We start from the raw sequence: 57,671 nt of genomic DNA, 5'->3' as shown, positions 1-57,671 counted from the left end.
CCAAAACCAAAGACAGCAACCAGGCTATACTCATCCCAAATGCACCACTGCGCACCCTGCCAAAGGCCAAGTCGTTGACCGATTCACTTTGGGTAAGTTGAAACAATCCCGACATCAATGCCAAAGCTGGATACCATAAAGTAAGGGTTCGTAGTACGGGCATGTGCCAATAAACCGCAGCGCCCCAGCCCAAAAGCATCACTATAGGCATCAGGATGAGTGTCAGAATCAGCTGTAATCCCCAAGCTGCCGCTTTCCACTCTTCAGGATTGGTACTCTCTTTTCGGGACAAATAAATCCAGGCATTGTGTACAAAAGAAACCCGCAAGCCTTCAGCCAATGAAAAAAGCAATAGATAAAACGACCAGCCTCCCATTTGCTCTGGACTCAGATGCCTTGCCAACAAGATGAAAGCAACTGCTTGCACCAGCATTTGAATCGACTGCGCCCAGAAGGCGGCTTTGACGTTTTTAAGCTGCATGACCCAGGGTTTTAGCGTACACTCGTAGCGTTTGATCTACTACTGATGTCCAGGAAAAGTTTTCTGCTACATATTTTTTACCATTTCTGCCGTATTCATCCGCCAACTCTGGATGGGCGTACATCGTGTTGATGGCCTTGGCCAATGCTTGGGCATCACCTGCCGGAAACCGTAAACCATTGAATCCATCAATGATCACATTGCGGGTACCCGGCAATTCTGTACAAACCGAAGGGCGGCCACAAGCTGCAGCCTCTAGCAGTACAACGCCTTGGGATTCCATCCAGGATGGCAATACCAGGGCCAATGAGGTTTCCATTTGCTTAAGTACATCTGCACGAGGTTTTTCTCCAAGCAAGTGTACTTGGCCTTCTAAACCTCGATTTTCGATGATGCGCTTTATTTTTTTGAGATCAGGCCCATCGCCGATGATGTCAAGTTCCAAACCGGGTTCGAAATACTCTGCAGCTTCCAGCAGCACTTCAAGGCCTTTTACGGGATCTAATCTTCCTACAAACAGCAGCTTGCGGTAATTCACTTCATTTTTGTAGAGCTTAGGACTTTCTACCCCATTCGGCACCACATCGATCGATCTGGCCTGTCCGGGGTACAGTTTACCCACCAAATTCTTAAGTCCGTCACTTACGGCGATGCATGCTCGAGAAAATTGGAGTGGCCGCTTTTCCAAAAACCTCGCCAACAACCCATGAATCCGATCATCCAGGCTTCCTCTACTCTGCCGTTCACCAGCAACCAGGCCATGCAAGGTCAATACTGTTGGTTGTTTGAATACTTCTTTGCTGACCAGGCCTCCACTGCGTCCTTGAAAATGAATGACATCAAAGTCTTTTGCATAGAATTGCAACCAACGGCGCACCGACAGATTGAAACACAATTCTTCCATGGTCAACGGAATCAAGGGAAGCTTTCTGCCCGGAAAGTAAGGAATGCGAATCAACGTTCGGCCTTCCTTTTCCACGCTGTAGGTTTTTTTCTTGATCGACCCCGCCGTAAGAGTACTCACCTGGTGGCCGGCTTCCAACAAAGCACCACTTAAAGACCAAGTGTGCGTTTGGATGCCTCCGGCAAATGTATCAGGCAAAGATTTACAAACCATCAGTATTTTCAGTGGGCGCATTGCTTTCGGTTTCTTTATCGTTGAACAATCCCCAAAAGAAGCCGATCAAAGCGATGAACAGCAACAAATTCCAGGGCATACCTTCTCCGAACATGATTGTTTAGTTTTGATGTGATGTATGGATAAAATTGCGGTTGGCATTGCGAATGCGGCCAGTTGCCCGCAAGGTTTGCCAAATGATTCCAGGCAGTTTATACAGGCTGCGCCAGGCACCACTTTTCCAAAAATTAAGCGGAATCGCGAAAAACATTCCTCCTACATTCATTCCCAATAAGGTGAACCAAAACACGGGGTGGGCATCGATCAGCCAGGCAAGTACACTTAGCACGGCCAGCATCAGCGGCATTAGCAAACGGGGCGGTAGCGCCATTTGCAATACGCGGTGAAAACAATCGATGTTTCCTTTGGACAATTGGCGCAAACCAACTGGAAAAAAGCGAAACAAATTGGCGTATTGGGCCGCAATCCAACGGCGGCGCTGATTGTGAAAGCTCTGGTTGTTGCGCACTTTTTCGTCCCAAACGATGGCTTCGGGGCAATAGCCAATAAAGGCTCCTTGCTCGGTATAGCGTACTTCCAATTCTTTGTCAAAACCACCAACCGCTGCACTTTCAGCCATGAATTGCTTGAACATGTCGTATTCAAATGCCATTCCCGAGCCCGACATGCGCGATGACAGCCCCAGGGCATTGTGCCCCCGGCAGTAGATGTGGTTGTTGACATCTTCACTAAGCCCGTCAAGAACAGCGGTGGGGGTATCTGCGTTTTTTGCAACGCGTTGCCCCTGCACCGCCTTCCAGCCCCGGGCCAGACTAGCGTTCATGTACTGTAAAAAATCTGGAGCCATCAAATTGTCAGCGTCCAGAACCACCACGGCATCAAAGTGAGCGGGTAGCGTCACCAGAGCAACGTTAAGGGACTTAACCTTGGTGGATTTTTCAAAAGAAACCGGCAATACCTGAATGGGCAGATGACGCAGGCGTTCCAGGGTTGAATCTTGCAATTGATCTGCGATCACACAGACTTCGTACAAATCAGTTGGGTAATTTTGTTGTAAAGCAGTTTTTGCGGTATTTTCAATAACAGCGTCTTCTTTGTAAGATGGAATAAGCACCAGAAAACGCCGCAATGGGGTATCCGCGCTCAATATGATGGGTCGCCGAATAGGCATCAGCCCAGCCAACGAAAATAAAGCGATAAACCCAGCACTGTATGCAAAATAAATCGCCAAGGCCAAGCCGATGATACTCATCAAAACGTTCATGACTTTTTGTTTTTAAGGGTTAACTTTTCTTTCTCTTCCAATTCCTTTTCGTAAAGGGGCGTGAGGAAGATAAAAGGGATCAATAGGTTCATTACCATGCCCGTAGGCATTTGCCCAAAGACCTGATTGCCGTAGCTCGACAACAATACGCCACCAATTGAGGCATACATGGCCATGGCTTTATAGCGAAGAATTTGATTTTTTAAGCGCCATATCACCGATGCGCCTTTGCCCATAATGTACCCCAGTACAAAAAGGTGTAAGGAAACGCCCACAACACCTGTTTCGGCCCAGATTTTGACGTACCAGCTATCGGTAGCGGTTTGCGCCAGCAGTGTATTGGGGCTGAAGCGTGCCCCCCAGAATCCGGCAGTACCAACGCCTCCTCCCAAGGGTCGTGTGCTCAAATATTTACCAAAGGTTCTTTGATTTTTCAGGCGCACCAGCAAAGAAGGATTACTGGGATCCATTGCTGTACGCATGCGGTTTACCTGCTCTATGCTTTGAAAAGCGAAAGTGTACTTGAGGGTATAAAATGCCAGGCCGATTACAATGAAACCGATGGCCAGTATTTTGAAGTTTTTGGAGGCGATTAGAAAAATAACCGCACCTGCTGCAGGTACAACCAGGGCGCCTCTTGTGCCTGAAATGGCAAAACCAATGAAGGTAATCAAGGCTGCAATACCAAACCAAATGCGTTTGGTCATGGGAAAAGGGCCAAGGGCCAAAATGCCACACATCAGCGCGACCATCGCTTGCGATGATCCAAACTGACCGGCGTCGCTGTAATACGAAAACACCCGCAACTTTCCGTGCAAAATGTGCTCTTTGCTGTGTTCTTCTACATACAACCAGTAGTGTTCTGCATCATCAATGCCGATCAGCATTTGCTTGAACCCCCAGGCTGTACCAAGCAAGGACAACCAAATGATAGCATTAAAAACCCGATCCAAATCCGCGCTTTTCCTAAAGTAACTGAAAACCAGCACAAATGACAAGAGCTGGTAAAATCCGATCCCGCGCATGGCATAAAACCAGGCTACCGGACTGATGGCTTCTGGATTGACCAGCTCAAGCAAAAGGTAAAGCATCCAGATGGTGGCCAGCAGCATGATATCATTTTTGACTGCCGAATAATCTTTGGTTCGATATTGCTTTGAAAACCAACCGATGATGCCTAAAAACAGAAACACATCCAGGGTTAAGCCCCAGGGGGCAGCCAAATAACGGGATAGACCGGAAGACAAGAAACCCAGAATCAAGGCCCAATAAACCCCCATTTTGGGATCGATGACCAACCAGGCAGCAAAAAACAAGAGAAAAGGCAAGAGTAAAATCACCGCACTATTGACCAGATTGCCACTAGCAAAAACGACGCTAAATACTGCACACACTATAAAAATCCCTACCCCGATCAGGGTATGTCTTTGTTTTAAGAGCGATATGTGTTGTGCTATAGTCATTGATCACAGTGTTTTGATGTTCCAAAATTAAGTGATATGAGACCCTCTAGCTGAATTCTTAGGTTTTTGGGTTAAAAGGCAAGGTATCCTGCAAATCGCATCGTTTTTTGGATATTCTTTAGTTTTTTTCTGATGTGTTCCCAACAAAATCCAATAATTGCCGAGCTCTGGCCTGCCAGGTTTGGTTGCTGGCAAAAGCCTTGCGTTGTATCATTTTTTCAGCATTATCACTCGAAATAACGGCTCGGAGTGCTGCTACAAAAGATTGGGAGTCGTTGGCCAAATTGGCCCAGGAGGCCAGTTGTGGCATGTCGCCAAAACTGGTACTCACCACGGGCAAACCGAGAGCGAGGTATTCGTTGACTTTCATTGGATAGATGCCGTTGGTCAGCTCGTTTCGGAGAAAAGGGATAATCCCCACTGAGAAATGTCGCATGCGCTCAGGCAAGTCATGATAGGCGATTGGCGCATTAAAATGCACATTGGAATATCTGGACAATCTATTAGAGATGGCCTCATCTTGCACCCTCCCAGTGAAAGAGAAATCGCATTCAAGCATAGACTTAACCACTTCTTCTACCAGATCAAGATCGATGCGTTCGTCCAAACTGCCCACATACCCGATCACAGGGCGATCAGTTGTGGCCGCAGCTCTTTCTACGTTCAGAAAAATGGCATCTACGCCGTTGGGAATTTGAACGCCAGGCTGATCGGGCTGCCTTTTTTGCGCCAGCAAATGGCTGCCTGAACAAATGAGGCCATCGGCCATTTTCAGGGCTTCTGCTTCAAAGCGAGCAACGTGGCGCTCCGTCCAATTGGCAGCGCCAATTTCGTCATAGCAATAATACAGCAGGCATGCTGCACCAATCGATTGCATTGCTTTGGCGTAAAGCGGCTGACAAGCATTGATTGCCGCAAAATGATGTTGCCCCCAGACTTTCACAGCCCTCAAGAGGCTGTGGTGCACCATCCATTCATTGATGCGGTGCAAGACATCGAATACCCCCCCTTTGGGCAGGCCATTAATCGGCAACAGCGGCGGTAAACTCCACACCATTAGACTGGCACTTGGCTTACGCAATCGGCTGCTGAGTCCAAGCACTTTTTTGATGGGCAAACCAGGTTTTTTACCCAAAAAGGCCATCACCACATCTTTCCAGGTAAAGGCGTAATCGATGTACAACACCGGAACCGTTTCCGATACAGCCCTCATCAGCTCAACCGTTGATTTGGTGTAATTGCCCTCCCACGCGGGGAGAGCCAAGCACAATATGGGACTTTGCTTGAATTCAGTGTTCATCTTGGGTACTTTACAAAAAATATATAAAGATTGGCATTCCAGACATTTTAAGAATATTGCAGGGTTACCATACGTTTCAGCCAACGGCGTGGCAAGTTTCTGCGTTTTGGCACTTCTCCGATCACGTCTTCCATTTGATCAATGGCCAGAGCATTCAAGAATAAGTGCAAGGGCGTTTTGGCCACCTGATGTAGGCGAACCAGGGCTCGTTCATCGGCTTTAGACCAAACTTTGCGGGCGTACGAAACCAAAAGGGAGCAGTGGACATCGCCCATTACGGCAATGAAATCAGATTGTTCCAACAAGGATGGGAATTCAATAAAGACCCAACTCGGCGTTTGGAGCAAACGTTGCTCAAACTCTGCTTTGCGTGCAATCCATTCGCTGGGTTTCAACCGAATCACCTGGCTGCCTTTTTTCTCCATAAACGCGGTCAATCGATCGATTAGCCAGGTTTTGCCTTCACCATTGCGGGTAGAAAAAAAGCCAATCACCGGAGATGGAACGTTGGTCGCATCAAGGCGCAAGGCATAAACCAACTGCTCCATGGCACGGTGATTGATCGAAGCATAATTTATTCTGGAAAAACGCCCCATCTTGAATTTATCCACGAAGGGCATGGCAGAGGCCAATTTTAGATTGGTTTTTTCTTCAGCGCGTTGTACCGAGTTGAGGGATTGATCCATCAAGTGCAGAGCAATAAACAAACCCAATGGTAAAAATATCCCCGCCATGAACGCCATAATCACAAACATCATTTTTTTGTCTGCCTCGGGCTTGTTTGGAAACACGGGTTTGTCGATGATTTTGAGGTTGGAACTCATCATCATGTTGATCTGGTGCAAGCGGGCCTGGTTGTAACTGTGCAAGTTTTCCAGGTAAGCCCTTTCGTTTACATCGATCTGGTGCTCCATGCGTCGGATGGTTGACCCCCAGGGCGCAAACATATCGTAGATTTTGATGAATTCTTGCTGGCGTTTGTGGATGACTTGTAGGCGAGCAGTTGATTCTTCCATTCTCAATACGCTGTTGAGCCATTGGGTGAGTACATCGCGTACGGGCAGGCCTTCGGGCATATTGGAATTGACCCAGGTTTCATCTACCGTTTCCCGGATGTCTCCACGCATCTTTTCTGCCTGCCGCTTAAGCTTGCGCAAATCAGCGGCAGAAAATTCTGCGGTACTGTCCGGTAAAATTTCCATGGTGCTGATTTTGGAACTCAAATCCGCCAGTGCTTTGCGTTGATCCATGATGGAGCGGTTCAACTTAGGAAGGTTAATTCGTTCCCGCAATTGAATTTCAAGTCTTTGCATGGTTGAATCCGCCGAAGCCAGATTCATCAATTCTTTATAGAGCAATTCGTCAATGTCTTCTTTTTTACCCGAAATAAACCGGGTTTGTTCCCCGTAGTTAATAATGCGGTTGCTCACGTTGAAACGCAGCAAATCGTTTTCCGCTGTGCGCAATTCGCTGGCGGATTTCTGAGTTGCTTCCTCAAAAAAATCCAACACATCTCCGGATTGTCCTTTCTTCAAACTAAGCTGGGTTGACATCATGATTTCCGCCAGCATTTGCAAAGAAAGTTGACAAATACCTGGATCAATTGTAGTATAAGCGATGTGCAACATGTCACTGTTGCCGTGGCGTTCCACCTTTATTTTTTGCAAATGTTCAATTCCAAACAGTGGATGATCCGAATACAGCAATTTATAGACGACATTCTCCCGATCGTGGTCACGCATTTTGACAATGGCGGCCATGGTTCCAAGTGGCGATTCGCGCAATTTTTTTACAACTTTAGCCCCAAGGTTTTCTTCCAGTTCCTTGCGGTTTTCTGGAAGCAGAATTTGAGCGCTATCGCCTTTTAGCAGCGCATGTGCCAACAAACGCAAGCCCAACTCCTCCATGGTGTGGTAAGAAGTGGCTACGTTGATGATGTTTTGTAGTTCGTTGTTGGTAAACGCATAATCGATGGTTCCGCCTTCATTGGACTCAATGGTATAGGCCGAAACCAATCCAGTATTGATTACCGAATGGGAGGAATACTGGGGCGCCTGGTTCTTTAGACTTGCCCAGGTAAGACCACCCAGAGAGACAGCGCACAAGGCCATCCAGATCCCGTTGCGGTATATTATCCTTAAAAAATCCAATAAGCTCATGGGAATTAGTTAATTGATTCTCCGACAATAATATTTAGCAAGTGATATGCCATTTCCACCGAAGACTTGCGCCGTTCCAGCTCCATCCTCGCCTGGAAATGTAGTTCCATGGCTTTTCCATATTCATCAATACTCATCTGGGCTTCTTTGAAGTATTTTTCAGCCACCGTGAGTTGCAAGGTACTGGCTTCTTTTGCAGCAGATTGCAATTCGAGCAAGCGCAGTGCTTCTTTAAATTGAGTGTATCTTGCAATTACTTCTTGCTTAATGGTTTGAATTTGTCCGGACTTGTGCAACATCTCCTTTTCCATGATCAGCGTCCGCTTTTTGATTTCATCCTTGCGGCTGGTAAGTGCTGTCAAGGGAATTTGCACATTGACACCAGCAGCAAACTGAACCGTTTGTCGGTTTGAGCTGGAATTAACGGCACGAAACCCGTCATTGTTGGTACTCACATAGTTGCCATTGCCTGCATCGGAAACTCCAGAAATCGAAAAGTGTTGCAGCCATTGCTTTTTGGTAATGTCTCGATCGACAGCATAAATTTCAATCTGTCGGTCTGTTTCTTTTAAAATAATCGCATTTTGGGTGGCTCTTTCGATCAAAACGGGTAGGGGTGCAACCACCCGACCTTGCCATGTTAAGGTGTCAGTCTGAGCGGTTGCCCTACCCACAAAAAAAGTTCCCCCTATAGTTAACACTGTAATAATCGTACTAGCATTGGCCCTGCTAACCGGTTTCAATCCGGATTTCAAAAACTGCATGAAAATGCTGGGCCAATTGCGGTTCATAAATGGTTTTTCAAAGAACAGGTATCCTGCGATGCTAAACATCAACACCGGAAGCACCCACATCACACCATGCACCAGCATGGAAACCAGGTAATTGGGGTGTACAAACCAGCCTTGGGTCAGTTTGCTAAAGCCCTCAAGTAGCGGCAAATGCACCAGATAAATGGTGTAACACATGCCTCCGATGGCTGCCACCCAAGGATTGCGCAATAAATTCCGAAACAAGGAGGGCCGCAGTGACAAGGTGAAAAAACCACCAAGTGCTGCCAAAAAGACGATGGTTTTCAAAAACTCTTCAGACCAGGTATACATCATCACGATCCAAAAAGGTAGGATCAGCATGGCCCAAGGACTCCGCTTTTCAGCGATCCTTCCTTGTTGGTACTGATCCCCGATCCATAATCCCATGAAAAAATAAGGTAACTGCCCTAGCAATGTAAATTTAAGCAACCCATGTTGCCACCCCATTACGTGCATCACTGCTGTATAAGCCAAAATAAGTGTAGGTATGATCCAAAAGCGAGGCTCCGGCTTAAAATAGCGCCGCAATAGGTACACAAACAATGGAGCCAATAAATAAAACTGGATTTCTATTTCTAAAGACCAAGCCACTGGATTGATCACCGAAAATTCTCCATATCCCAGGGTATGACTGTACAATAAACTCGCCAACAGATGCTGCCCTAAATCTCCTGCGGCAAAACGCCCAGACAAGAGCAAAACCAGTGCCCATAAACACATCCAGATCAAATAAGGCGGTTCGATCCGTAAAAGGCGGCCTCGAATGTATCCTTTATACGCTATCGGTTTCGAAGGATTCCAAAATGGTAAACTCAAGATAAACCCGCTGATGGCAAAAAAAAGCAAGACACTAATGCTACCTCTTGATGCTGCATAATGCAGCGGGTTATGTTCCCAGCTTTGTTGAATGCTCTGTGGTTGAATTCGGAACAGTCTTTCGCTGAGGTGCTGAATAACTACCGTCATAATGGCAACAAATCGTAAGCCATCTAATTCAGGTATGTATCTTCTTTCACTTTGTGGCCTGCTGATCCAGCGGAGTATCTCCTTGATACTGGCTCGCAGTGCGTTTGTGGTTGTTTTTACTACAGGGTGGATAACAGTTTTCATTGTGTTCGATTTACAATGCAAATGTACATGCCCTCCGAACTGCTTCCAGAATTCTTCGGTCAGGGGTGAAGAGCAAACGGCAATTGGTAAATTCTGTCGTTTTTTGGTAAATCAACCGGGTTTTGTCCCTCGGCAACTTCAGCTACCATTTATCGGCAGTTTTTGACCAAAAACCTTCGCATTTGACCGATTGCCCTATTAATCAATCCACACCCCTCTTTCTCACCCTAAATTTGTGGCATAAACCAATTGAAATGGAAGCGAACATTCTTTTAGTAGAAGACAATGAAATGATGCGTTCTTTTTTGGGACGCATTTTAAGCGCGGAATACAGAGTATATACCGCAGAAACCGCTGAAGAAGCACAATTGAGAATGGAAGCAGGTCTCCGCCCTGACATCATCATCACCGATTTAAAATTGCCTGGCATCAATGGACGCGAATGGCTTCAGCAACTCAAAAACAGTGAAGAATTTGCAGACATTCCTTGCATGATCCTTTCTTCTTCAGAAAGTGTAGATGAACGCATCAAATGCCTTGAAATTGGTGCAGCAGATTTTGTCATCAAGCCTTTTCACCCACGTGAACTGAGTTTGCGCATCGCCCAACAGCTAAAAGTGATCAACTAATTCCAATACCAAACTTTCTAAATATTTCCAGCCATGACCCAAGTTTTAAATTCTCTCATTGGCAGCCCTTCCTACAAAATTCCTTTATGGAAGCGCACCATGGATATTGTGGCATCCAGCATCCTGATTTTGATGTTGTTGCCCTTGTTCATCGTCATTGCGATCCTGATCAAACTGGAATCACGTGGTCCCGTTACGTACAATGCCAAGCGTGTTGGACAAGGCTACCGTGTCTTTAACTTTTACAAATTCCGCTCCATGCGGCCCAATTCTGATCAATTGCTGAGCAAACTCAAGCACATGAATCAGTACAATCAAACCAGTCAAGTAGCTGAGACAACCGATCCTCAATACAATGGAGGGACGCTGCTTCTGCAAGACGATGGCTTTATTTGTGAGGGCGAATACATGCAAGAACAAGCCCAAAAGAATCGCAATACCTTTTTAAAGGTCGAGAACGACCCACGTATTACCAGGGTTGGAAAATTCATCCGCAATACCAGTATTGATGAGCTGCCTCAGCTTTTCAACGTCCTGTTTGGCGATATGTCGCTGGTTGGTAATCGCCCTCTACCTGTGTACGAAGCCGAAAAACTGACGAAAGATGAATGGGTGGAACGCTTCTCGGCTCCCGCAGGCATCACCGGACTATGGCAAGTGACCGAACGTGGCAAAACGGGTGTATCCGAGGATAGCCGCAAAAGACTGGACATCGAATATGCAAAGCGGTACAATCTATGGCTGGATCTATGGATTCTCTTCCGTACACCCCTTGCTGCGATTCAAAAAACACAAGTTTAACCCACAACCTCTTGTATTTCCTCTAAACTGTGAACCTGTAATTTTACTCAACCATGAAAAAGTTCCAACCACTAAATTCGTTTTCTTTAGTTCAGACCCAACAGTACCTCAAGCAGATCTTGTGGGCCATTATCCTGCTGATCGTACCTACTTCAGTTATTTTTGGGCAATTAGAATCCGTTTCGTTCTACGTTGTTGCCCATCAAGATGACTGGCAGCTGTTTATGGCCAAAAGCGCCCAACCTGATGTACTTAATTCGAAAAATAAAACTGTATTCATTACCCTTACCGCCGGAGATGCGGGGTTAGGCAATGGGAGCTCGGCCTTCATTCCGTACTTTCAGGCACGCGAAAATGGCTCCAAATTGTCGGCCAAATTTCTTGCAGACATCCTCACTCAAGCGGACAAAAGTGAATTGAATACTTTCGTATATGCCAACTCGCATAAAATTGCTTGTTACAAGTATAAAAATACCGTCAACTATTTTCTAAGACTTCCGGATGGCAATGCCAGCGGTGACGGTTATCCCAAAACAGGAAACCAGTCGCTAAAAAGATTGAAGGAAAAAACTGTTCCTTCCGTCATTGCTGTCGACAGCTCAACGACGTATCAAGGCTGGGAAGATTTGGTGGCAACTGTGCGCAGGCTCATCGTAGCCGAATCTGCGGGTTTCAAAACCACCACCATCAACATGCCCGAGGCAGATCTTACTTTCAATACTGGCGACCACATCGACCACCAATATGCTGGAAGACTGGCAGAAGATGCCAGCAAAGACCTTACTTGCTTGAAGAAAAACTCCTGGGTAGGCTACCCTATAGCTGGAAAAGCAGTGAATGTAACCAACGATGAACTGATGAATTCCGTCGCTGCTTTTGCTTGCAATGCAGTAGGGAACATCCAGGGAGGTTATAAAGCAAACTGGGACGCTGCCCACAAACAATGGATCGGCAAAAACACCGCTCGTGTCACCGATATCCGTACCACAGAATGTACGGGAGTAGCGCCAAATGTGAGTATTCAAACAGACAAACCACTTGTTCTTCGCAACAAAGCCACTGGCAAATTTTTTGAAATTGCGGGTGCCTCAACTGGTGCAGGAGCATTTCTCCAACTGGGTACCAGAGTCAGTGCCGCAACACATCAGCAGTTTATCTTCAAAAAGACACCTGAAAATTTATGGGTGATTACTGGCCAACAGAGTGAATTGGCTTTGGACGCTTTCGGAGGTGGTTCTACCCCTGGTACCAGAATCTGGCAATTCCGGGTGAATGGTACCAATGCTCAAAACTGGTTGTTGGAAGCGGCAAGTGACAGTAGTTTTTTCATCAAAAACCAAAAGAGTGGTTTGTACATAGAAGGAGGACTTGCTGCAAAATCCAGCGAAGTTACCTTGCAGAACTACATCGGAGACGACAAGCAAAAATGGCAAATTGTTTCAGCAGATAAAGCCTTCACAACTAATCCAAATGGAGAAGTAACCACCGCTGTGAAAGAAATTGTAGAAGAAAAAAGCATCTGGAAGGTTTTCCCAAATCCATTGCAATACGCCGATCAGGTCAATTTTAGCCTGGATAAAGGAAAAACCGGAGACGTAACCGTTACGTTGAGCACCATGGGAGGACAATTGCTGAGTAGTCAATCCTACCAGGCTTTGGCCGCAGGATCAGTCCAACAGTTTGAATTCCCACCAATAACGCACGGTATTTACATCCTGGAGTTTGTACTTCAGACCGATGGACAACCCGAGCGCAAGGTGTTTCAAATTGTAAGGTAAATAAGAAAAAGGTAGTTAAACATACTAAGGGGGAATTTACATACTGGGGTAGGGGCTGCGGCCGCTTACCCCTTTTTTTTGTTGGCTTATTTTTGAGAGAATTGATTCACCCTTGAAATAGGTGAAATCGGAAGGAAGGTTTTAAGTTTGGGGTTTTCGGCTGCTAAGGGGCGGTAAAAAAAAGTGTTTCATTTTACCCCACTGTTAAGCAGCCGAAAACCCAAAACTTTTCTAGGCAGCATTTTGCTGCAAGAAAAAACTGGCGTCTCGTACAGTATCAATTTTTGCGGCTTGTTCCTGATTTAAGAAAACACCAAATTGAGATTCCAATTTGGCAATCAATAAATCTTTGTCAACCGAATCAAGGTATAAGTCGTCTACGAGATCAGTGTGTGGGTTGATGCGCGAGGTCGGGATGTTGAGTTCCCAGGCAATCAACTCGATGATGCGGTCCTCGGCGGTCCATTTGCTCTTTTTAGCCATTACCACAGTTCACAGTTTAGGTGATGAAATATTTGGGTTAACAGGATTGTCTGAAAGACAAAAAATAATAGATTTTGGTTTTTTTACAATCCCAAAATCGAATAAAGAACGATTCTGAGGCTGGATAGGTTGCCTGTTAGTGGTAATATTTTTGACAAATTGCAATGAAACCGCTGTAAACTGCTTTGAATTGACACTAAATAGCCTTGAATTGTAAAAGAAGTTTTCACTTGCAGGAGTACGGCTTAAGGATCTTTTTATTAGTAATTCCGGTAAGGTTCATCAGGAAAATGAATCAATTGCTTTTTGCCTTGCTCCAATTCCAACCAATGACAAAATAGGATGCCAATCCCCGCTGCGCCTTGCATGTATCCGGTCTGGGCGCTGAGATTATCTGGTTCGGAACGGTTTTCGGCCTGGATCCAACGCAGTCCATTGGCATCAGCGGTGGCGCGATTTAAGAGATCCTGGGTATGCAACCAGGCGTAATCTTTGTACTTCTTTTTTCCCTCCATGCGGTACAAGGTCAGAAAAAATTCGGCTACCCCTGCATTGCCACAACATTGGCCTACATTGTTCCAAAACCCGGGAGTCCTCTGCTGAGGAATAGGGGATTTCAAAAGGGTATTTATGGAAGCTTTCCAGGCTTTTTCCCAGGTTTTTCGGTCTTTTTTATAAGAATTGTACAATACGTAATACAGCCTTGCAGTGCCTACCGGGCCGTGGCAATACCCGTAATAAAACAGTTCCTTGCCATCTCCTTCCTCGTGGTGCGGAATGAGGCCTTCCGGGTTTTTGAGGGTCTGCAAATACCGGGCGCCATTTAAGGCAGTACGCAGGTAACGCCCTTCCTCTAAAATGGCAAAAACCTCGGCTGCGAAATAAGCAATACCCGCAGTCCCATGGGTGAAATTAGGCATGGTTTTTTCAATTCCAGGCCCCATTCGCCATTTCCACTGATCTACACTTACTCGTTGTCCACTGGCAACCAGCCAGTTGCAGGTATTGGCTGCCATTTCCAGGTAAGTGAAATTTTTAGTTTCCCGGTAAGCATACAATAAAAATAAACCAATACCCGCATTTCCTGAAATAATGTCATTGATTAAGCCCCAATGGGTGATTTCTCCACGTGAATCCGCAGCGTTGGTCAGCAATTTGAGGCAACGCTGAAATCCTTCATTGTAGCGCTCATCTTTGCTTACTTTGTACAATTCCCGCAAGGTAAACCCTACCCCACTGATTCCCGAAAATAACCCGGCTATTCCCTGGGTATCGTATTCATTCAATTGGGAAGGTATTTTTGACAATAAAAAATCTCCGCCTCCTTTTGCAGCGGTTAGGTATTCCGGGCGATTGGTTGCATGGTGAGCTTCCAGATAAAACAGGATGACTCCAGGAATACCGCTGTACAAATCAAGGCTGATCCGCTCGTTGTTGCTTTCGGGAGCTACGGGCCAGGCATTGCCTTCAGGACTGGTTCTGAGGTGTTTACTAAGCCACAAATGGATGCGTTGAATGCTGTCGGCCATTCCACTTTGTGCGGATGCATTCAAGGTTAAAAACAGCAAGGAAATGCCGATAATACTGCTGCGAAGGCGCATTGGCTGATTTTTTTGGCAAAATAGAAAAAGAAATTAGAATCACTTCGCACTTATAACCGCAACTTGTACAGCTTTAGTTTACCAGCAAGGATTTATTGTAAAGCAGTAATCAATTCAAAGTCTGGTTCTAATTTGGTACTCAGTCGTTCAAAAATCTCGAAATACCGCATGTAGAGCTCATGGTTTTGTTTATTGGGAAGATAGGTCTCCGTAACAGGAAGATTGGAGGACGTTTCGTTCAGGTTTTTGAAATAATTCATGCCCGTAAGTCCGATCAATGCGGTACCCAATGCTACATTGTCGACGCCAGTATTGGCATGAATGGGCAATCCAAAAATATCGGTAAGGATCTGGGCAAAAAGAGGTACGCTGGCATAAGATCCGGTTAGACTAATGCTGCTGAAATTCCGGTGCTCGGCCAGTAATTTACCAATGCTGTACACCTCAAACAAAATTCCTTCAACGGTAGCCCTCAGCAAATGTTTTTGGCCATGGGTGATGTTCAACCCGAAGTATACCCCCCTCGCATTGGCATTCCAGATGGGTGCTCGTTCGCCTAATAAATAAGGTAAGAACAATAACCCTTTGGCTCCGGCAGAAACCTGAATTGCTTCTCGCAACAATTCAGCCTTGACTTGCTCAATATCCTGCCGGGGATCAAAACTACCAAATTGCTGGGAAAACCAATCGAATACCACCCCTACGTTGTTGGTTGGGCCACCAGAAATATAGTAGTCTTCAGCAAGCAGATAGTTGAAAAAACGCTGGCTTTTGTCCACCAAAATTTCTTTGCTGGCTACCCTGACCGCTCCGCTAGAGGCAAGTGTTACGGTTGCTTTTTCTGCCGCAATATTGCCGGACCCGAGTGTAGCAGAGCAGCCATCACTGGAGCCGATGATCAATTTTGTAGCACTGGAAAGCCCCAAAGATTTGCTGTATTCCTTTTTCAAACCGACTTCGTCAAAAAAGATGGAAACGGGAGTAGAAAGCCGATCCGGGGTAATCCCTGCAAATTTGAGTGCTTCAGGATGCCATTTCAATTGGTGAATATCAAACATCCCCGTGGAGGAAGCAATGCTTTGGTCAAGCAGGTATTCTCCGGTCAATTGCAGGAGTACGTATTCTTTCAAAGAAATGAATTTGTAAGCCTGAGCAAAGCGTTCTGGATCCTGTTGACTCATCCATGCGATTTTGATGAGTGGCGACATGGGGTGGATCGGGGTTCCTGATGCTTCGTATATCTGGGTACATTCCTTGCTATTTTTCAACTGTTTGGCTTGCTTGATGCCTCGGTTATCGGCCCAAATAATGGCGTTTCCCAGGGGGCGGCCATTTTTATCTAAGGCCAAAACACTGTGCATTGCTGCACAAAAACAAATCGCTTTGACTTTGTATTTTTGGGAGTGAATGACCTCGTTGAGAAAATTTTTCAAAACATAAAGCGTCGTTATGAAGACTTGCTCCGGGTCTTGCTCACTGTAGTCTGCCTGAGGATGAAAAGTAGGATAGGAACCTTTGCGCATGCCCAAAACTTGTCCAGTCAGGTCAAATGCATGGATCCTGACTGATGAGGTATTGATGTCGACGGTGAGAATACACTCCATTTTTTTTGATTGTTTCGGTCACAAAAATTAGGATTACTGAGGCAATTTTTTTTAGTTGTCCTTTATTGCGTTTTTCGATAATCTCGTGGCGTATAACCAGTGAGTTTTTTAAATGTAGACGAAAAATGCTGTGAGGAATAGAAACCCGTGCTCAAAGCAATATCGGTCAAACTCCGGTTGGTTTGCCTCAACAATTTGATTGCTTCTGCTATGCGTAAATTGATCAGGTAATGTAGCGGGGAAAAACCCGTAAACCCTTTGACCTTTTCGGTAAAAGCGCTGATGCCCAATCCAACCAGGCCAGCCATTTCTTCTACGGTCCAGGCATGATTCAGGTTTTCGCGGAGGGTCTGTTCCAATTTCAGGAAAATTTGAGGGAAATCTCTCCGAAAATTCTCTGTTTTGCTCAGGTGGCGTACCATACTGATGAATAATTCATCCAGTAAGTGGTTGATCCGGGTGCGATAGCCCATTTCTTGCTGCAACAATTCATGTTCAATTTCTTGAAAAATACCAGCAGCAACGGTGAATTTGGCTAAAATCGGGTTTTGGTTCATGGTGATAATTTTTCCCATCACCCGTTGATCGGACTCAGGGATATTGCTCCAGTTTCCCAATTGCAAAGCCCCTGATGCTTCAAAGTTGCTGAGTTGCAATTCTATCCAGGTCAATGCGCCAATCTCCAGAATGCCTTTAGGACTTCCCATTTTCTGCCAGGGAAACACCAAAAAAACATCACCTGGATAAAGGGTGTAACCTTGTCCATTAATGTTCCAATCGTATTTTCCCTCGGAGATCAAGCCAACCCTGATGCCTGTTTTGCTTGAAACCTCAAAAGAATTGAGCTGTACGTGCTGAACCTTCAATTTTGCCCATTCAGTGATGTGTGGAAAATCCTGAAGAAGGTCAGTCGTACCCTGCTGAAGTATCAATCGATTCATTGGCAGTGCGGCAAGAGTTCAATCAAACGTCCTACCCAACAAAAATAAGTTAATGCACTATAAAAAAAGTACAAAATTCGCCACCAAGCTTTATTGGAAGTTATAAAATTTTGAAACCACCACCTTTGTAATGGTCTTTTCTAATCTCTAAAAACCTAATCAATCGGATCATGGGAAAAAATCAACTCATTGGGCACCTGCTAGCGATCAGCTTTCCTAGAGGGGCATTACTTACCGGCTTATTTTTGTTTTTCTCTACCTTAGTAATGGCACAACAAATATCTGGAACAGTACTGGACAATTCTGGTCAGGGTATCCCCGGAGTACTTATCCTGGTAAAAGGGACAACAAGGGGTGTTGTTTCGGAACTTGACGGAAAATTTGCCATCGCTGCGCAACCTACCGATTCACTGAGCTTCAGCTCAACCGGATTCAATACCATTACAGAACTTGTAGGCAACCGTACGCAAATTTCCGTTACGATGGTCGAAGCCATTATGGAATTGAAAGAGATGGTGGTAACTGCACTGGGTATTCGCAAAGAATCAAAAAAATTGGGCTATGCGACCACCACAGTAAGCGGTGATGCCCTTTCTGAAAACCGATCTGCGAACTTTATCAATACCCTGCAAGGCAAAGTTGCCGGGGTAAACATTTCCGGTTTGGGTACAGGGCCTGGTGGCACTTCCAAAATTCGGATCAGAGGTCAATCTTCCATTTCCGGTCAAAACAATCCGCTGATTGTAGTCAATGGCGTCCCGATTGACAACACCAACTTTGGTACCAACCCCGGAAACGCAGCTGCCGACAACTCGATTGGCGTACGTGGTGGCGGAAACACTTCTGATGGGGGCGATGGACTTTCCAGTATCAACCCGGATGACATCGAAAGCCTTACTGTACTGAAAGGTGCAACTGCTGCCGCCCTTTATGGCTCCCGCGCCAAAGATGGGGTAATCATGATCACCACCAAAACCCGGGGCAAAAGCAAGGGTATTGGGGTGAGTTTCAACTCCAATTATACCAATGAGACGCCGTTGGATTTCACCGATTACCAATACGTATATGGTCAAGGCGAAAACGGAACGCGCCCCACTGCACCAAACCCCACTTCAGGGCAATGGTCTTTTGGTGAAAAATTCCAGCCTGGCATGACCCAGGTTTTGTTTGATGGCGTTACCGTGCCTTACGAGCCTCAATTCGATCGCATTCGGAAGTTTTTCCAAAATGGATCCAACCTGACCAATACCATCTCCCTCTCTGCTGCCAATGAAAAAGGAGGATTCAACCTTTCCTTTGCCAATATGGACAACCAGGGGATCGTTCCCAACAACAAATTCAACCGCAAGACCATCAATCTTGGTTTCGCTTATGATTTGTCGAGCAAATTGAGTTTTTCTGGAAACATCAACTATTCCAACGAGTACAACCAGAATCCACCCAACATCGCCAACCAGGACAACTCGATCCCTACGGCTATTTACAACATGGCCAATTCCATGCCCTTCGATCTGCTGGATCAGAAAAAATACGATGCAGCTGGAAACGAATTTGTTTACTCTCGCTTCCGTAACCGCACGAACCCATACTTCACCTTGGCTGAACAGTTTCAGAACATTACCCGAGATCGTCTTTTTGGTAACATCTCGGTGAAGTACAACCTCACCCCCTGGTTATTTGTACAAGGTCGGGTTGGTCAAGATTACTGGTCACGGGATCAGGATTACAACAACTTCCCAACCGGCCAGGCTTCTTTGGCCAATGCTCCAGCGGGTTTTGTCAATGGGGTTTACACCCAGGAATCTCGCAGATTCCGCGAAACCAATATGGATGTATTGATTTCTGGAAGCCGTAAATTTGGCAATTTTGGTCTGGACTTCAACGTAGGTGGCAACCAGATGTACCGCCGCTCAGATCTCAACTCCGTTCAGGTGACCGATTTTGTCGTTCGTGATTTATACACCGTAATGAATGGCCGGGTGAAAGATCCCATCTATGGCTTGTCCGAACGGGCTGTAAACTCTGTATATGGCTCGGCAGAATTCTCTTACAAAAGCTTTTTGTACCTCAACGTTACTGCCCGCAACGATTGGTTCTCTACCCTTTCTGCTGAGAATCGGAGCATTTCTTATCCTTCTGTATCAGGTAGTTATGTCTTTTCTGAGTCTTTTGGCACCCTGCCAAAATGGTTGAAATTTGGCAAACTTAGAGCAGCTTATGCGGAAGTGGGAAGCGATACCGACGTATCCCCTTATGCCAACAACCTTTTTTATGGCATCAACGCCAACTTGTACCCCAACCCTTCGGGTGCAGCACAGCCAGTTGGGGGTTCTCAAGGCAATACCTTGCCCAATGCAGGTTTGCGCCCAATGAGAGCAACCGAAGCAGAAATTGGTCTGGAGTTGAAAATGTTTGACAACCGCGTTTCTTTGGATGCGGCGGTATATCAAAAAATCACCAATGACCAGATCGTATCCGCACAGGTTTCAGACGCTTCCGGCTTCACCAATACCCTGATCAACAGCGGAAAAAGCCGCAACAATGGTGTAGAAGTACTGCTTAGTTTGGTACCTATCAGAACCAGCAAGTTCCGTTGGGATTTAAGTTTCAACGGTTCTTACAACATCACCAAAGTATTGAGCTTGTTGACGGATAAAGCTGGCGAAAGAATTACAGTTGGTACACACGTGTTCAACGGTGAATTGCGCCAGGTAGTAGGTCAGGAAATGGGCCAAATCTATGGTTTTGGATACAGAAGGGATGCGCAGGGCCAACAGGTTTTTGGCGCCAATGGCATTCCATTGAGAACGGCTGATTTGATTTCTTACGGCTCTGCACTGCCAAAGTGGGTAGGTGGTTTCAATAACGCATTTACCTACAAAAACCTGAGCGTTTCGTTTTTGATCGATTTCAAATTGGGGAACATGATGCTGTCAGGTACCAACTTCAACGCGTATCGCCATGGTTTGCACAAAGCGACATTGGTTGGTCGTGATGGAGGTGTGGTAGGCGTTGGCGTCAATGAAAAAGGAGAGACGAATACCGTCAAAGCCAATGTGCAGGATTATTGGTCAGTGGTAAGATCACTTGCGTTGATTGAACCAGTGGTATACAACGGTGGCTTCTGGAAATTGCGGCAGATCACCGCAAGCTATGATTTCACCAAGCACCTTGGACCAAATTTCCCAGTTAAATCGCTCAAATTGAGTTTTGTTGCCAACAACGTCCTCTTGCTCAAAAAATGGGTGGACAACATTGATCCAGAATCATTTGGCTACAGCTCTGACAACCTGGTTGGGATGGAATCTACAGGATTGCCCACCACCAGAAGTTTGGGTTTCAACCTCAATGTTAAATTCTAAAAGATCTGAACATGAAAAAGAGTTTTCAATATATTCTCCTATCCTTGGCACTACTGACCGTTGTGGCCTGTGACAAAGGTTTTGATGACCTGAACATCAACCAAACGGCTGCTACCAGCATTAACCCGGTTTTTTCACTCAATAATGCGGTCATTGCAGCCTCGTTTGTATCAGGTACTGTTCAAAACGAAATTGGGATCGTGCAGCAAATGGTATCCCCCAACTCAGGGGTACTCACTGGCGCCAATTTCAATCAGGACAACCGCGATGGTACCCAACAAAACTGGCAGCGTTACTACCGAGGCGTCATCCGGTTCACCGCAGATGTCATCAATGCCACCAAGGATCAGCCTACCCGCAGTAATTTGTACAACATGGCTCGGATTTGGCAAGCCAATGCCTTCATTGTGGTTACCGATTCCTATGGCGACGTACCTTATACAGAAGCAGGTAAAGGCTACATTGCCCAGGTTTTGTTGCCCAAATACGATGCCCAGCAAGCAGTTTATGCTGCAATCATCAAAGAATTGACGGAGGCTACCGCTGCACTGGATGCTGCCAAAACCGTTGAATCTGCCGATGTATTGTATGGTGGCAACATTACCCAATGGAAAAAACTGGGCAATTCGTTGTTGCTCCGCGCAGGGATGCGCCTGACCAAGGTGGATCCTGCTCTTGCTCAAGCAACAGTTCAAAAAGCGGTTCAAGGCCCTTTATTGGATGCGAATGCAGACAATTGCGTGATCCGGCACGACGCCAACTACGTCAATGGCATTGGGCAAATGCTCAACTCTACAGAAGCCAATAACTTTTACCTGGCTGCGCCTTTTGTCAATCAGTTGAAAAGTACCGCGGATCCTCGTTTGAGTGCCATTGCAGTTCGCTATGTAGGCGCCAAATCTGGCCCAGAGCAAACTGCGGCCAGGGCCAAAACCGATGCGGCTTCTCAGATTGGGATGCCCTTTGGTTTCGACAACAGCACCATCACTGTGCAGGCGGCTAAAGACGGTTTGGCCAGTTTTTACGATTACACCCAAGCTGACCGTACCCGGGTAGTTAAAAATACGGCTCCTATGTTTTTGGTAACGGCTGCCCAAACCCAGCTTCTCCTCGCGGAAGCCATTCAGCGGGGTTGGGCTACGGGTACGATAGCCCAGGTTTTCCAAAGAGGAATTCGCTTGCACATGGAACAAATGGCGCTGTATGATGCAAAGTCTGCCATAGCTACGGCTGATATTGATACCTATTTGGCGGCCAATGCATTCGACCCCAGCAAGGCACTGGAGCAAATCAATACCCAGTACTGGATTGCTTCCTTCCTGAATGGGCCAGAGGCATTTGCCAATTTCCGCAGAAGTGGATTTCCAAAACTTTCACCAAATCCGTTTCCTGGAAAAGCCATCAAAGGCAATTTCATCAATCGGTTGACGTACCCCAACTCGGAAATTTCAGTCAACAAAACCAATGTAGATCAAGCCATTGCACGCCAAGGCGCCGATGACTTGGACACCAAAGTATGGTGGGATAAATAAACAAACAAAAAAACTCTGCAAGGGAGGCTATTCAGGAAAAGTTGATTTTTTCAACCAGAATAGCCTCTTCTTTTCTCAACTCTGATAACTTTGCCGCGCATTTCTCCAAATGGCTAATTTTTGCTCATCAAACTTTGGAGAAGCGGTAACACCAAAAAATGATCCCTAATTACGTTGGCATAGACATCGGGACTACGGCAACCAAGGCGGTAGTTTTTTCTCCTGAAGGGCAACAATTGTTTCAGGTGAGCCGGGAATATGAAATGCACCATCCACATCCAAATTGGAGCATTCAAAAACCAGCGGAGTTGTTGCAAGCGGTCCTGGATTGTATACACGATGTTTCCCAGCAGTTTCAACCAGCGTTTTTCTCCTTTAGTTCGGCCATGCATAGCCTGATTTTGGTAGACGAAGCTGGTCAACCGCTAACCGATTGCATTCTTTGGGCCGACAATCGGGCAAATGCACAAGCGGAATGTTTAAGGCAGTCGCCCCGAGGATTGGCAATTTATCAAAAGACAGGCATTCCTATCCATTCCTTTAGTCCATTGACCAAATTACTCTGGTTCAAGGAAAAAGAGCAAGCCATATTTAAGCGTACGTACAAATTCATCAGTGCCAAAGAATACATCTGGCACCACCTCACCGGACGTTACCAGGTTGATTCTTCGATGGCTTCTGGTACAGGGCTCATGAATTTGTCCACGCTTCAATGGGAATCAGAAATTCTCGATTACCTAGGCATTCGGGCAGATCAACTTTCTGAAGTTGTATCCCCGTTGTACCACACATCCGGCATTGAAGATCAGCAAAATTATGTAATCGGAGCAGGTGATGGCCCCTTGGCTAGCCTTGGAACCGGGGCGATGGCGGCAGATAAACTGGCGCTTACAATTGGCACCAGCGGAGCCGTTCGGTTGCCTGTCAACCATCCTACGGTTGATCCACTTATGCGGACGCAGTGCTATCATTTGGTCGAAGACCAATACTTGAGCCTGGGGGCTATTAACAATGGAGCAGTAGTGCTGCAATGGCTAAAGGAAAGTGTGTTGCGTACCAACGCTTCTTTTGAAGATTTGTTTGTACAAGCCAGCAGCATTGCGGCAGGTTCGGAGGGCTTGTTGTTTGTTCCCTATCTGTTAGGCGAACGTGCTCCCATCTGGGATGCTTCCGCCAAAGGAGCCATTCTCGGGATTACAATCAACCATCAGCAAGCCCATTTTGTACGTGCTACGCTGGAAGGCATTGTTTTGGGGCTGCGGCATATTGCGGAGGTGTTGCTTCCTTCCACAGCCGAACGCAATAATATTGAGATTCGGGTCAGTGGCGGTTTTGCCAAAAGTGATTTGTGGCTCCAAATTGTAGCCGATGTATTTCAAATGCCAGTTGCGCTTTCTCAAACAGTGGAGGGTTCGGCCTGGGGAGCAGTGCTGATTGGATTCAAAGCGTTGGGAATAAAGCACAAAGAGCCCGATGGAGAAGAGCAAGTCTTTTCCCCGAATCGCAATAATTCCCAGGTGTACGCGGAAGTTTTTGAAAAATTCAAACAAGTGTATCCTTTATTGAATGAGCTTGGTCAAAAGCACATTCATACCCAGAATACCTTTATTTAAGGGCTATCATGCAGTTGCCAACGCCGGCGCACTCAAAGGTGCCACATACCGCTGCACATCCTCTTCACTAATCGTATGTCCACCCAGGATGACCAGGCGCTCTACCACGTTGCGCAATTCCCGGATGTTACCCGTCCAGTTCAATGCTTGTAAATGGGTAATTGCTTCATCGCTGATGCCTTTGACGGGCATGCCATATTCTGTGCAAACCATGTTCAAAAAATGTTCTACCAACAGTGGAATGTCTTCGCGCCGATCATTGAGGGCTGGTACGTCGATGATGATAACCGCCAAGCGGTGGTAAAGGTCTTCTCTGAAATTGCCCACTGCGATTTCTCTCCGCAAATCTTTATTTGTAGCGGCAACTACCCGCACGTTGACGAGGATTTCCTTCTCCCCTCCTACCCTGGTGATGCGGTTTTCTTGTAGTGCACGCAATACTTTGGCTTGCGCAGAAAGGCTCATGTCGCCAATTTCATCCAGGAACAGCGTGCCACCATTGGCCTGTTCAAATTTGCCAAGTTTTTGTTTGTGCGCCGAAGTAAAGGAGCCTTTCTCGTGACCAAACAATTCACTTTCAATCAACTCCGAAGGAATCGCCGCGCAATTCACTTCGATAATGGGTGCAGCAGCGCGACTGCTGAGTTCGTGCATCCAACGGGCCACCAGTTCTTTACCGGTACCATTGGGCCCAGTTACCAAAACTCTGGCTTCAGTGGGCGCTACGCGCTCAATGGTATCTTTGATGAATTGAATTCGGGAAGAATTTCCGATGATTTCCTGTACTTGCCGACCCGCTACTTTGCGGCGCAACGTTTTGGTTTCAACAACCAGGCTGGATTTGTCCAGGGCATTGCGCAAGGTAATTAACAAGCGGTTGAGATCTGGTGGCTTGCTGATGAAGTCGAAAGCGCCACGTTTTACGGCTTCTACCGCAGTATCGATGGTGGCATGCCCCGAGATCATGATCACGGGAGTGTCCGGCGCCACTTCTTGCAGGCGTTCCAGGGTTTCCATACCATCCAGATTGGGCATCTTGATGTCCATCAGTATCGCATCAAAGGACTGCTCCTTGAGCTTGGCCAAACAATCCATGCCGTCCACCGCTTCGCTCACCTTGAACTTTTCAAACTCAAGGATTTCGCGTAAGGCCCTGCGGATGCTAGCCTCATCGTCTACAATCAGTATTTGGGTCATTAGTGAACTACTGGTTTTTGATCAAAAACGTTTTCAATGGGTATTTACGGATTTTTGAAAAAAAGGTTACATGAACCTTGAAAAAATTGAAAAAAATGGGCACCTCGATTAATTTTGGTTTCATCTGATCCGCGGGGGCATAAATTTCCCCATTTCTTTTCAACTAAATTTAAACGAACGTTTTGCAATATGACACAATCACTTATCTTTGCAGCCAATTTCTTCAAAAAGCAATTAAAATTCGTTCATCATGTTTGCAATCGTAACGATAGCTGGTCAACAATTCAAAGTTGAGGAAGGGCAGGAGCTCTTCGTCCACCAGCTAGACGCAAGTGCAGGCGACGGAGTATCTTTTGATCAGGTTCAACTGATTGAGAACAACGGCGCAGTGCAGATTGGCAAGCCTTTCGTTGGCGATGCCAAGGTCAGTGCAACAGTATTAGGCCACCAGAAAGGTGATAAAGTGGTCGTATTTAAAAAGAAAAGACGCAAGGGATACCGGGTTAAAAACGGTCACCGTCAGTCTTTCACCAAAATCAAAATTGACAGCATCGCTGGTTAAACCAACAAAAAAGTAAAAAGTCATGGCACATAAGAAAGGCGTCGGTAGTTCCGATAACGGCCGGGACAGTAACAGTAAACGCCTAGGCGTGAAATTGTTCGGAGGCCAGTATGCTAAGGCAGGAAATATCCTAATTCGCCAACGTGGAACCAAGTTTCACCCAGGTGACAATGTATACCTGGGCAAAGATTTTACATTGCATGCCCAAATTGCAGGTACGGTTGTTTTCTCCAGATCTAAAAAAGATCGTACTTTCGTAAGCATTATTCCATTGGAAAACGCTGTTGCTGCAACACCTGCACAAGTAGCAGAAACGCTAGTAGTAGTGGAAGAAGTGGTGGATGTAGTTACTGAAGTAGCCGAAAAGCCTGCAAAAACGACCAAATCAGTTTCCATTACTTTGCCTAGCGGCAAAAAGGTAAAACAGGATGATTTGAAATTGGTTGAAGGCATTGGTCCTAAAATCGAAGAGCTGATGCACGCTGCGGGTATCACTACCTGGGCGCAATTGGCTGCTGCATCCAACGAAACCTTAGAAGCGATTTTGGACGAGGCTGGTCCTCGTTTCCGCATCCACGATCCTGCTACCTGGAGCAAACAAGCTGCAATGGCTGATGCTGCACAGTGGGAAGAACTGGAAGCTTACCAGGATCACCTGAAAGGTGGCAAAGAGGCGGAGTAATCCTCCCATCAACACGTTTAGTTTTCATAGCTTTATATTTTGGGCCCTGCTTCGTTGAGAAGCAGGGCTTTTCTTGTTTGGTTGAACAGCTTTCACTGTGTACACCATTGCTGAAGCCGCGCTCCATGTCGTATTGAAGCACCGCAGGTACCAACAATTCTAAAACTCAAACACATACTCTCCAGACCCCACTTCCATTTCAACCCCTTTTGCGGTTGTTTTCGCATTGGATACCGGATTTCCCCCTTCGCGAATGCTACTGGCATTTTGAGTCGGTAACCGCACCGTCGCCGTGGTGTTCGCTGGAATTTTTATGGTCAGTTTGATCTTATCTCCTTGCCGCTCCCAACCAGAAATAATTTCGCCATAACTGCTTTGGAAAGTGGCTTTGGCGTAATTCAATTTTGGCGTAGGTTGTGGCTGAATCAGGATGTGCTTGTAGGCCACCTTTCCAATTTCCAGGCCAGCCGTAACCCTGTACATCCAATCGCCGATGGCGCCGTAGGCATAGTGGTTGAAGGAGTTCATGCCGGCATCCTGGAAAGTGCTGTCCGACTTGATACCGTCCCAACGCTCCCAAATCGTGGTTGCGCCCATTTTGACCGGGTACAACCAGGAGGGGTAAGTTTCCTGAAACAAGAGGTCGTAGGCCACATTGGTATGCCCATTTTCTGAGAGTACATGACAAAGATATGGAGTACCCAGAAAACCCGTAGACAAGTGATTTCCGCGCGATTTGATGTCTTTGACCAACTGTGCGGTGGCCGCAGCGCGTACATTTTCTTCAAACAAGTTGAACTTAAGTCCCAATACATAAGAGGTCTGCGAATCAGAAATGGTACGTCCCGAAGCGGCCACGTATTCGTGGTTAAATGCAGCTTTGATTTTTGCAAAAAGAGCGGCATACTTGGCTTCATCGGCTTTTTTGCCCAATACTTGAGCCGTTTTGCGCAGGATGTCGACCGAGTTGGCATAAAAAGCGGTGGCAATGTAATCGGGATCGGTGTAGCCGCTTTTCTCCATCGCGCTGCTGATTTGTGCCTGGTAAAACAGCCAGTCGCCAAAGTGGAAACTGCCCTTCCAAAGTCCATCGGGGGCAATGGAAGTGATCCAGCCTACCCATTTTTCCATAGAGTTGTATTGCCGCTCCAACAGGCGCTGATCCCCATAAACGAGGTACATGTTCCAGGGTGCGATGGTACACACGTCGCCCCAACCCGAAGAACCAGGGAGATTCTTCTTCTCTTTGCGTTGCAACACATCGGGGATAACGTGGGGTACACCACCGTTTTCGCCTTGATCGGCAATCAGGTCATTGAGCCATTTGTTGAAAAAACCAGCCACCTGGTAATTGTAGGCAGCGGTACGCGAAAAGGCCTGTGCATCACCTGTCCAGCCCAAGCGCTCGTCGCGTTGGGGGCAGTCGGTGGGCACATCCAGGAAATTGCCTTTTTGGCCCCAGTTGATGTTGCTTTGCAATTGGTTGAGCAAAGGATTGGAACAAGTAAATTCGCCTGTTTTCTTCATGTCGCTGTGGATCACCACGGCGGTGAAGCTGTCGGCGCTCAAATTGCCCGGATAATTGGAGATTTTGATGTAGCGAAAGCCCATGAAAGTAAAATGGGGTTCAAAGGTTTCTTCTCCAACGCCCTTGAGGGTGTAATTCAATTCACACTTCGCGTGGCGCAGGTTGGTGGTATAAAAATTGCCTTTTTTGTCCAGTACTTCGGCGTGTTGGATGTTCACAGTCGTTCCGGCAGAGCCGGTGACTTTGAAACGGATCCATCCCGTAATGTTTTGCCCAAAATCGATGACTTTGTCCCCCTGCGGCGTGGTAATGATTTTTTGCGACTTGAGTTCCTGAATGCGACGCACGGGTGGCCCTTGAGGTGCAATGAGGTTGTTTTTAGGAAAATTGGCTACGTTTACCGCCCACCAGCTTTTGTCGTCAAAACCAGGTTTGGACCAATTGGGGATTTCCATGCGGGCATCGTAGGTTTCCCCATTGTACAGATCGGCCATGCGAATGGCACTGTTGTTTTGGCCTTTCCAGGAAGCATCGGTACCAATGATCTGTTGAGAACCATCGGTGAAGGTGACAACCAATTGCGCCAGCAAGCCCAATTTTTCTCCATACACATTGCGGTTGTCTTCCCAAGCGAGATAGCCCCGATACCAGCCGTCGCCGAGTACAGCCCCAATGGCGTTGGCACCCGGATTGAGCAGGTTGGCCACATCGTACACGAAGTATTGCAAGTGATCCTGATAAGCTGTCCATCCGGGTGTAAACAGGTCTTCACTCACTTTTTTTCCATTGATGACCATGAAATTGAGGCCATGACTGGTGGCGTAGAGGCGGGCTGACTGGATTTTTTTGCTCAGGCTAAACTCCTTACGCGTCAGCGGAGGCGGGGGCATCGATTTGGTATTGACGGTCAATTCTGGTTCAATCCAGGAAGCTTTCCAGTCTTCGGGTTTGAGCAAGCCCATTTCCCACCAGGCGGTTTCGCTCCAGGCGGCTTCGTGGTTTTGGTTGTCCCAAACTTTGACCTGCCAGTAATAACGCTTGCTGCTTTGCAGGGCTGGGCCCATGTATTCTACCAAAATCGATTGGGCGGAATTCTGCTTGCCGGAATCCCAAACCAGGCTTTTTTTGCCAAAGTCTGCTGCGGAAGCCACCCGGATTTGGTAGGCCGTTTGCAGCACATTGCGCTGGGGGCTGTTCAATTTCCAACTGAGTCGGGGTTTGCTGGCATCCAGCGGCATGGGATTGACCAGGTGTTCACAAGTAAGGTTGTTTACCGTGACCTGGCCATTGCCTGACAGGTTAAGCCCAAGAAAAAGAAGGAGGATGTAGAGCGATCTCATGACTGAATTTGGTTTGGTTGTGCTTAAATATGACGCAAAAAATTACTTCCCGATTTTTTTAGAGGGTTTTGAATAGGAAGCTCACTTGAAATGAACCGTTCGACTTCCTATTCAAAACCCAAAATCGGGAAGTTAATTTTTCTGCGGTACTTGAATTAGTTTTGCCATTCGAAAACAAACAATAGGGTTATGGATTTCATTTATGTGTTTGAGCTACTCGGAACCTTCGTTTTTGCCATCAGTGGCATGGCCAGCGCTGCCGAAAAGAAGTTTGACCTTTTTGGCGGCGCGGTCATTGGCTGGGCTACGGCAGTAGGTGGTGGCACCATCCGCGATTTACTCATTGGGCGGCTACCCGTTAGTTGGATGCGCGACACCAATTTCCTTTTCGCGATCCTTGCGGCCATTCCGGTGGTTTATTTTTTCCGCAAAACGATCCTGCGTTTCCCGCGTACGTTTTTGTGGTTTGACAGTTTGGGGATTGGTTTGTTTACCGTTTTAGGACTGGAAAAAACCCTGGCACTGGGGCTTGATCCCGCCATTGCGGTGGTCATGGGCGCGGTATCGGCAACCTTTGGCGGGGTACTTCGCGACTTGTTGTGCAACGAAGTACCCCAGGTTTTTCGGCGCGAAACGGAACTGTACGCTACCGTGTGTTTATTGGGGGGCTTGTTGTATGTTTTGCTGGGTACCATTCAGCTCGATTTCCGCTGGAAAATGTCGATCACCATTGTGGTCGTGTTCAGCATTCGCCAGCTGTCGGTTCGGTATGGCTGGCGTTTGCCCGCGATTAAATAACTCACATTCCGCAGGCAGCTTCGCTGCTACTGTGTAATCTGAGTTCATAAATCAAAGCTGACTGCCCATGCCGATCAGTACCGTTGAAAAAACAATTAGGAAAAGCCCCAAATAGACCACCCGGAAAGTTCTTTTGCTCGATCCCTTCCATTCGTGCAACAACAATCCCCACAAGGTGCTGAAGGTGATGATGAAGGCCATGTGCATGGTCCAACCCGAAAAGCGCATCGAGAGCGGTAGGTAATTGTCGCCCATGCCGTAAAAGAAAAACTGGAAATACCAGGTAGTCCCCGCCAGGATTGCCCAGGAGTAATTGTTCAACAAGGGAGATTTGGCATTGGTGTAATCGCCAAATGACTTATTGCGGAAATTGAGGATCATGCACCAGATGAAGTTGGTGGTAAAACCGCCCAGGAGCAGCACTGGATAAATGGCATTGTTTTGCCACAATGGATTCGTACCCAGCTCAATGGCTTTTTCAGCGATGGGACGACCGGCGGAGAGGGCGAAGGCAAAACAAGCACTCAAAATACCCGAAATGGTGGCAATGATCAAACCTTTGCGCAAGCTGAATTCTGCTACCGCAGCTTTTTGGGCAGCCTCATCCAGCTCCTTTTCCTTCATGATGCCTGCTCTACCACATACAGTGATGCCAATCAGACAAAGGGCAACCCCGGCCAGGGCAAAATTTCCAGCACGAGTAGTGAGCAATTCGTTAAACGTACCCTCCCAAAGAGGGGGAATCAAGGTACCAAAGGCAGAACAGAAACCCAAGGCTACCGCCATACCCAAGGAAATCCCCAGGTAGCGCATGGTGAGCCCAAAGGTAAGACCACCAATGCCCCATAAAACGCCAAAAAAGTACGTCCAGAACAATACCGAAGGAGCGCTGGAGGCAATGCTGGGGAATAATCCCTTGACGGTGAGTGCCCCCATGATCAAAGGTACAATGATCCAGGAGGCAAAGCCGCCCACGATCCAGGCGCTTTCCCATGACCAACCTTTTACTCTGCGAAAAGGCAGGTAAAAGCTACCCGAAGCGAACCCGCCCAGGGCGTGAAAAAATACTCCTAAAAATGCGTTCATCTGATTGTAGGTTTATGGTAGAGCCTCGGTGAACTCGGCTCTGCTAAATAAACAAAGGCATAGATTGCCCATCTGCTTGTCCATTTTTCAAATGCATCAATGCGCCCAAAGCGGTAGCCTGGTGGAACTCCAATGCCTCGATGATTTTGTTGGGAAAATATTCCGCCAACAGTTGCATGAAGATAGGATTTTGTGCAAAACCACCATCAACAAAAAACTTGGCTACCCCGTTGTCCACCAGTTGAATGGATTGATGCAACAAATCCATCAACCCGTGTATCAGGCTGTAATAGGCACTGGTTGCGTCGGGACAGGCGCTGAAATCCCAGTTGGCGTTTTGCATTCCTGGCACTGGCCCCGTGCCTTGCATACACGCCGGAACAAATCCTGGATGAATAGCGACCGCTTCTTTCCCGCTGAGTTTTTTGTAAAAATCAACACTTACCCCGTAGTGTTTGGCGATGCGGTCTACCTGGTGATCGTGCTCGCGGCCAAAAAACACCCGGGAAGCTTTGACCCTATTTCCCCGAGTAGTGAGGTAGACCAAACAATCCCGCCGCAATGCCTCCTCGCTCAAAGGGGCATCGAAGAAGGGATTCAGGTTGATGCACCAGGTTCCGGTAGACAAGAGCAGAAACGGTTCTTTTTCCTGAAGCAGGTAAGGCAGCAAGGCGGAAGAGCTATCGTGCAAGCCCACCCCCACCATCATTCCGTCGATTACGGTCGCAATTGGATCTTTGGTGATGGGGGCCATTTTTTCTTCTACCCCCCAGCGTTTCACCCAGGGATGGTAATTGCCCGCCTGAAAATCCCACAAAGCGGTATGGCACCCAAGGGAGGTAAAGTCACTGAATTTTTCACCCGAAATCAGGTAAGAGAGGTATTGAGGCAAATGCAGGGAAGTTTTGACCGCTGCAAATGCGTCAGGTTGTTGATTGGCCAACCAAAAGAGTTGCAAGCCCGAATTGAGCATGCCCATCGAAGGTGAACTGGTAACGGTGGCAAATTCGGCCGGAGTTTGGCCATCATGAGCAGCAACATCGGCAAAAAAAGCATCCTGCAATTCTGCTGGAAATTTTTTGAGGTAGTTGTACAAAGGAGGGATGGCCTGGCCTGCTGCATCCAGGTGGACAAAGCTGGCGCCGTAGCCGCTGAAATTCACCCCTTTGAGCACAATATCGGAGCGCGTGCGCAAATTTTCCCAATGATTGAGCAACCAGGAGTTGATTTGCAGCAGGTCATCACAAGGGAAACCATCGGCGTCTTGCGTTTCTGCAATGGCCTGGCTGTACTCTTCGATGGGTTGGAATGCCTCATCAAAAAGCAGCAGTTTTTTATTGGTTTTCCCAACATCAAAAATTGCAAAAGCAACTGTTTTCATAAGCCAGTAGCAGTACTGAATTTACCTCTTTTTTCAATCAAACCTGCCCGAACCTGGGCAGAACGGAACAGCGCAATGGGGTCAATGGCACCGCCAGCCAGGCGCATGGCCTCGGCTACCAGCGGGCGCACATCGGTCAGGAAGGCATCGCGCAAAATTTCTTCGGCTTTTACCACGTCGTTGTCTTCCTGTGCCTGACTGAGCGCAACGCGGTCTACCAAAAGCGCCCGGGTGTAAGCAGACAAAATCCCGTTGACCGATTGCAGCAAGTCTTCGATCGGGTCTTTGGTATTGTGGCTGGCATCGATCATCCAGGCAATGTTCGGGTTCTTTACCTCAGGGTCGCTCATGCCATCGACCAGTTCATGGAAGATCAGAAACAGTTGGTAGGGCTTGATGCTGCCCGTGGTGAGGTCGTCGTCGCCGTACATGGATCCGTTGAAGTGAAAGCCGCCCAAACGGCCAAAGTGCATCAGCCTGCTTACAATTTGCTCGATGTTGGTATTGGGCAGGTGGTGACCCAGATCGACCAGTACCTGGGCGTTTTTGCCAATCGATTGGCAGAAAGAATAAGAGGTACCCCAATCCGGGATGATCATGGAGTAAAAATTGGGTTCGTAAGGCTTGTATTCAATGAGCATCGTCCAATCTTCAGGCATCGCCTGATAGATGGCGGTCAAAGACTCCGCCGTACGTTGATATGCCTGGCGAAAATGGTGCTGCCCGGGAAAGTTGGATCCATCCGCCAACCAAACGGTGAGGGTTTTGGAATCGAGTTGCTTGCCGTATTCCACACACTGGATGTTGTGTGTAATGGCTTGCTGGCGCACTGCTGCTTCCGTATGGCAAAGCGAGCCAAACTTGTAACTGTGTACCTGGTCTTTTTGATCTTGAAAGGTATTGGAGTTGACCGAATCGATAGTCAAGCCGTGGTGGTGGAGCAATTGTTTGAGTGCAGGCACATCCTTGGGGATATCCCAGGGAATGTGCAGGGAAATCGAATTGGCCGAGCGATTGAGCTGGTGGATCAGGCCTACGTCCTCGATTTTTTCTTCCAGGTTGCTGGGTTCGCCCCCGATGCTGAAGCGCCCAAAGCGGGTACCGCCCGAGCCCAGCGCCCAACTGGGGATGGCAATTTGGAAAGCGCGGATTTGGGCAATAATCTGGGCAGGGTTGAAGCCCTTGCGCTCCAATACGCCTTCGGTGTATTGCAAACGTGTATGGTGTTCAGGTGCTTGTGCCTGATTGTGGGATAGAATTTGGTCTGGTGCGATCATGGACTTGCAGGTTGAAAATATCAAATTGTTGTTGACTTATTCCTCAAATATAAGCTTTACAAATTAAATCATTGACTTTGGGAACGCTGTCCTGTGCTCTCCTGTTGAAGGATTGTTCTACACAAAATTTTTGAACCTAATTTATTATGCGTTAATTTGCTATCAGAAAAACCAACCTGAGTTATGTACGGATATTACACCCCCATTTTGCTGCTACAAGCTTTCTGTTTGTACCACGCCTACCGCCAAAACAACCTCCAGCGCTGGCTTTGGCTGATCGTATTCATTCCCTTGATTGGATGCCTGATTTATTTGTACGACAATTTTGGCACGCGGATCAATGTTGGCGATGTCCAGGAAGGGATGAAGGCCGCGATAGACAGCAATTATAAGACCAGCAAACTAGAGAAAGAGATCAAATATGCACCTACGGTTAAAAACAAGGTGAGACTGGCGGACGCTTACATGAGTAACAACCGCATTCAAGAAGCGCTCGATTTATACAAATCTTGTTTGAATGGCTTGTTCTCCTCTGATACTGATTTGATTAGAAAGCTGGTTAAGGCCAGTTATTTGGTCAAAGATTACGCCGCAGCTGTACAATACGGCCAGCAACTCAAAGATGAAAAAGTCTTCCGCAACTCGGATGAAAGGGTCGCCTTTTCCTGGTCTTTGTATTTTCTGGGTCGTGGCACAGAAGCGGAAAACAACTTCAAAGACATGGACGCTCAGTTTTCGAATTTTCCGCACCGCTTTGAATACGCCAAGTTTTTGCTAGACAACCAACGACCTGATGAGTCAAAAAACAAACTGGCCGAACTCCTGGATGAAATCGAACACATGGATGCTTTCGAACAACGACAAAAAAGGCCGATCCAGCGCAACATTAAGCAGTTGCACAGCGAGATAAAAGTTTAAATCAAATATCAAATAAGATTATTGAAAAGACTGGAAATGCTTTTTTACTCCAATCGGATCGCAATCACCTCCCTCGTGCCCCGGTGCATGCCATACAACACATTTTTCTGATAGCGATCAATCGCAAAACCTTGCCCCTGGAATGGCACCGGAATCGTTTTGACCCATTCTAACTCGTAGCTGATGGTGGGAATGCGCAAGATGTACAGTTCCAAATCGTGGTGCGGGCTGCAATACAACAGGCCATCTTCGCGAAAAGTCCCTCCCGATAAATTCATGGGGCGGATGCGCTCTACCAACGCCTGGGGAATCATCCAGCCTGCGGTGCGCCGCCATTCGGAATCAAATTGCACCAGGGAGCTGTATTGTACGCCTCTGCCTGGCTCGCCGCCTTCGTTTTCGTACTGCGAAAAATAGGCATACCAGTGCCCCTGGTACCAGTCTACCCAGGTGCAAGAACCCTCGTAGATGCCAAAGCTTTGGCTGCCGATGTGTTGCAGGGTTTTGGTATCAAAAATTTCGACCGAGCTGGCCATGGGTTTTTCAGGATAGGAGGAGTTGGTGCAATACAACTTGCCGTTGAGCACTACCCCACTGTTGAGGTGTTTGAGCGGGCCTTTCCAGGTAGCGACACTGTCTTTGGTGGCTTTGCGGTATTTCACAATCTGCGAATTGGAAATGGTGTAAAAATGGAGGCTATCTACCGCCACCGCCTGGGTAGCGTGTCGAGACTTGAAGCGAAAAAGCTCGGTCACCGTTTGGGCAGTTCCTGAAACACAAACGAACCAGATCAAACAAAGGGAAAAAGAAATTTTCATGGCGCAGTTATCTTGAGGTTGAACCGTATTAAAGGTAAACAAGCAGCAAGAATAAATCATCAGTATTAATCCAACGTCGCTTTCAGGTTAAAATTTAGAGAAATAAACGGATAAAGTTTCCGCTTCAAAAAGTTCATTTTTTCAGCAGACTTAATGCAATCTTAACGTTACGGCGTCACGGGGATTCCAGCGTTTGCATACTGCGATGTACAAAGGTTTAGCTGTTAGCATTTTTCGCATTTACAATGTTGCAATGGGTAAATGGATGTAAATTTTAATTAACGAGGATTGGTTACTATTGGCCGAATTCAGACCTAAACCTTAATGGAAGCCTTACAATTTCTTATTCACTTCAAAAGAAGTCCTGCCTTTGATCCCTTCTAAATTTGCGGTTGACATGCCAAAGAGCACAATTCATCTTTAAGATTTTTAAATAAACCAACCTTTATGAAACTTGCACTCAATGAGCGTCGAAGCTTTACTGCACAGGCAATTGCCCTGTGGAGCTTTGCAATGCTCTCTGTTTTGGGCTTAAGCCTAAGCAACCCAATTTTTGCGCGCAGCCCTTTTTCTGCTACCACAACTGTAATGGTAGATGGTGAAATCAAAGGAAAAGTAACGGCTGATTCTGGTGAACCTCTGATCGGTGCTTCCATCAAGGTAAAAGGTACCGACCAAGGTACCGTTACCGACATCGATGGCAACTTTAGCCTTACCGTTGCAGTGGGAGCGCCAGTTACCTTGATCATCTCTTACGTAGGTTATGAAGAGCAAATCATCAAGGATTTTGTTGCTACTCAAAGCAGCAACAAACTGAACATTAGCTTGAAGTCAACTTCTACCAACCTGAGTACACTGGTAGTTACCGGTTACGGTACCAGAGCAAAGCGCGACCTGACGGGTTCAGTAGCTTCTGTTCAAGCCAAAGACATCAAAGAACAAGCGGTAACTTCTTTCGACCAGGCGTTGGTCGGTAAGATGGCCGGTGTACAGGTGATCCAAACCAGCGGTGCTCCTGGTGGCAACGTCTCTATCCGCATCCGTGGGGTGAGTTCGATCAGCGCAGGCAACAACCCATTGTTTGTAATCGACGGTATTCCGGTAACCAACGATACCCGCAGTGCTTCTGGCGGTGTAAACGGCTACGAGCAGCCTTTCAACCCATTGGCTTCTTTGAACCCAAGTGACATCGAGTCTATCGACGTACTGAAGGATGCGGCTTCTGCTGCCATTTATGGTTCCAGAGGTTCAGGTGGTGTGGTTTTGATTACCACCAAAAAAGGAAAATCTGGCCAACTCAGAATCAATTACGACGGCAGCTACGGCATGCAAGAAGTAAACAAGCACGTAGACGTACTGGATGCCTACGAATATGCTCAAGTGGTATACGATGGCCACAACAACGCCTACTTTGATGCCGTACCAACGGGTAAACCCACCGATCCAAACAGCATTCGCCCAGTCAACCCGGCTTTGCGTGTTCCTCATCAAATTGCACCTTACCTGGCTGGCCAACAAGGCTTAACCAATACCGATTGGCAAAACGAAATTTTCCGCCAGGCGCCCATGCAAAGCCACACCTTGAGCTTCAGCGGCGGTACCGACAACATCACTTTCCTGTTTTCTGGTAGCTACCTGAACCAGGATGGTATTGTGATCAACAACAACCTGACCCGTTACAACACCCGTTTCCGGGTAGATGCCAAGTTGAACAAATTCCGTTTTGGCGTCAACATGAGCCCTTCTTTTTCTACCAATCGGGTAGTAAACTCTGAAGGGCCATGGTTTGCACCGGTCTCTGGTGTAATCGCCAACTCACTGGGATATGCGCCGATTTTCCCGGTTTACAATCCTGATGGTTCTTTTGCGGATTCTGTAAACGTATGGGGTTACGGACAAACCAACCAGTTGAACCCGGTTGCAGTAGCCAATCTGACCAAGGATCAAATCAAGAACTTCCGTTTGTTGGCCAACACTTATGGTGAATACGAAATCATCGACGGTTTGAAGTACCGTTTGGCTGTTGCGACCGACATCAACACTTTCCGTCGCGATTACTACCGTCCATCCAACTTGCCTACGCAAGGTGCGGTAGGGCCATCTGTATCTACGGGTTTCTCCAACACCGATCAGTTTGCCAATTGGTTGGTTGAAAACACCTTGACTTACTCTAAAGCATTTGGAAGCCACAAATTGGATCTTTTGGCAGGTTATTCTGCTCAAAAAGAAAACCAGGATCGCAACACTTTGACTTCGATCAACTTCCCTACTGATGCTGTATCGACTTTGAACGCTGGTCAAATTTCTTCTGGTAGCTCTACTTTGCAGCAATGGAGCCTGTTGTCTATCCTGGGCAGAGCGCAATACAACTACGCAGGCAAATACTTCTTGTCTGTATCTGCACGTCGTGACGGTTCTTCTCGCTTTGGTGAAAACAACAAATGGGCCTTGTTCCCTTCTGTTTCTGGTGCATGGGACATTGCTAAAGAAAATTTCTTTGGCAACGATGGCATCATCAATGCGTTTAAAATCCGCGCCAGCTACGGTCTGACGGGTAACTTCCAGATTCCAAACTACGGCTCTCGCGCCCAATTGAGCAACAACAACAGCAACTACGTATTTGGCAACTCTATCTTGAACAACGGTATCTCCATCACTTCTCCAGCCAACGACAACTTGTCTTGGGAAAACACGGCAAGTACCGATTTCGGTGTAGACATCAGCTTGTTCAAGTCAGCTTTGAACCTGACTGTGGATTATTACAACTCCAACACCAGCAAACTATTGTTGAACCTGCCAGTACCTGGAGGATCAGGATTCAGCACTTACCTCCAGAACATTGGAGAGATGAACAACAAAGGTTTGGAAGTGACTTTGGCCTACAACAAACGCCTTGGTACTGATTTCTCCATTGATGGAAACATCAACTACTCTACCAACAAAAACAAGGTAACCAAGTTGGGTCCATCCGGTGCACCAATCATCCAAACGGGTGGTACAGGCAACACTTATTTCATCACTCAGATTGGTGAAACCATTGCCTCTTACTTTGTATACAATGTGATCGGCATTTACAAAGATCAGGCGGATTTGGACAACTCTGCGAAGACGAGCAACACCACCAAAGTGGGTGACTTCAAATTTGAAGACCTGAATGGCGACAAGAAGATCGACGCCAACGACCGCAAGATCCTGGGCAACTTCCAGCCTAAGTACACTTTCGGTTTTACCAACACTTTCCGTTACAAGAACTTTGACCTGAACATCGCCATCCAGGGCAGCCAAGGCTTCAAGGTGATGGCACTGCTCAACCGTTACTTTGCCAACGTAGAAGGTAACTTCAACAACACCAGCGAAGTATTAGGCTACTACAAATCACCAAGTGACCCAGGCACTGGCTTAGTCAACCGGGCCAACCGTTTGGCTACCGGTGGCAACGGGATCACTTCCAGCTGGCACATCGAAGATGGTTCTTATGTACGCGTACGGAACCTGGCTTTGGGTTATACCTTCAACAGCGAAGTGTTGGCCAAAGCAAAAATTGCCAGCGCGAGAATTTATGTTGCTGTGTTGAACCCGATCACTTGGAGCAAGTATCCGTACTTCAACCCTGAGATCAGTGACCGTCCAGATAATTCGCTGACAACTGGTGAAGACTATGGTTCTTACCCATTGGCGCGTACATACACGTTTGGTGTGAACTTCAGCTTCTAAACTTTCGTTGTGCATTCTATTTCTTGATTCAAAATAAAATGAAAATGAAAAATATATTGTTTACGCTGTGCATACTGCTTTTGGTAGGCACATCTTGCCAAGAGAGTTTTCTGGATTTGGCACCCAAATCCACCATTTCTCCAGCCAACTTTTTTAAAACCTCTGGAGATGCCGTAACTGCGGTAAATGGTTGCTACAAGTCATTGGCCGTAGGCGGTCAGTACGGTAGTACTTTTCAAGTGTTGATGGAAAACCGTGGAGACAACTTCTCTGACCAAGATCCATCTTCTGGTGCGGGTCAAAACTTCCAGATCAACCGTTTTTCTGACAACCCGGGCAACACCAACCTTTACAACAGTTGGATTGCAATTTACAGCAGCATTTTCCGTTGCAATACGGTATTGGAATCCATTGATCCTATCATCATGGACAATACCCTGAAAAACCGCATCAAAGGTGAAGCTTCTTTCATTCGTGCGTTGAACTACTTCAACCTGGTTCGTCTTTGGGGTGCAGTGCCACTCGTTACCAAAACCGTCGATCCGGTAAGTGCCAGAGATTTGAAGCGGGACGCTGTTTCGGCAGTATATGCACAAATTGAAGCGGACTTGAAGTTTGCTGCTGCCAACCTACCTGCAACTTACCCTGCTGCTGATTTGGGCCGGGTAACGCAAGGAGCAGCCAAAGGCTTGTTGGGCAAAGTGTATTTGTACCAAAAGAAATACAACGATGCCAAGACCATATTGGACGAGGTGATCAACTCCAAAGTGTTCTCTTTGTTGCCAAAGGTAGAAGATGTGTTCAGCGCTACGGTGAAGTACCACGCTGAAATCCTGTTTGCCGTACGTTTTGCCAAAGGCATTGCAGGCCAGGATCACGGCTTCTGGTATGCCAACACCCAGGTGATCGGGGTGGATACCACCATCCAGAAAGCCTATACTGAAGCAGGTGACCAACGCAAAACTTTGGTTGACGCTGTAAGGCCAACCGGCAACGGCAACATCATGCCCCGCAAATTTTTGGACCAACCAGTAAACAACGCTGCTGGCAACGATTTCCCGATCTTGCGTTTTGCGGATGTACTGCTGATCCAGGCAGAAGCCCTGAATGAAATTGGTTACAACGCCAGCACTGCTGCGGGTACCGCTTTCGCTCACCTGAATGCTGTACGCAAACGTGCGGGCATCAAGGAACTGACTGGCACCGACCTGCCTACGCAGGAAAGCTTCCGCGCTGAAATCTATAAGCAGAGAAGACTGGAGTTGCCTTTTGAGTGCGACCGTTGGTTTGACCTGGTGCGCAGAGGTACGGCCATCGCCGAAATCGCTGCCAACAAGAAAATCACCATCCAGCCTTTCCGTTTGATCTACGGGATTCCTCAGCAGGAAATCGACATCATGAATAACCCAAGCACTTTCGGCCAGAATCCTGGCTACTAATCTGCTTTTTGATTTTTGATTGTTTTAAGGGTAGCATCACCAGAAGGTGGTGCTACTTTTTTTTTTACCGAATATTCTGCACCGTAATTCCTACCAGCGGTTGTTGACATTTAGGTTGATTTTTTGAGTTCAATTTCTTCAATGCTGGGCAAGCTGAACTTTAGTTCATCTGGCAAAATTTCGGTCAGTTGCAATTGGTCAACGACCTGTTGACCAATTGCAATTTTTTTTGATATTTAATGCGTTTGCTCTGGGTCTAATCCCTACCGCCCCATCCAATCCAACACATTCCGCTCAATCCGTTCCAGAATATGACTTGTATCAGCTTTCACAAAAGCTGATCCGGTAATGTGTTCGTACAATTCGATGTAGCGATTGGAAATTTCCCATACAAAGTCATCTGGCATGGCGGGGATGGTTTGGCCGTCTTTGCCCTGAAAACCATTTTCAATCAGCCATTCGCGTACAAATTCTTTGGAGAGTTGTTTTTGGCGTTCGCCGTTGGCCTGGCGTTCGGCGTAGCCTGCCAGGTAAAAATAGCGGGAGCTATCGGGTGTGTGGATTTCATCGATGACGTAGATCTGACCGTCTTTTTTACCAAATTCGTACTTGGTGTCTACCAAAATCAAGCCTTGCTTGGCGGCCATTTCTGTACCGCGCTGAAACAATGCACGGGTAAACGCTTCCAATTGCACATAATCCGCTTCACTCACGATTCCTTTAGAGATGATGTCTTCCCGGCTGATGTCTTCATCGTGGCCTTCTTCAGCTTTGGTGGCAGGAGTGATGATGGGTTCTGGAAAAGCGTCGTTTTCCTGCATGCCTTCGGGTAAGGCGATGCCACATAGGTTGCGTACACCACTGGCGTACACCCGGGCAGAATGCCCAACCAAATAACCCCGGATCACCATTTCCACCCGAAAAGGTTCGCAAGCATGACCGATCGCCACGTTGGGATCAGGAGTAGCAAGGAGCCAATTGGGAACGATGTCTGCGGTAGCTTTCAAAAAATGCGCTGCAATCTGGTTCAACACTTGCCCTTTGTAAGGAATGGGGCGAGGCAGGACGTAATCGAAAGCCGAAATTCGATCCGATGCAACCATTAGGAGCTGGTCGCCCAGGGTATATACATCGCGTACTTTGCCCCGGTAAAAAGCAGTTTGTCCCGGCAATTGAAAATTGCTCTCGCGGATGGCGTGTTGTTCAGGCAGCATTTTTGTTAAGTTTTAGGGTTTTAAGTTTTAGGTTCTTTTGCGGCAAAAGTACAATTTTTCGCTTTCAGACAAACCTAAAACCTAAAACCCCAAAACTTAGACCCGCTTACAGCGCAGCAGTTGACTTATTCGTCTTGGCTACAACTTTAGTAGTGCTGGCCTTGGCAGCAGTAGTCTTTGGGCACTTGCTTGGATCGCAGTTGCTTGGATCGCACTTGCTCAGGTCGCAGTTGGCTGGAGGGCAAATACCTGGATCACAAGACTTCAGGCTGGACTTGACAACACCTCCGCTTACAAAAGTAGCTACACCGCTAGCCACTTGTGCATTGCTGGTCGATACTTTAGATGTAGCTGCAGTACTGGCAGTTGACTTGTCCATGGAGCATTTCTTTTCAGAAACGTTGGCAGCAGCAGTGCTGGCTTTCTGGCAGCAAGATTGAGCATTGATGTTGTTCAGACCCAAAAATAGCAGGCCGAAAAAAACGAGAAATGTGAAACGCATGAGATGATATGGTTAAATACATTCACCCAGATCCGCTGGGTTGCCGGTATTGTACTTATACAACGCTACAAAGGTAGTTGCCGTCAGAGGTGAAAGGTGTGTTGCGGCTGTTATTCACTTGTTAACCGGCTGTTAAAATAACATTTTGCAACGGATTTTGCTGTTCTTTTGTGAAAGTTTTATTGTTGTATCCTTATGAAAACGAATCGAATAAAGATAGTGATTGCGGCATCGTGTCTGGCTTTACTGGGTTTGATCGCCATTCAGGTGCGCTGGATGAACTATTCGCGCCAATTGTTGGACGAACAGTTTGAGCACCGCGTCGACATGGCGCTGTGTAATGCAGTAACGACCACCGCGCAAGAACCCCAAAAAAGTACCGTGGGCATGACCTGCGCCCAGAGCAATGGCGCCTGCTGCGCCGATATAGTTTCCGAAACGATGATCCTCGCCGATGCCCAATTGCGGAAAAATCTGGACAAATCGCTGGCTTTTTATGGCATCCAATTGCCGTATGCTGTAAATGTTATCACCCCCCAATCAAACCCGATTACACAATTTTCGGACTATTCTTGCGCACTGGATCCCCTGGTTTCGGAAGACACGCGACGGCTGGAGCTCAAATTCCCCACCAAACAGAGTTACATTTTGCAGCGCATGAATGTCATGATTGGCAGTTCTGCCTTGATTTTGATGGCCATTTTTTTGATTTTCTTCATTGCCAGTTATTACCTGTTGAAACAAAAAAAATTGGCAGATCAGAATCTCGATTTTTTCAACCACATGGCGCACGAGTTCAAAACGCCACTGACCAATATCAAACTTGCTGCTGGTTTATTGGGGCGAAAAAAACCGGAATTGAAAGACGATCAGGTGCTACAGATCATCAGCAAGGAAAGCAATGAACTGATCCATCAAGTAGAGCGCTTTTTGCAAATGGCGAGCCTGGAATACAACAAAAATCCCTTGCAGCGCCAAAACCTGCAATTGGAAACCCTGATCCAGGAAGTAATCGAAGACCTTAGTCCCTCGATTCGGGAAAAAGAGGCCGTGGTAGAGCTCAAGGTTCTCGGCACCTTGCCCAGCATCTCTGGCGATGCCCTGCATTTGCGCAACGCCTTTCGCAACCTCATCGAAAATGCCCTCAAGTATTGCGACCAAATTCCGAATATTCAGATTGTATTGGAGGAAGGTAAAAATGAGCAAATTCTGGTATCTATCCGCGACAATGGATTGGGCATCAATGAAAAGGAATTGTCCAGTATTTTCACCGCATTCAACCGGGGCGAAGCAGCTACGGCCAAGCGTTTCAAAGGCTTTGGACTCGGATTGGCCTATGTCAAAAAAATTGTGGAGTTGCATCAAGGAGCAATCACAGTGGCCAGTGCACAACAAGCTGGAACTTGCTTTTCGCTTAGTTTTCCCGTTAAATAGATCCAAATGAGCAGCAAGGGCAACATATTGATCGTAGAAGATGACCTCAGTCTGGGGTATTTGCTCATGGAATTACTCGAATCAGAAGGTTATTCCATCAAGCTGGCGCGCAATGGCCAAACCGGCTTGGAACAATTCAAAAAAAGTCCCTTCGATTTGTGCATCCTGGATGTAATGCTGGGCGATACGGATGGTTTTCAGGTGGCCAAACTGATCCATTTGGAAAATGCATACATCCCTTTCCTTTTTCTCACCGCCAGGGTACTCAAGGAAGACCGCCTCAAAGGCTATGCCCTGGGTGCAGAAGACTACATCACCAAACCTTTTGATGAAGAAGAGTTACTCTGCAAAATAGCGGTAATTCTGCGCCGTAATCAAGCTGCCCAGGAAGTTCCCGCTCAATTCTGCATCGGCGATTATCACTTCGATTACACCAAACAAGAATTGGTGTACCAAAATCAAATCGAACGCATTACTGAAAAAGAGAACGAGGTACTGCGCCTGCTCTGCCTGCACCAAAACAACATCCTGCGCCGCGATGACGCCGTGGAACGCATCTATGGCCAAAAGGATTATTTCCTGGGCCGCAGCTTCGACGTATTCATCTCTCGCTTGCGCAAAATGCTGCGCAACGACCCCCGGATTTCCATCGAGAATGTGTTTAAAGTGGGGTTTATTTTGAAGGTGAGGGATGACGGGTGAGAGATGACGGGGGAGCAAATTCCTGCTTCATCTCTCTATAAAATTTACTTCAACTTAGTAGTGGGGCAAAAATAAGTGTTTCATTTTCTTGGAGCCAAAGGATTAGATAAGAAACTTGAAATGAACCGTTTACTCATCTAATCCTTTGGCAAAATGAAACACTTATTTTTTTATCGCCCCTTCGCGTCGTACACAATTACCCGTTCCCACAGGTGATTGTGGCCTTCTACAAATTTCAGGTGCGTAGGATGAATTTGATAAGCATCCTGATCTTTTGAGCTCTTGAATACAAAGGTGAGCGACAAATCGTATGATCCATCAATTACCGGGCGTTCTTTGGTATCCGCTGGTGTGCCAACGTAAGCAGTCTGGATTTCTTTGATGCTCACGAGGGTTTTTACACCATTGTACAGGGAATCCAAATCCTGTTGGTTTCCATGATTTTTCAACCAGAAATACACGGTATGTACCACCGTACCTTGTTTTAACTTCTTGGAAGTGGCTTGTGCGTAGCCCCCAATAAATCCAACTACCAGAAAAAGGAAAAGCAAAAGAAATTTCATCGGAACAGATTTTGTTGTTTGTTTAAATTTATTTGGGAAACAAGGTAAAAAATTATCCCTATTTCAGGAAAATCTCTATTTTACTGCCCTTATTTAGAATCCAAAAATACAATTTCAATGAGCCAATTTGATGACTTGCTTGTCAAGTACAAGGAACAACTGGGAACAACCCGCGACATCGAAGGTGTTGACGAAACCCTGTTAACAGCAATTACCAAGTCTTTGGGGCCATCTATCTACAACGATGACTCTTCAAAAGTTTCTTGCTCCGATCAGACAGAATTGGATCGCGTAAAGAAAAATTTCCTGATTGGAAAATTGGGATTGGAAGACGGACCAGAATTGGATGTGGCCATGCAAAACGTTTGCGAGCAGATGGGGTCTAGCAACCGCAACAAATTCCGGGCTATTTTTTACTACCTTTTGGTAAAAAACATGGGCTTGGAATCTAAATTTGCATAGTAATTCTGCAACTTACAGGAGGCATTGAGGTAACCCTTGATGCCTCTTGTTTTTTTAGGTTTTAGGTTGCATACATTTCTACTGTGCATCCGAAAATTGTGTGCACCCCCTCCCCTATTTCACAATCGTCACGCTTCCCGCAAACATTTTCGTTTCACCATCGATGAACTCGATTACGACTTTGTACACCACCACTTCGTCCATCATGATTCTACCTCGGAAGCGTCCGTCCCAGCGCGGAATGTCCTGGCTCTGATCCCCATTGTAATCATAAAAGATTTCTCCCCAACGAGAATAAATCTGTAAGGATTTCACTTTGGATGTGCTGGTACCGGGGTAGATCTCAAAGAAGTCGTTGTGCTGATCCCCATTGGGACTGAAAGCGTTGGGGATAAAAACCTTGTAGTTTTTTTGCACCAAAATCCGCATTTCCGCAGCAGCCAGGCAGCCGTTTTGATCCAGAGCTACCAATTGAACCGTACCATTGCCCATTACCCGAGGTAAATCCAATTGAGGGCATGCCGCGCAAATTTCAGGGTAAGAGCCTTTCCAGCGGAAGGTCGCAATCCGGTAATTGCTCTGGGGAGCCAACACCAAAGGGGCACCCAAATCCACGGTCGTATCCTTGGGCAAACTGATCTGAAATTGTGTGGGTTCAGCCAATTCGACCTCGCGGGTGATTTTACAGCCACTTTGATCCTCGATGCTAATTGAATACTTTCCAGCCGGAAGATTGCGGAAAATTGAATCCTTAACAATGGGTTGTTGATTCAGTTGAAATCGGTAATTGGGCGCACCGCCACTGGCTTGTACTGCAATCAACCCGTTTTTCTCACCGTAGCATTTGCTGGGTACAGTAGCGGTTGCCACTTCCATTTTCTGTACCTCCAAGCTATCCAAACGACGGCAGCCCTGCGCATCGGTGATGCTGACTTTGTACATTCCAGCTCGATCCGGCTGAATCAATCTGCTGGTATCGCCATTACTCCAACGCACGGTATAAGGGGCAGTACCGCCTTGAATGTTGATTTGAGCCCGGCCTTTTTGGCTGTCGCCACAAGGTTTAGTCAGGATTTGTGCCGCAGCCTGAAAGGGAGGGGGAGATGGCACGTCAAAATTGCGTTCAAAACTGCAACCCAGATTCGGCTCCGTAACGGTTACAAAGTATTTACCGCCCAGAAGCTGACTCAACACTGCCGTCGAATCTCCAGTACTCCAGGCGTATTTTAAATTTTGGTTGCCTTGCAGAGTAATTTTTCCAGTAGCTGTTCCATCGCATTTTGGAGGATCGATTTGAGCGCTCAAGCGGGGTTCAGGAAAGGTACGCGATTGCACAGAATCCAGGAAAACGCAGGAACGATCCCGGGCTTCCAAAAAATACGTACCCGATTGGGTAAGGTTTACTTGCTTTTCGTTGGATACGATCGGGCCATTTTTGCCAAAACGCCAGGTGAATTTTTCAAAATTATCGTCAATAGGCGTTACCAATTGAGGGCTATTGCCGCAAAATTTGACGGAGTCTTCTGCCAGCAATTCACGGGTCAAGCGCTCAGGGATTTCAAATTCGAAAGTAAATTGACAATCTTCCGCCAGGCTATTGAAGGGCTTCACCGTTAAGAAGATTTTGGTACCTGCTGCGGGTTTGTTGAGTGTGATGCTGCGGGTAGTTTGTCCTGTACTCCAGCGGTAGGCCGAAAATCCATCCGGGGCGCTCAAGGTGATGGTCGTATCCAGTCCGGGGCAAAAATAAGAAGGGTAAATTTTTGCACTCAGACATTCGCCATCGAGGTAAGCATAGCCAAAGTGTAGCCCTTCAGTACAATCATTGACGGTAAAGCGCAATGTAATCACCTGCCCGATGTATTCCCGGAGATCGATGGCCGCAGCCGTCCAGTTGCGCACGCGCAAAACCCCCTGATTTTTGAAACCAGGGATGTTTTCTGCTGCAGCTACTTCGTATAGCCCGCAGGGGGTACGCACATTGCGCTGGTTAAGCACCTCTACCGTGAAACGTGGTTGCTGCTTGGGTTTGTGGTCAGGATCTTCCAGTACCACGGCAAATTTGTACAAAAACAGAGAATTCTCTTGGGTGACCCGAAAGGAAGTAATCAGGCGTTCAAACTCTCGACCGTTCCTGGAATTGCCCAATCGGACAGCAAAATTGCCAATAGAGACCATCGCCAGGTCTTCAATGCGCACCAGAAAATCTTTTCCCATGTCCTTCCGCACGATGGTATGCCGTTGAAAAGCAAATCCGGATTTGACTTCTTCTTCCTTGGGGCGAGTCCCAAAAGTAGGATCCCTAACCAAGCCATACTCCCCTCTCCATCCTTCAAGTGTGCCTTTTTCAAATCCAAGATTGGAACAATCATTGAGCGGCACTTGCTGGGCATGCAAAGTCGTAAGAAAAACAAGGTATACAACGGCAGCCCATAAGCTGGGCAAGTAAGTGTTATGTCTCATAGTAAGGGTAGCGGTTTAAGGTTCGCTTTCAGGCCGTCGTAGGAGCGAAAATAGACATTTTTGAGAAATCCTTCTTTTTTAAGTCCATTAACTTCAAATTAACGCTCGTTAAAGTTTTCCAGAGTAGGGTTAAAGCTTGTTAAAGGCATAGGGGGAAGCACCACGAATGTTTATCATTGAAATATCTTTTAATGCCAAAAATACGTGGTTATGCAATACTTCAAGCTCATTACAATGTTGGTTGTTCTGGTAATGTTGAGCACTTGCTCAAACGAATACCGAATCGAACGCAAAGAAGACCGACTGATCGGTTCCTGGATTTTTGAAAGTGCCTCATTTCGCGAAAATGGTGCCTTGTTCCGCGAAAACCGCGATGCCGATTTCGAAGGGGACATCATTGATTTTTACGGGGACTATACCGCCGAATACGATGATCGGCGCGATAAAATCATTTATCCCGGCAACTGGGAATTGATCCTCAATCGCGCCGACTTCGATAACGACAACGATTCCGAATTCTACCTCGACTTGGATTTTTTCGATCGGGGACGTCCAATCATGACTTACCTCTGTGGGGTAAATAACCTGGGATACGAGCGGATGAATTTGCGGGCAAATACACGCGGTGGGATTTATTTTTTCCGTTTGAGGAAGCTTTAATACCATCCAGTATATTGTTTTTTTACCACCTAAGACACACCTAAGAGTCACCTGAGTCAATACATTATTTCATCTCTAGGTGCTTCACAGGTGTGTTTTAGGTGGTGAAAAAAGTAGCAAAGCTGCCCCTTGAAAAAAACAAAGACCAGAACTCAAAACTTAAAACCCAATAAATTTCGCTTTTCCGCAAAACATTCCAATTTTTGAGGTATACTTCTCAAAAAATAATTTGGAATGCTAGATATTCAAAAAAAATTAGCACCTTCCTTTTATGCACTGCTCAGTTTGCCCTCTACTGCAATGGGGTTTGCGCTATCGGTTCAGATTTCGGCCTTGAGTTGGATTTTGAGCACCAAATACGGACTATCTATCCATGAGATTGGCTTGGTCTGGGCTGCAGGGCCCATTGCGGGCATCTTTGGGCAGGTCATCATTGGCTTGATCAGCGACAATGTCTGGTTTTGGGGTGGACGGAGACGCCCCTTCATAATTATAGGTGGCGTGTTGGCAGCATTGATGCTGTTGGCCTTGCCCAATATTGGGGTCATTTCCGCTGCACTTGGTTCTGGAGCATTATTGGGAGTTGCCATTACGATCGCTTTAACCCTCGATTTGGCCATCAACATTAGCTTCAATCCTACCCGTTCCATTATTGCCGACGTAACCCCTCCTGGCGATGCGCGTACCAGAGGCTATACCTGGATGCAAACCATTTCTGGTACTTTTGGCGTGGGAGCTTATCTGGTTGGGGCAATTTGGGGCAATTATACCCTGATTTATTTTGGGGCAATTCTGGTCTTGCTGATCTCGGTGATCCCTCCATTTTTTATAGAAGAGCCTCGGGTGTTGCAAAGTGAAAACCCTGCAAGTGATACACCTGCAAGTGGTACATCCCAACCCAAAGCTTCTTTTGGTCAAATCATGATCGCCATCACCCCGCTTTGGGGGTACTTGCTTTACGCCTTTTACGGCATACTGAGCCGATTGGGCGTACTTCCTCAAAGCGCTGGATTGGATAATTTTATCCAAGGCGCAAGTTCAGGGGTAACCGTGGTCGCTCTGGCAGCCCTGTTTGCGCTCAACATTACGATTGGGGGACCTAAATTCGCCCACCTGATCCCTTTTCAAAAAATTCTCGCGGCACACTCTTTTACCTGGTTGGGCATTCAGACGATGTTTGTGTACATGTTTGCCTATGTGCAGCAAAAGATCACAGGCTTGACCGACAACCAAATGGGGCAGGTCGTTTCCATCTCGTTTCTGCTTTTCAATTTGATTGCGGCAATATTACCCGCCACATTACTGGAACCCCTGACCCGCAAAATCGGCCGGGTAAAAACCCATCTGATTTGCATCGCCATCATGGCAGTTGGCTATGCCGGAATCTGGTTGTTTGGACAATCGGTGGGAATGATATATATTTTGATGGGCGTTGTTGGCATCGGATGGGCGGCAACAGTAAGTTTGCCTTTTGCCATTATGTCCCAAACCATTGATCAATCTCGCATGGGCATGTACATGGGTTTGTTCAATCTCTCGGTCGTATTGCCTCAGTTGGTAGCCAGTTTGGGCGTTGGAGAAGCGGTAAGCGAGGCGACCGACAAAGGCTTGATCTTCATTATTTGTGCCATTAGCCTCGCAATATCTGCGGTGTTGTGGTTGTTCATAAAAGACAACTCAACCCAGGCAGATGGTCTGCAAAAAATCACCACTGGCAGCCATTAACACAGATTATCCATTAGACTTAATAGTTTAACACAACTTTACAACAACCAACATACCAATGAAGTCTTTACACACATTCCTATTTATTGTCACCATCCTGAGTGCGACAACAGGCTGGGGACAAAAATTTCCCCTCAAACCCCTCTCGCTTGAGGACATGAGCAATTTTAAAACCACGGGCAGCAATTGGCAGATTGCTGGTGACGTGGCAATGGATCGCAACGGTGGCATGAAAGTTACACCAGGCAAAGGCATTCTGGTCAACAATGTATCCGACAAAGACCACGAAATCCTGGAACAAGCGGGCAAAAAGCAAGAATGGGCCACCATTGAAGGCTACAAAGTCCTGAGCGCTTGGGAGCATGGCGATCTGGAACTAGAACTCGAATTCATGATGCCCAAGGGTTCCAATTCGGGCATTTACCTTCAAGGCCGCTACGAAGTACAGTTGTTCGACAGTTGGGGCGTAAGATCCCCCAAATACGGAGACCTGGGCGGCATTTACCGCAACTGGGAAAATACCCCGGGGCAAATCTACATGGGCAAAGCTCCCGACGCCAATGCAGCCAAAGCCCCCGGCTTGTGGCAAACCCTGAAGATCTCTTTCCAGGCACCTCGTTTTGACGCGCAAGGCAACAAGATTTCCAACGCGCGTTTCCACTACGTGACCATCAATGGAGTGACCGTGCATCAAAACCTGGAAGTTCCTCTGGCAACCGGCGGGCCGGTCGACAAAAAAGAAGCGGCGCTGGGGCCTTTGTTTATCCAGGGTGACCACGGTGCCGTCGCTTTCCGCAACATCAAGTACCGTTCTTTGGGCGCCAAAGTGGCCACTACCAGCGACATCAGCTACAAGTATTTCGAAGGCAGCTTCAAATCAGCTGATGATCTAAAAACTGCAACGCCTAAAACCAGCGGAAAAATTGCCGCCGTGACCACTGAAGTCCTCGACAATGAAGACCTCAGTGCTGCCCGTTTTGACGGAGTATTGAATGTACCAGAGGACGCATTCTACATCATGACCCTCAACACAACCGGAGGGTACAAACTGGTGATTGACAACCAGGAGTTGATGTTTAACCTCCGCCCGGATAGCTGGTGGGATTCTAAGCAGAGCAACATGCAGCTCAAGGCTGGAGCGCATCCGTTCACCATTTATTACTACAAAGATGCGGGCTACATGCCTCCACGTTTGGCCTGGATCATTGAAGGCTCGGCCATTCAGCGTTCAATCCTGACGGCTTTTGGATCCTATCCGCCTGATCCCAATCCCTCGTCTTCTATCTACGTTTCAGTTGGCAGCAAAACGCGTTTGCTGCGGGCTTTTCTCGATTTTGAGCAAGACCGCGCTCGTCGCCTTACCCATACCATTGGAGTGGGTGATCCTGGTGGACTGCATTACATCTACGACCTCAAAGCAGGCAATGTAGCCTGTGCCTGGAGAGGCGATTTTGTAGACGCAACGCCAATGTGGAACGATCGTGGAGACGGCAGTTTCCGTCCAATAGGTGTTTCTTTGTACACCTTTATCGGTCAAACCCTGGGGGTCATCAACAGTGCCAGCGATGCATTTCCAACGGTGTACAACGAAGCAGATTTCAAAACCAAAGGTTACGCCATTGATGAGGCTACGGGTCGACCTATTTTCCGGTACACCTACAAAGGCATTGAAGTGGAAGAGCGCTGCTACCCCAGCGTGGATCAAAACAGCCTGGTCCGTGAGCTTGCTTTGAAGGGTACTATTCCCGCTGGCACCAGCATCAAATTGGCCGAGGGTAAAGACATTCTGCCCATGCCCGACGGTTCTTATGTCATTGACCGCAAGTACTACATCTCCCTTAGCGGTGATGATCGAGCCAGTATTCGCGATTTCAATGGCAAAAAAGAACTGATCTTGCCCGCAAAAGCAGGCGTTGTGAAGTACTCAATCATTTGGTAGTTAATTTTAAAAACAAAATCATGAAATATTTCATCCAAACCGGACTCATCTTATCCGGTCTGCTCCTCATACAACTGCTGACCAGTTTTACCTGGATCCCCAATCCGCCTGCAAAAACTCCAACAGAAGCGGATTATTACAAAATTGTCACCATGCCTACCCCGGAAGGCATGCTGCTGGAAGTAGGCGGCATGGCCACGTTGCAAGATGGCCGAATTGCCCTCTGTACCCGCCGTGGCGATGTGTATTTGGTGGAAAACCCTGACATGGCCAACGATGCGCCGCCGCGCTTTAAGTTGTTTGCCTCTGGCTTGCACGAACCATTGGGCTTGGCGTACAAAGACAACGCCCTTTTCGCCGCGCAGCGCGGTGAATTGACCAAATTGATGGACACCAACGGCGACGATGTGGCCGATGTATACGAAACCGTATATGCTTGGCCTGTTTCCGGCCATTACCACGAGTATTCTTATGGGCCAAAATTTGCGCCGGATGGCAGCATGTTTGTCACAGGCAACGTCGCTTTTGGCGATCAGGAATGGTGGCGGGGCGAAAGCCGGGTCTTTGGCCGTGGCTGGACCATGCGCATTACCCCCGATGGAAAAATGGAGCCCTGGGCAACCGGGATGCGTTCTCCTTGTGGACTGGGCATGATCGATGGCGAATTGTTTTACGACGACAACCAAGGCGATTACATGGGCTCAGGTGCTATTTTTCACCTCAAAAAAGGCGCATTCACAGGTCACCCTGCTGGCTTGGTCTGGACAGACAAAATTCCGAACTCTCCAGTAAAAATGACGACAGCAGAATTCAACGCAGTAGTTGACCCACGCAAAGTCAAAAATGCAAAAGGCGAGTACATCAAGCCTGAAAACCAGGAAAGTGAGACCGCCCCCAATACCTTGTTTGCGACAAAAGCCAAATTGCCCGAAGTAACCCTGCCTGCGGTATGGTTGCCACACGGCATCCTGGGCATTTCCAATTCCGAAATTGTACCCGATCAAACCAACGGCGCGTTTGGTCCTTTTTCTGGTCAGATTTTCGTAGGCGACCAAGGTCAAAGCCGCATCATGCGGGTGGTGATGGAAAAAGTAAAAGGCGAATACCAAGGCGTGGCGTTTGATTTCCGCAGCGGATTTCAATCTGGCATATTGCGCATGTCTTGGGGACACGATGGCTCATTGTATGTTGGCGAAACCAACCGGGGTTGGGGCTCAGCGGGAAATGCCACATCTGGCTTGCAGCGCCTATTCTGGACGGGTAAAATGCCCATGGAAATGAAAACGGTGCGTGCGATGTCCGACGGTTTTGAAATCGAATTTACCCAGCCAGTCGACAAAGCCACTGCTGAAAACCTTGCTTCGTACAGTGGCAAAAACTTCATTTACAAGCATCACCCGGTTTATGGCAGCCCGCCGATCGATGAATCACCGCTGGCTTTCAAAGGCGTAAAAGTTTCTGAAGATGGACTGAAAGTGCGCCTGGTGGTTGGCAACTTGAAGCAGTACTTTTTGCACGAAATCAAAGTGGAAGGCATTCGTTCCCGCGATGGCGGCTTGCCCGTATTGCACCCAACGGCTTTCTATACCCTGAACAACATTCCTGACGGAACCAAACTCAGTGCAACGGAAATGAGCACCAAGCGTACTTCTACCGAGCCTGTAAAAGCAAAGGAAGAAGTAAAAGTGAAGGTACCGACAGCAACCCAGGGAAAAGAACTGAGCGCGTCAAAAACGGCTGCTCCTAGCTACGAAACGGTAAAGCCACTGCTGACCAAGTGGACTTGCCTTGGTTGTCATGCCACCAATGCGCGCCAGGTTGGCCCTTCATATGTTGACATTGCCAAACGCAAATACAGCAATGAACGCATCGTCGCACTGATCCACAAGCCTGAGCCAAAAAACTGGCCGGATTACGCTACAGAAATGGCCCCCATGCCTCAAGTTCCAAAGGCAGATGCCTTGAAAATGGCGGCTTGGATCAATTCTTTAGGGAAGTAATGTGAATAGTTGCGGTTACGGTTTTTACGTTTACTAAACTTTTAAAGTTTAGTAAACGTAAAAACCGTAACCGCAATCAATACCCAAATTCAATACTTTATCCCAGCCTGCTTGTACAAAAAATGCAACAACCACGCCGGCCCCACCATCAGAAACTGGAGGTCTTTGAAAAAGGAGGGTTTCTTGCCTTCTATCTTGTGGCCGATAAACTGACCAATCCAGGCCACCACAAAAATCAATAAGGAGGTTTGCCAAAGCGGCATAGCAACGTTTTGCTGCAGCCATACATTGCCGACGATGCAAGCAGAGGCAAACAAAAACATTCCCAAAGCAATGCTCAGGGAATGGCGGAAATAATAAACCAGGTTGATTAGCAAAAACAAGGTTGCCCAATTGAAATAAGGTGCCCACTGTACGGGCAGCCAGTTGCTCAAATAGGCCGATGGGATCGAAGTGAGCAAGCCCATCAAACTGAATACAATGGCAGGAATACAAATCCAGTGAAAGGCTTTGTTGATCTTGTTTTGATGGCTTTCGCCATATTCACTGAGTAGAGCATCGATTGCGCGCATGATTTCCTAATTTTATATGGTTTGATGCAATATTAACAAATTTAAATGCGCATTTAAACAACCGATCCGATTATTTGCATTTTTGCTTGTCTAAATGCAGCTCTTTGGGGTTGTACTAGTGCAGCACGATTCAGAAATCGTAAAAAAAGTAAAAAAATCGCCTCGGAAGGTTTGTGATTCCAAACAGAATTCTCTAGGTTTGTGCAACATTATAAAAAAGCATCAACATGCGTTTGAACAACAGCTTTTATTTTTTCAGCTTTTACTTTTATGGCCAACCATAAGGGACTGCTGAGTTTTGTTGTTCAAAAACTGAAGATGAAAACAAACAGTCCCGCAAAAGCGGGACTTTTTTTTTGCCCATACCTGAACCAACCAATTTAAGTTCTTGACCAAGAAAACAAGCAACATGCAAACGTTACTCGCTGAAAATGAAAAAGAGACCGATCAAGAGACGGCAAATTTGAGGGTTGGCATCCAAGGGTTTCCTGGAGCGTTTCACGAAATTGCGGCTCGTTTGTGCTTTGAAGGGCGGCCAATTGACATAGTCCCTTGCTTGACTTTTGAGAGACTGGTTGAACAATTGGAAGAGGGCAAAGAAATGGACGCAGCCTTGATGGCCATTGAAAACACCCTGGCAGGTAGCTTGATGAGCAATTACAAACTCCTGGATCAGGCCAATCTAATGGCGGTTGGGGAAGTGTACCTGCGGGTAAAACAAAACCTGATGGTGCTTCCTGGAGTCAAAATCGAAGACCTGACCGAGGTTCACTCCCACCCTATTGCCATCGAACAATGCCTTGATTTTTTTCGACAATATCCACATATCCAGTTGATTCGAATGGAAGACACCGCCTTGTCGGCCCGTAATATTCGGGAGCAAGGGCTACAAACCGTAGGCGCCATCGCCAGTACCCTGGCAGCTGAATTGTATGACATGGAAATCCTGACCGAAGGCATCGAGACCAACAAGAAAAACTATACCCGCTTTCTGGTGCTGCAACGCGCAGATAAAGCAGTCATCGACACTGATGCAGATAAAATCTCGGTCAGTTTTGGGGTTAGCCACACCGTTGGCAGCTTGCACAAAGTATTGGCGATTTTGTCAGCATACAACCTCAATTTGAGCAAAATACAATCTGCCCCCATCATCGGGCAACCCTGGGAATACCGCTTGTTTATTGATTTTGTAGCCGAAGGGCACGTCAGCGTTGACCAGGCTTACGAAGCTTTGCGCCCGGTTACCCATGAATTGAAATTGCTCGGCGCTTACAAGCAAGGCGTCTTATTTGATTACTAATTTTTTTGTCAATGGAGCCTCCAATTAAGGTCGCCCCAACTGAATCGAAATACATGACACCGATCATATCCACCGCTAGTAGATTGGGAAACGTAGAAGAATACTATTTTTCCACCAAGCTCAAACAGATTGCCCAACTGCGTGCAGAGGGCAAAAATGTGCTCAATTTGGGCATTGGCAGCCCTGATTTGCCTCCGAGCGAAGCGACCATTGATGCCTTGTTGGCATCCGCGCGGCGGTCGGATACCCATGCTTATCAAGGCTACCAGGGTATTCCGGAGTTGCGGCAAGCTTTTGCAGACTGGTATTGGAAATACTTTGGTGTTCGGCTCAATCCCAATACGGAAATTTTGCCACTGATTGGTTCCAAAGAAGGTATCATGCACATTTCGATGAGTTACCTGGAGGCGGGCGATGAAGTATTGGTGCCCAACCCTGGCTATCCGACTTACCGTTCGGTGAGTCTGTTGACCGGGGCCAGTGTCCGGGATTACAACCTGTTGGAAACGCGCCATTGGCAAGCAGATTTGGAAGATCTGGCCAAACAAGACCTCAGCAAGGTCAAAATCATGTGGGTCAATTACCCCAACATGCCCACTGGCGCACAAGCCGACAAAGGGTATTTCAAAGCCTTGATCGACTTTGCCCGGCAGCACCACATCTTGATTGTCAACGACAATCCCTACACCTTCATCCTGAATGAACAACCCATGAGTTTGTTGGACATTCCCGGTGCAATGGAAGTAGCCTTGGAATTGAATTCCCTCAGTAAAGCCCACAATATGGCAGGCTGGCGTGTAGGCATGTTGGCTGGCGCAGCCGAATACCTCGAACCGGTGGTACGCTTCAAAAGCAATATGGATTCGGGCATGTTCAAACCCTTGCAAGTGGCGGCAGTACAAGCCTTGCAAAACCCGCCTTCCTGGTACGAAGAACTGAATGACGTATACCGCAGCCGGCGCAAGGAGGTGTTTGCCCTGCTTGATTTGTTGGAATGCACCTACGACCCCAGGCAGGTGGGTATGTTTGTTTGGGCCAAAATCCCGACTTATTACCCAGATGGATACGCATTGTCTGACGTTATGCTGGATGCCACCCAAGTATTCATCACCCCAGGAGGTATTTTTGGCACCCAGGGCAATGGCTACATCCGGGTGTCTTTGTGCAGCGAGGCCAAGGTTTTTCAGGAAGCTACGGCAAGAATAGCCGCCTATAAAGCCATCAAACCGTTTCATTAACCCGCCACCCCACGACTTTAGTCATGGGAAGCCATACAAAACCCAACCCACGAATTCATTCGTGGGCGAAAAGCGAAAAGCAAATG

At 47.1% G+C, this 57,671-nt stretch carries 44 protein-coding genes (1 of these 44 running past the window's edge); 21 read left to right on the top strand and 23 right to left on the bottom strand.

The genetic code is table 11. The annotated features are described in order from the left end of the window. The 8 genes from ABW391_RS03665 to ABW391_RS03630 all read right to left on the bottom strand — a co-directional run. Positions 1-481 carry the beginning of a flippase gene (locus ABW391_RS03665; RefSeq protein WP_353480472.1) on the bottom strand. 812 nt of this gene lie to the left of the window's left edge, so only the first 481 of its 1,293 coding nucleotides appear in the window; its start codon is at positions 479-481; its stop codon lies off the left edge, out of view. Then, a complete protein-coding gene (locus ABW391_RS03660) occupies positions 471-1,619 on the bottom strand; it encodes a glycosyltransferase family 4 protein (RefSeq protein ID WP_353480471.1) in 1,149 nt (382 codons plus the stop codon). Before ABW391_RS03660 ends, ABW391_RS03665 begins: the two co-directional genes overlap by 11 nt. Then, positions 1,588-1,713 (bottom strand): hypothetical protein, encoded by a 126-nt coding sequence (locus tag ABW391_RS03655; RefSeq protein ID WP_353480470.1) that lies wholly within the window; start codon positions 1,711-1,713, stop codon positions 1,588-1,590. Before ABW391_RS03655 ends, ABW391_RS03660 begins: the two co-directional genes overlap by 32 nt. A gap of 6 nt (positions 1,714-1,719) precedes the next feature. Beyond that, positions 1,720-2,883, bottom strand: a complete 1,164-nt coding sequence (locus ABW391_RS03650; protein ID WP_353480469.1) for a glycosyltransferase family 2 protein — start codon at positions 2,881-2,883, stop codon at positions 1,720-1,722. Continuing rightward, complete coding sequence (locus tag ABW391_RS03645; RefSeq protein ID WP_353480468.1) at positions 2,880-4,346, bottom strand: O-antigen ligase family protein; 1,467 nt, start codon at positions 4,344-4,346, stop codon at positions 2,880-2,882. Before ABW391_RS03645 ends, ABW391_RS03650 begins: the two co-directional genes overlap by 4 nt. Positions 4,347-4,464: 118 nt before the next feature. After that, positions 4,465-5,646, bottom strand: coding sequence for a glycosyltransferase (locus tag ABW391_RS03640; protein WP_353480467.1), 1,182 nt, complete (start codon positions 5,644-5,646; stop codon positions 4,465-4,467). Between the two features lie 47 nt (positions 5,647-5,693). Beyond that, positions 5,694-7,805: a GumC family protein gene (locus tag ABW391_RS03635; protein WP_353480466.1), complete on the bottom strand. Its 2,112-nt coding sequence runs from the start codon at positions 7,803-7,805 to the stop codon at positions 5,694-5,696. Between the two features lie 5 nt (positions 7,806-7,810). Beyond that, positions 7,811-9,727, bottom strand: a complete 1,917-nt coding sequence (locus tag ABW391_RS03630; protein WP_353480465.1) for an acyltransferase family protein — start codon at positions 9,725-9,727, stop codon at positions 7,811-7,813. Positions 9,728-9,981: 254 nt separating this feature from the next. Between ABW391_RS03630 and ABW391_RS03625 the strand changes: the two genes are divergently transcribed. From ABW391_RS03625 to ABW391_RS03615, 3 genes are read left to right on the top strand one after another with little or no spacing between them, the layout of a single operon-like run. Continuing rightward, entirely contained in the window at positions 9,982-10,356 is a 375-nt protein-coding gene (locus ABW391_RS03625; protein WP_353480464.1) for a response regulator, read from the top strand. 33 nt (positions 10,357-10,389) lie between these two features. Then, on the top strand, positions 10,390-11,157 hold the full coding sequence (locus ABW391_RS03620) for a sugar transferase (RefSeq protein WP_353480463.1): 768 nt from the start codon (positions 10,390-10,392) through the stop codon (positions 11,155-11,157). 53 nt (positions 11,158-11,210) lie between these two features. After that, on the top strand, positions 11,211-12,935 hold the full coding sequence (locus ABW391_RS03615) for an RICIN domain-containing protein (RefSeq protein WP_353480462.1): 1,725 nt from the start codon (positions 11,211-11,213) through the stop codon (positions 12,933-12,935). Positions 12,936-13,166: 231 nt separating this feature from the next. Here ABW391_RS03615 and ABW391_RS03610 read toward each other — a convergent pair whose 3' ends face one another. From ABW391_RS03610 to ABW391_RS03595, 4 genes are all read right to left on the bottom strand, one after another. Next, the gene (locus tag ABW391_RS03610; protein ID WP_353480461.1) at positions 13,167-13,418 is read right to left on the bottom strand and encodes an acyl carrier protein; all 252 of its coding nucleotides are present in this window, start codon (positions 13,416-13,418) and stop codon (positions 13,167-13,169) included. 260 nt (positions 13,419-13,678) lie between these two features. Beyond that, complete coding sequence (locus ABW391_RS03605; protein WP_353480460.1) at positions 13,679-15,019, bottom strand: lanthionine synthetase LanC family protein; 1,341 nt, start codon at positions 15,017-15,019, stop codon at positions 13,679-13,681. 92 nt (positions 15,020-15,111) lie between these two features. Further along, the gene (locus ABW391_RS03600) at positions 15,112-16,623 is read right to left on the bottom strand and encodes a gluconokinase (protein ID WP_353480459.1); all 1,512 of its coding nucleotides are present in this window, start codon (positions 16,621-16,623) and stop codon (positions 15,112-15,114) included. 62 nt (positions 16,624-16,685) lie between these two features. After that, entirely contained in the window at positions 16,686-17,564 is an 879-nt protein-coding gene (locus ABW391_RS03595) for a helix-turn-helix domain-containing protein (protein ID WP_353480458.1), read from the bottom strand. A gap of 170 nt (positions 17,565-17,734) precedes the next feature. Here ABW391_RS03595 and ABW391_RS03590 point away from each other — a divergent pair, with 170 nt between their 5' ends. The 3 genes from ABW391_RS03590 to ABW391_RS03580 all read left to right on the top strand — a co-directional run bounded on the left by ABW391_RS03590 (position 17,735) and on the right by ABW391_RS03580 (position 24,071). Then, complete coding sequence (locus ABW391_RS03590; protein ID WP_353480457.1) at positions 17,735-20,926, top strand: SusC/RagA family TonB-linked outer membrane protein; 3,192 nt, start codon at positions 17,735-17,737, stop codon at positions 20,924-20,926. A gap of 11 nt (positions 20,927-20,937) precedes the next feature. After that, entirely contained in the window at positions 20,938-22,458 is a 1,521-nt protein-coding gene (locus tag ABW391_RS03585) for a SusD/RagB family nutrient-binding outer membrane lipoprotein (RefSeq protein WP_353480456.1), read from the top strand. Between the two features lie 158 nt (positions 22,459-22,616). After that, the gene (locus ABW391_RS03580) at positions 22,617-24,071 is read left to right on the top strand and encodes a gluconokinase (protein ID WP_353480455.1); all 1,455 of its coding nucleotides are present in this window, start codon (positions 22,617-22,619) and stop codon (positions 24,069-24,071) included. 6 nt (positions 24,072-24,077) lie between these two features. Here the strand turns inward: ABW391_RS03580 and ABW391_RS03575 are convergent, their stop codons facing one another. Continuing rightward, entirely contained in the window at positions 24,078-25,268 is a 1,191-nt protein-coding gene (locus ABW391_RS03575) for a sigma-54-dependent transcriptional regulator (RefSeq protein WP_353480454.1), read from the bottom strand. A gap of 250 nt (positions 25,269-25,518) precedes the next feature. On the opposite strand from ABW391_RS03575, the gene rplU reads away from it, so the two are divergent. Together rplU and rpmA are read left to right on the top strand one after the other, a co-directional pair. After that, complete coding sequence (gene rplU / locus ABW391_RS03570) at positions 25,519-25,830, top strand: 50S ribosomal protein L21 (RefSeq protein WP_353480453.1); 312 nt, start codon at positions 25,519-25,521, stop codon at positions 25,828-25,830. 22 nt (positions 25,831-25,852) lie between these two features. Next, positions 25,853-26,512 (top strand): 50S ribosomal protein L27, encoded by a 660-nt coding sequence (rpmA, locus tag ABW391_RS03565; protein ID WP_353480452.1) that lies wholly within the window; start codon positions 25,853-25,855, stop codon positions 26,510-26,512. A gap of 159 nt (positions 26,513-26,671) precedes the next feature. Here rpmA and ABW391_RS03560 read toward each other — a convergent pair whose 3' ends face one another. Beyond that, entirely contained in the window at positions 26,672-29,380 is a 2,709-nt protein-coding gene (locus ABW391_RS03560) for a family 78 glycoside hydrolase catalytic domain (RefSeq protein WP_353480451.1), read from the bottom strand. Positions 29,381-29,569: 189 nt separating this feature from the next. Here ABW391_RS03560 and ABW391_RS03555 point away from each other — a divergent pair, with 189 nt between their 5' ends. After that, complete coding sequence (locus ABW391_RS03555) at positions 29,570-30,178, top strand: trimeric intracellular cation channel family protein (protein WP_353480450.1); 609 nt, start codon at positions 29,570-29,572, stop codon at positions 30,176-30,178. A 51-nt stretch (positions 30,179-30,229) separates the two neighbouring features. Here ABW391_RS03555 and rhaT read toward each other — a convergent pair whose 3' ends face one another. Genes rhaT through ABW391_RS03540 form a run of 3 tightly spaced genes read right to left on the bottom strand, consistent with a single transcriptional unit; the run spans position 30,230 to position 33,922 of the window. Beyond that, a complete protein-coding gene (rhaT, locus tag ABW391_RS03550) occupies positions 30,230-31,264 on the bottom strand; it encodes an L-rhamnose/proton symporter RhaT (protein WP_353480449.1) in 1,035 nt (344 codons plus the stop codon). A gap of 43 nt (positions 31,265-31,307) precedes the next feature. Next, positions 31,308-32,645: an FGGY-family carbohydrate kinase gene (locus ABW391_RS03545; RefSeq protein WP_353480448.1), complete on the bottom strand. Its 1,338-nt coding sequence runs from the start codon at positions 32,643-32,645 to the stop codon at positions 31,308-31,310. Then, positions 32,642-33,922: a sugar isomerase gene (locus ABW391_RS03540; protein ID WP_353480447.1), complete on the bottom strand. Its 1,281-nt coding sequence runs from the start codon at positions 33,920-33,922 to the stop codon at positions 32,642-32,644. Before ABW391_RS03540 ends, ABW391_RS03545 begins: the two co-directional genes overlap by 4 nt. 183 nt (positions 33,923-34,105) lie before the next feature. Between ABW391_RS03540 and ABW391_RS03535 the strand changes: the two genes are divergently transcribed. Further along, positions 34,106-34,840 carry a hypothetical protein gene (locus ABW391_RS03535; RefSeq protein ID WP_353480446.1) on the top strand — a complete coding sequence of 245 codons (735 nt, stop codon included), beginning with the start codon at positions 34,106-34,108 and terminating at the stop codon, positions 34,838-34,840. Between the two features lie 44 nt (positions 34,841-34,884). On the opposite strand, the gene ABW391_RS03530 is transcribed toward ABW391_RS03535, so the two are convergent. Beyond that, on the bottom strand, positions 34,885-35,658 hold the full coding sequence (locus ABW391_RS03530) for a hypothetical protein (protein ID WP_353480445.1): 774 nt from the start codon (positions 35,656-35,658) through the stop codon (positions 34,885-34,887). A 447-nt stretch (positions 35,659-36,105) separates the two neighbouring features. Between ABW391_RS03530 and ABW391_RS03525 the strand changes: the two genes are divergently transcribed. Together ABW391_RS03525 and ABW391_RS03520 are read left to right on the top strand one after the other, a co-directional pair. Then, the gene (locus ABW391_RS03525) at positions 36,106-39,372 is read left to right on the top strand and encodes a SusC/RagA family TonB-linked outer membrane protein (RefSeq protein ID WP_353480444.1); all 3,267 of its coding nucleotides are present in this window, start codon (positions 36,106-36,108) and stop codon (positions 39,370-39,372) included. A 44-nt stretch (positions 39,373-39,416) separates the two neighbouring features. Further along, positions 39,417-40,811 carry a RagB/SusD family nutrient uptake outer membrane protein gene (locus ABW391_RS03520; protein WP_353480443.1) on the top strand — a complete coding sequence of 465 codons (1,395 nt, stop codon included), beginning with the start codon at positions 39,417-39,419 and terminating at the stop codon, positions 40,809-40,811. Between the two features lie 263 nt (positions 40,812-41,074). Here ABW391_RS03520 and ABW391_RS03515 read toward each other — a convergent pair whose 3' ends face one another. Together ABW391_RS03515 and ABW391_RS03510 are read right to left on the bottom strand one after the other, a co-directional pair. Beyond that, entirely contained in the window at positions 41,075-42,025 is a 951-nt protein-coding gene (locus ABW391_RS03515) for a phosphoribosylaminoimidazolesuccinocarboxamide synthase (RefSeq protein WP_353480442.1), read from the bottom strand. 106 nt (positions 42,026-42,131) lie between these two features. Beyond that, the gene (locus tag ABW391_RS03510; protein WP_353480441.1) at positions 42,132-42,527 is read right to left on the bottom strand and encodes a hypothetical protein; all 396 of its coding nucleotides are present in this window, start codon (positions 42,525-42,527) and stop codon (positions 42,132-42,134) included. Between the two features lie 195 nt (positions 42,528-42,722). On the opposite strand from ABW391_RS03510, the gene ABW391_RS03505 reads away from it, so the two are divergent. Together ABW391_RS03505 and ABW391_RS03500 are read left to right on the top strand one after the other, a co-directional pair. Then, positions 42,723-43,961, top strand: coding sequence for a sensor histidine kinase (locus ABW391_RS03505; RefSeq protein WP_353480440.1), 1,239 nt, complete (start codon positions 42,723-42,725; stop codon positions 43,959-43,961). Positions 43,962-43,967: 6 nt separating this feature from the next. Further along, positions 43,968-44,663, top strand: coding sequence for a response regulator transcription factor (locus ABW391_RS03500; protein WP_353480439.1), 696 nt, complete (start codon positions 43,968-43,970; stop codon positions 44,661-44,663). A gap of 170 nt (positions 44,664-44,833) precedes the next feature. Here ABW391_RS03500 and ABW391_RS03495 read toward each other — a convergent pair whose 3' ends face one another. Continuing rightward, the gene (locus tag ABW391_RS03495; protein WP_353480438.1) at positions 44,834-45,226 is read right to left on the bottom strand and encodes a Dabb family protein; all 393 of its coding nucleotides are present in this window, start codon (positions 45,224-45,226) and stop codon (positions 44,834-44,836) included. A gap of 117 nt (positions 45,227-45,343) precedes the next feature. On the opposite strand from ABW391_RS03495, the gene ABW391_RS03490 reads away from it, so the two are divergent. Further along, positions 45,344-45,688 (top strand): DUF2853 family protein, encoded by a 345-nt coding sequence (locus tag ABW391_RS03490; protein ID WP_353480437.1) that lies wholly within the window; start codon positions 45,344-45,346, stop codon positions 45,686-45,688. 114 nt (positions 45,689-45,802) lie between these two features. Here ABW391_RS03490 and ABW391_RS03485 read toward each other — a convergent pair whose 3' ends face one another. Next, on the bottom strand, positions 45,803-48,151 hold the full coding sequence (locus tag ABW391_RS03485; protein WP_353480436.1) for a T9SS type B sorting domain-containing protein: 2,349 nt from the start codon (positions 48,149-48,151) through the stop codon (positions 45,803-45,805). A gap of 210 nt (positions 48,152-48,361) precedes the next feature. Here ABW391_RS03485 and ABW391_RS03480 point away from each other — a divergent pair, with 210 nt between their 5' ends. The 4 genes from ABW391_RS03480 (at position 48,362) to ABW391_RS03465 (ending at position 54,475) form a co-directional block, all read left to right on the top strand. After that, positions 48,362-48,811, top strand: coding sequence for a hypothetical protein (locus ABW391_RS03480; protein ID WP_353480435.1), 450 nt, complete (start codon positions 48,362-48,364; stop codon positions 48,809-48,811). 234 nt (positions 48,812-49,045) lie between these two features. Further along, the gene (locus ABW391_RS03475; protein WP_353480434.1) at positions 49,046-50,536 is read left to right on the top strand and encodes an MFS transporter; all 1,491 of its coding nucleotides are present in this window, start codon (positions 49,046-49,048) and stop codon (positions 50,534-50,536) included. Positions 50,537-50,594: 58 nt separating this feature from the next. Further along, positions 50,595-52,475 (top strand): 3-keto-alpha-glucoside-1,2-lyase-like domain-containing protein, encoded by a 1,881-nt coding sequence (locus ABW391_RS03470; RefSeq protein ID WP_353480433.1) that lies wholly within the window; start codon positions 50,595-50,597, stop codon positions 52,473-52,475. 20 nt (positions 52,476-52,495) lie between these two features. Further along, positions 52,496-54,475: a DUF7133 domain-containing protein gene (locus ABW391_RS03465; protein WP_353480432.1), complete on the top strand. Its 1,980-nt coding sequence runs from the start codon at positions 52,496-52,498 to the stop codon at positions 54,473-54,475. 89 nt (positions 54,476-54,564) lie between these two features. On the opposite strand, the gene ABW391_RS03460 is transcribed toward ABW391_RS03465, so the two are convergent. After that, on the bottom strand, positions 54,565-55,047 hold the full coding sequence (locus ABW391_RS03460; RefSeq protein ID WP_353480431.1) for an Mpo1 family 2-hydroxy fatty acid dioxygenase: 483 nt from the start codon (positions 55,045-55,047) through the stop codon (positions 54,565-54,567). Between the two features lie 409 nt (positions 55,048-55,456). Here ABW391_RS03460 and ABW391_RS03455 point away from each other — a divergent pair, with 409 nt between their 5' ends. Together ABW391_RS03455 and ABW391_RS03450 are read left to right on the top strand one after the other, a co-directional pair. After that, positions 55,457-56,347 (top strand): prephenate dehydratase, encoded by an 891-nt coding sequence (locus tag ABW391_RS03455; protein WP_353480430.1) that lies wholly within the window; start codon positions 55,457-55,459, stop codon positions 56,345-56,347. Positions 56,348-56,400: 53 nt separating this feature from the next. After that, a complete protein-coding gene (locus ABW391_RS03450) occupies positions 56,401-57,585 on the top strand; it encodes a pyridoxal phosphate-dependent aminotransferase (RefSeq protein WP_353480429.1) in 1,185 nt (394 codons plus the stop codon). Positions 57,586-57,671 lie beyond the last annotated feature (86 nt).

This window comes from Haliscomenobacter sp., from assembly GCF_040403615.1.
Lineage (GTDB): Bacteria > Bacteroidota > Bacteroidia > Chitinophagales > Saprospiraceae > Haliscomenobacter.
Note: the sequence above shows the minus strand (reverse complement) of the source record. Positions and strands in the feature narration are given on the sequence as shown.

Bases quoted from the DNA above. Each gene is read 5' to 3' on its own strand.
- ABW391_RS03535 (WP_353480446.1), top strand. From the start codon at position 34,106: ATGTACGGATATTACACCCCCATTTTGCTGCTACAAGCTTTCTGTTTG.
- ABW391_RS03635 (WP_353480466.1), bottom strand. From the start codon at position 7,805: ATGAGCTTATTGGATTTTTTAAGGATAATATACCGCAACGGGATCTGG.
- ABW391_RS03510 (WP_353480441.1), bottom strand. From the start codon at position 42,527: ATGCGTTTCACATTTCTCGTTTTTTTCGGCCTGCTATTTTTGGGTCTG.
- ABW391_RS03640 (WP_353480467.1), bottom strand. From the start codon at position 5,646: ATGAACACTGAATTCAAGCAAAGTCCCATATTGTGCTTGGCTCTCCCC.
- ABW391_RS03590 (WP_353480457.1), top strand. From the start codon at position 17,735: ATGGGAAAAAATCAACTCATTGGGCACCTGCTAGCGATCAGCTTTCCT.
- ABW391_RS03615 (WP_353480462.1), top strand. From the start codon at position 11,211: ATGAAAAAGTTCCAACCACTAAATTCGTTTTCTTTAGTTCAGACCCAA.
- rhaT (WP_353480449.1), bottom strand. From the start codon at position 31,264: ATGAACGCATTTTTAGGAGTATTTTTTCACGCCCTGGGCGGGTTCGCT.
- ABW391_RS03490 (WP_353480437.1), top strand. From the start codon at position 45,344: ATGAGCCAATTTGATGACTTGCTTGTCAAGTACAAGGAACAACTGGGA.
- rpmA (WP_353480452.1), top strand. From the start codon at position 25,853: ATGGCACATAAGAAAGGCGTCGGTAGTTCCGATAACGGCCGGGACAGT.
- ABW391_RS03520 (WP_353480443.1), top strand. From the start codon at position 39,417: ATGAAAAATATATTGTTTACGCTGTGCATACTGCTTTTGGTAGGCACA.
- ABW391_RS03595 (WP_353480458.1), bottom strand. From the start codon at position 17,564: ATGAATCGATTGATACTTCAGCAGGGTACGACTGACCTTCTTCAGGAT.
- ABW391_RS03575 (WP_353480454.1), bottom strand. From the start codon at position 25,268: ATGACCCAAATACTGATTGTAGACGATGAGGCTAGCATCCGCAGGGCC.
- ABW391_RS03645 (WP_353480468.1), bottom strand. From the start codon at position 4,346: ATGACTATAGCACAACACATATCGCTCTTAAAACAAAGACATACCCTG.
- ABW391_RS03530 (WP_353480445.1), bottom strand. From the start codon at position 35,658: ATGAAAATTTCTTTTTCCCTTTGTTTGATCTGGTTCGTTTGTGTTTCA.
- ABW391_RS03475 (WP_353480434.1), top strand. From the start codon at position 49,046: ATGCTAGATATTCAAAAAAAATTAGCACCTTCCTTTTATGCACTGCTC.
- ABW391_RS03630 (WP_353480465.1), bottom strand. From the start codon at position 9,727: ATGAAAACTGTTATCCACCCTGTAGTAAAAACAACCACAAACGCACTG.
- ABW391_RS03650 (WP_353480469.1), bottom strand. From the start codon at position 2,883: ATGAACGTTTTGATGAGTATCATCGGCTTGGCCTTGGCGATTTATTTT.
- ABW391_RS03655 (WP_353480470.1), bottom strand. From the start codon at position 1,713: ATGTTCGGAGAAGGTATGCCCTGGAATTTGTTGCTGTTCATCGCTTTG.
- ABW391_RS03505 (WP_353480440.1), top strand. From the start codon at position 42,723: ATGAAAACGAATCGAATAAAGATAGTGATTGCGGCATCGTGTCTGGCT.
- rplU (WP_353480453.1), top strand. From the start codon at position 25,519: ATGTTTGCAATCGTAACGATAGCTGGTCAACAATTCAAAGTTGAGGAA.
- ABW391_RS03610 (WP_353480461.1), bottom strand. From the start codon at position 13,418: ATGGCTAAAAAGAGCAAATGGACCGCCGAGGACCGCATCATCGAGTTG.
- ABW391_RS03455 (WP_353480430.1), top strand. From the start codon at position 55,457: ATGCAAACGTTACTCGCTGAAAATGAAAAAGAGACCGATCAAGAGACG.
- ABW391_RS03470 (WP_353480433.1), top strand. From the start codon at position 50,595: ATGAAGTCTTTACACACATTCCTATTTATTGTCACCATCCTGAGTGCG.
- ABW391_RS03480 (WP_353480435.1), top strand. From the start codon at position 48,362: ATGCAATACTTCAAGCTCATTACAATGTTGGTTGTTCTGGTAATGTTG.
- ABW391_RS03450 (WP_353480429.1), top strand. From the start codon at position 56,401: ATGACACCGATCATATCCACCGCTAGTAGATTGGGAAACGTAGAAGAA.
- ABW391_RS03460 (WP_353480431.1), bottom strand. From the start codon at position 55,047: ATGCGCGCAATCGATGCTCTACTCAGTGAATATGGCGAAAGCCATCAA.
- ABW391_RS03515 (WP_353480442.1), bottom strand. From the start codon at position 42,025: ATGCTGCCTGAACAACACGCCATCCGCGAGAGCAATTTTCAATTGCCG.
- ABW391_RS03580 (WP_353480455.1), top strand. From the start codon at position 22,617: ATGATCCCTAATTACGTTGGCATAGACATCGGGACTACGGCAACCAAG.
- ABW391_RS03465 (WP_353480432.1), top strand. From the start codon at position 52,496: ATGAAATATTTCATCCAAACCGGACTCATCTTATCCGGTCTGCTCCTC.
- ABW391_RS03560 (WP_353480451.1), bottom strand. From the start codon at position 29,380: ATGAGATCGCTCTACATCCTCCTTCTTTTTCTTGGGCTTAACCTGTCA.
- ABW391_RS03625 (WP_353480464.1), top strand. From the start codon at position 9,982: ATGGAAGCGAACATTCTTTTAGTAGAAGACAATGAAATGATGCGTTCT.
- ABW391_RS03545 (WP_353480448.1), bottom strand. From the start codon at position 32,645: ATGAAAACAGTTGCTTTTGCAATTTTTGATGTTGGGAAAACCAATAAA.
- ABW391_RS03605 (WP_353480460.1), bottom strand. From the start codon at position 15,019: ATGCGCCTTCGCAGCAGTATTATCGGCATTTCCTTGCTGTTTTTAACC.
- ABW391_RS03485 (WP_353480436.1), bottom strand. From the start codon at position 48,151: ATGAGACATAACACTTACTTGCCCAGCTTATGGGCTGCCGTTGTATAC.
- ABW391_RS03620 (WP_353480463.1), top strand. From the start codon at position 10,390: ATGACCCAAGTTTTAAATTCTCTCATTGGCAGCCCTTCCTACAAAATT.
- ABW391_RS03495 (WP_353480438.1), bottom strand. From the start codon at position 45,226: ATGAAATTTCTTTTGCTTTTCCTTTTTCTGGTAGTTGGATTTATTGGG.
- ABW391_RS03585 (WP_353480456.1), top strand. From the start codon at position 20,938: ATGAAAAAGAGTTTTCAATATATTCTCCTATCCTTGGCACTACTGACC.
- ABW391_RS03525 (WP_353480444.1), top strand. From the start codon at position 36,106: ATGAAACTTGCACTCAATGAGCGTCGAAGCTTTACTGCACAGGCAATT.
- ABW391_RS03660 (WP_353480471.1), bottom strand. From the start codon at position 1,619: ATGCGCCCACTGAAAATACTGATGGTTTGTAAATCTTTGCCTGATACA.
- ABW391_RS03555 (WP_353480450.1), top strand. From the start codon at position 29,570: ATGGATTTCATTTATGTGTTTGAGCTACTCGGAACCTTCGTTTTTGCC.
- ABW391_RS03500 (WP_353480439.1), top strand. From the start codon at position 43,968: ATGAGCAGCAAGGGCAACATATTGATCGTAGAAGATGACCTCAGTCTG.
- ABW391_RS03540 (WP_353480447.1), bottom strand. From the start codon at position 33,922: ATGATCGCACCAGACCAAATTCTATCCCACAATCAGGCACAAGCACCT.
- ABW391_RS03600 (WP_353480459.1), bottom strand. From the start codon at position 16,623: ATGGAGTGTATTCTCACCGTCGACATCAATACCTCATCAGTCAGGATC.